Source organism: Streptomyces sp. NPDC052910, from assembly GCF_055585605.1.
Map to the genome: position 1 here is coordinate 114,006 of NZ_JBVJJR010000012.1, position 45,702 is coordinate 159,707.

A 45,702-nucleotide genomic window follows, 5' to 3' on the forward strand; every position below is an offset into this window, starting at 1 on the left:
CCTTCTCCAGCTTGGTGACGCCGTCGACGAGGAACCGCACCTCCGCGCCGAACAGCTCGCCCACCTGATCGAGGGTCACCTCGGTGTCCTCGACGGTGTCGTGCAGCAGGGAGGCCGTCAACGTCGTGGTCTCCGCGCCGAGTTCGGCGAGGATCAGGGTGACGGCGAGCGGGTGGGTGATGAACGGGCCGCCGCTCTTGCGCGTCTGCCCCCGGTGCGAGGACTCCGCGAACAGATAGGCGCGGCGCAGGATGTCGAGGTCGGCCCCGGGGTGGTGGGCCCGGTGGGCCTTGGCCACGTGCTCCAGGGCATCGGGGAGCCGGCCCCGGGCGCCCGAGCCGCCGAGCGCCGCGCGGCCCAGCCGTCTCAGGTCGATCCGGGGGCCGCGTTTGCGGCGGCTGGGGCGTTCGTTCGTGGCCTCTGCGCTCATGGGCACCTCCGGCAGCGTCGACCGGCGGTCGGCTCAGGCCGTCCGGGCCGGTGCTTGATGCTACCGACCCCATCACGCACCGCTCACCCCCTCTCGCGCAGAGTGAACCGGATCACCCATTCGAGGGAGGCGTTCATCCGGAAACCCGATGAGGCCACCAGGTCACCCGGCTCCGGGCCGTCAGGAGGCGGTCAGCCAGGCGGTGTCGAAGCGGCCCTCGGCGACGATCACGGCGGGCCCGGTCATCTCGACCGTGCCGTCCGGGAGCTCCGAGATCACCAGCCGGCCGCCGGGAACGTCCACCGTGTAGGTGACGGGCCGGCCGTCGACGGCCGGGTCGGCACCGTCGCGGCGCGCCGTCGCGACCATCACCGCGCAGGCGCCGGTGCCACAGGACCGGGTCTCACCGGAGCCGCGCTCGTGGACGCGCAGGGCGACATGGCGGGGGCCCCGGTCGACGACGAACTCGACGTTCACCCCGTCCGGGTAGGCGTCCGCCGGGCTCACGACCGGGGCGTCGAGCAGCTTCCCGGCGTGGGCGAGGTCCTCGACGAAGAGGACGGCGTGCGGGTTGCCCATGTTGACGTTGCGCGCGGGCCAGTCACGGTCGCCGACGGTGACGGTCACCTCGCCGGCGGGCAGCGCCGCCCGCCCCATGGAGACGGTGACGGCGCCGGGCTCTCCGTCGGGCCCGTCCTTGGCGAGGTGCGCGTGGCGCACGCCCGCGCGCGTGGCGATGGCCAGGTCGCCCGCGTCGGCGAGGCCGGCCCGCTGGAGATAGCGCGCGAAGACACGGACGCCGTTGCCGCACATCTCGGCGACGCTGCCGTCGCTGTTGCGGTAGTCCATGAACCACTCGGCCTCGTCGGCCATCGCCCGCGCCTCGGGGTGCGCGGCCGAGCGGACGACCCGCAGCACCCCGTCGGCGCCGATGCCGGCCCGGCGGTCGCACAGCCGCGCGACGGCGGCCGGGGAGAGGTCGATCAGCCCGTCGTGGTCGGGAATGATCACGAAATCGTTCTCGGTGCCGTGGCCCTTGAGGAAGGGGATTTGCGCGGTGCTCACGTGTCGATGGTACGGCGGGGGCGCCCCCGGCCTCTCCGCGGTCCCGGGCGGGTGGGCCCGGAGCCGCCCGCGGCCCCTTCCGGACGGCCCGCGCGGCGGCTGTGCGGGCCCGGCTCGTCCGTTCGGAAGCGCCGGGCCCGCCGGCCGCGGGTCCGCCCGGGTCCCGGCCCGGTCGGGACGTCAGCGCAGCCGCGCCACGCGCCAGACGGCCAGTACGGTCGCCAGGACGACGACGGTCGCGTACGCGGCCACGTACCGCCAGTCAGGACGGCGTCCGGAGCCGCGCGGGGGCAGGCCGGGCCAGGTGTAGCCGACGCGGCGGGCGGCCATCACGCCCCAGCCGGCGGCGCAGCCGCAGATGAGCAGGCCGAGCATGGCGACGACCGGGCCGCCGTCGCCGACCTCGAAGGCGAGCGGGAAGGCGAACATCAGCGAGCCGGTGACGGCGAGCACGACGATCGGCGCGAGCTGCCAGACACGCAGCCGGCGCGGGGGCCGCAGTTCGCGGAAGGACTCCGCCGTCCCGCCGTCCCCGGTCTCCGGCGCGGAGTCGTCCGTGGCGTCGGGGCCGTCCGGGGAGAGGCCGCCGGCGTCGTCTCCGGACACCGCCGGGAGCGGCTGCTGCGGTCTGTCACGAGGGCCGGCCTCCATCGCCACGCGCCCTCCCAACCGGACTTCACGGCTCGATCGAAGACTGATGATGGCACGGTCCGACTGACGTGGATGACACGTGGCGCGTCCCGATGCCATCACGTGATCAGGCTGTGACCGCCCGTTCGACCAACGCCAGCGCGAGTGCCGGGAGTTCCGCGCGCCGGTCGGCGGCGCCGCTGAGCCAGTGGACGCGGGAGTCGCGGCGGAACCAGGAGTCCTGACGGCGCGCGAAGCGCTTGGTGGCGCGCACGGTCTCGTCGCGCGCCTCCTGCTCGCTGCACTCGCCGGCGAGGAAGGCGAGCACCTGCTGGTACCCGAGCGCGCGCGACGCCGTGCGCCCCTCGCGCAGTCCGGCCCGCTCCAGCGCGCGGACCTCGTCGACCAGCCCGGCCTCCCACATGCGGTCCACACGCGTGGTGATCCGCTCGTCGAGCTCGGGCCGCTCGACGTCGACGCCGATCTGCACGGTGTCGTAGACGGCCGTCTCGCCGGGCAGGTTGGCGGTGAACGGTTTCCCCGTGATCTCGATGACCTCCAGGGCGCGGACGATGCGGCGGCCGTTGCCGGGCAGGATCGCGCGGGCCGCCTCCGGGTCGGCGGCGGCCAGCCGGACGTGCAGCGTCCCCGGGCCGTGCTCGGCCAGCTCGTCCTCCAGGCGGGCCCGGACCGCCGGGTCGGTGCCAGGGAACTCCAGGGCGTCGATGGCCCCCTTGATGTAGAGGCCGGAGCCGCCGACGAGCACAGGGGTGCGGCCCTCGGCCAGCAGCCGGTCGATCTCGGCGCGGGCCAGCCGCTGGTACTCGGCGACGCTCGCCGCCTCGGTGACGTCCCAGATGTCGAGCAGCCGGTGGGGGATCCCCTGCCGCTCCTCGGTCGTCAGCTTGGCGGTGCCGATGTCCATGCCGCGGTAGAGCTGCATGGAGTCGGCGTTGACGACCTCGCCGTCGAGGTGCCGGGCGAGCGCGACGCCGAGGTCGGACTTGCCGGCCGCGGTGGGTCCTACGACGGCGATGACCTGCGGTGCGGGGGCTGCTTTTCTCACCACACCAGTCTCGCAAACACCGGGCCGCCCCTCGAACGAGCGACGTGACGCGACGCTCCCGGTCTCGTTGCCTGTTGCGAGGTTCCGACCGCCGGTTCGCAGGCCGGAGCCCGCGAGCGGCGCAATGGGACGCTCCGGGCGACCCGGGATTTCGCTCACACCAGTAAGGTAATGGAGTAGATATGGGCGTGTTTTCATGGCTTCGCCGCAAGCCGTCGCAGTCGTCAACGGAGGGAACGGCGGCGGACACCCGGACGGCGGAACCGGGCGACGGTGCCGGGACGGAGGAGACGGCCCCCGGGGCCCCCGAGGTCACCGCCGCCGCGACCGGCCCCGCCGAGGACGCCGGGGCGGCCGAAGGGGGCGAGGGGGCCGAGGGAGTCGACATCCCGAAGCAGCAGTCCGCGGACGAGGCGGCGGACAGCGAGGCCGGTGAAGGCGCCCGCCAGTAGCGCGCGGACCGCGCGCGGGAGAGAGCGAGGGTAGGTGCCCATGGGCCTGTTCGACGATCTGAAGGCCAGGATCGGTCCGGTGAAGGACAAGGTCGGCGGCCTCGTGCAGCAGCACGGGGACAAGATCGAGCAGGGGCTGGACAAGGCCGCGCGGATGGTCGACTCCAAGACCGACGGCAAGTACAGCAACCAGATCCGGACCGGTACCGGCAAGGCCAAGGAGGCACTCGGCCGGCTCGCCGAGTCCGAGGGTCCCAAGGGTGGTGCCGGGTCCCGGGGTTCCGAGACCCCCTGACCACCGCGCCCGGGTGCGGACGGATCCCGTGTACGGCGACGGCCGCGGAGCGCGATGCTCCGCGGCCGTCGCCGTACACGGCCGTCGCCGTACACGGCCGTCGCCGTACACGGCCGTCGCCGTACACGGCCGTCGCCGTACACGGCCGTCGCCGTACACGGCCGTCGCCGGGTGCGGGCGGTACGGCACGGCGGGCACCGGCCGGGAGCGCGCCGCGCCGGTCAGAGGTGGCCGCGCCGGTGAGAGGGCGCCGCGCCGATCAGGGGTGCGCCGCGCGGGTCAGTGATGCGCCGCGCCGCTCAAGCCCCTCGCCCGCACCGCTCAGGACCACACCGCGACGTGGTACCCCACCCCGTAAGGCGCCTCCTCGTACAGCGTCCGCCCGCTCGGTCCGGCGCCCTCCGCCGCGCCCGCGAGCACCTGCCAGGCGGGCCGGCCGGCGGCCTGCAGCTCGCGGGCGGTGGCGGGGTCGAGGGCGGCGAGGGCGGCGGTGTCGGCGGCGCCCAGGGCCGTCGCGCAGGCGGCGTCGAAGCCCTCCGCCCGCTCGTCCAGGTAGCCGGGCGCCTTCACCGTGCGGCAGGCACTGCCGTCGCCCATGACCAGCAGCGCCACGCGGTCCTCCGGCGCGGCCAGCTCCCGTCCCGCGGCGAGGCACTCGGCGGTACCGAGGGACTCGGCCACGCCGAGAGCGGTCACCGGGGCGGCCGACCAGCCGGTGCGCTCCAGCAGCCAGGCGGCGACGGCCAGCGACAGCGGGAGCGGCCGTCCGTCCGCGTCGTCGCCCCGGCCCAGCCGGACGTCGAGCCCCACCCCGAAACCGCGGAACGAACCGCGGGCGCCCTCGGCGTACGGGCCCGCGCCGGCCTCGGGGGCGGGCCCGACCACGGCGAGGCGGTCGGGCCGCGCGGCGGCCAGGACGGCGACGGCGTCCAGGCAGGCGGCCCGCAGCGGGTCGAGCTCCGGGGCGGCACCGGCGGCGACCTCGGGTACGAGCAGCGGCGGGCAGGGGCACACGGCGGCGGCGACGAGCATGTCCGGAACCCTAACAAGGCGCCGTGCCCGTCACACGGCTAGTCGCAGCCGCAGCCCGCGGCGGCCGGGGCCGGGGACGGTGCGGGGGCGCCGATGGTCGGGATGCCGAGCAGCACGCCCTTCGGCTTCTCCGCGGCGGCGGCGTTGCGCTTCTCCCAGGCGTCGCCGGCGCGGGTGCGGCGCACGCCCTTGGCCGCGCCCTCGGCCAGCAGGTGGTGCGGGGCGGCGTAGGTGATCTCGACGGTGACCACGTCGCCGGGCCGGACCGGCTCGTCGGGCTTGGTGAAGTGCACCAGGCGGTTGTCGGGCGCCCGGCCGGAGAGCCGCCGGGTGGCGTCGTCCTTGCGGCCCTCGCCCTCGGCGACCAGGACCTCCAGTGTCCGGCCGACCTGCTTCTTGTTCTCCTCCCAGGAGATCCGCTCCTGGAGCTCCACCAGCCGCTCGTAACGCGCCTGCACGACCTCCTTGGGGATCTGGCCGTCCATGGTCGCGGCGGGGGTGCCGGGGCGCTTGGAGTACTGGAAGGTGAACGCCTGGGCGAAGCGGGCCTCGCGGACCACGTGCAGGGTCTGCTCGAAGTCCTCCTCGGTCTCGCCGGGGAAGCCGACGATGATGTCGGTGGAGATGGCGGCGTCCGGCATGGCGGCGCGCACCTTGTCGATGATGCCGAGGAAGCGCTCCTGGCGGTACGAGCGGCGCATCGCCTTCAGGACGGTGTCCGAGCCGGACTGGAGCGGCATGTGCAACTGCGGCATCACGTTGGGCGTCTCGGCCATCGCGGCGATCACGTCGTCGGTGAAGTCGCGCGGGTGCGGCGAGGTGAAGCGGACGCGCTCCAGGCCGTCGATCTTCCCGCAGGCGCGCAGCAGCTTGGAGAACGCCTCGCGGTCGCCGATGTCGGAGCCGTAGGCGTTGACGTTCTGCCCGAGCAGGGTGATCTCGCTGACGCCCTCGGCGACCAGCGCCTCCACCTCGGCGAGGATGTCGCCGGGCCGGCGGTCCTTCTCCTTGCCGCGCAGCGCGGGGACGATGCAGAAGGTGCAGGTGTTGTTGCAGCCGACGGAGATCGAGACCCACGCGGCGTAGGCGCTCTCGCGGCGGGTCGGGAGGGTGGACGGGAACGCCTCCAGCGACTCGGCGATCTCGACCTGCGCCTCCTCCTGGATCCTGGCGCGCTCCAGCAGCACGGGCAGCTTGCCGATGTTGTGCGTGCCGAAGACGACGTCGACCCACGGCGCCTTCTTGACGATGGTGTCGCGGTCCTTCTGCGCCAGGCAGCCGCCGACGGCGATCTGCATGCCGGGGCGCCGGGTCTTCATCGGGGCCAGCCGGCCGAGGTTGCCGTACAGCTTGTTGTCGGCGTTCTCGCGGACGGCGCAGGTGTTGAAGACGACGACGTCGGCGTCGCCCTCCGTGGTGTTCTCGGGGGCGCGGACGTAGCCCGCGTCCTCCAGCAGGCCGGAGAGCCGCTCGGAGTCATGGACGTTCATCTGGCACCCGTAGGTGCGGATGAGATAGGTCTTGGTCGAGGGCACGTCGTGGCTCCGGTCGCTGCTGGTCATGCACACAAGGGTAGGCGGTGTGCCGGAGGACCTCTTCCGTGCCGGAACGTCCCGCTCCGCTCCGCGCCCGCGGTGGGCCCGGGCGCCGCGCGTTCCCGCCCGCGAAGACCTCCCGCACGGGCCTGGCGCCGCCCGGCGCGCGCTGGCAGGATCCGCCCATGGCACCCCGTACCCCCTTGGTCAGGCGCCGCACCGTATGGGCGGGTGCCGTGTCCGCCGTCCTTCTCGCGCTGCTGACCTGGTCGCTGGCCGCTCCCCCGGAGGACCCGGTGCCCGGCGGCCGGATCACCGTCGCCACGGGGGTGCCGTCCGGCGTCTACACCAAGTACGGCGCGCTCCTGAAGGAGGACCTGGCCCGGGACCTGCCGGCCCTGGACGTCCGCCTGCGGCTCAGCACCGGGTCCGTCGACAACCTCAGGCAGCTCACGTCGGGCGAAGCGGACTTCGCGATCGCGACCGCCGACGCCGCCGCGGACTACGTCGACAACCGGCGCCCGGGAAGCGGCCGGCTGCGCGCCTGCGCCCGTCTCTACGACGACTACATGCAGCTCGTGGTGCGCAAGGACGCCGCGACCCAGACGGTGCGGGACCTCAGGGGTCTCCGGGTCGGCGTGGGGGCCGAGGGCTCCGGGGTGCAGTTGATCACCAAACGGCTGCTGCAGGCCGCCGGACTGGACTTCACCAGGGACATCACCCCCGTCCAGGTCGGCATCGACCGGATGCCGGACCTCCTGGAGAAGGGCGAGATCGACGCCTTCTTCTGGTCCGGCGGGCTGCCCACCAACGCCGTCCTGTCGCTCAGCCGCCGGATGCCCGTACGCCTCGTGCAGCTCGGCGACATGATCGGTCCGCTGCGCACGCTGGGCCGCGAGACGCGGTTCTACCGGGCCGCGGTGATGCCGGTGGACGCCTACCCGGCCATGGAGGCCCCCGAGGTGGTGAAGACCATCGCGGTCGCGAACCTGCTCATCACCACCGAGGACACCGACGCGCACCTCACCGAGGGCGTGACGCGCACGGTGATAGGGAGCCGGGACCGGATCGGCGAGGTGGTGCACGCCGCGCAACGGGTGGACCTGCGCACGGCGGTCTTCACCGATCCGCTGCCGCTGCACTCGGGGGCGCGGCGCTACTACGTGTCGTCGAAACCCTGACGGACCCGCCCCCCGCCCCTCACGGCCGTTCGCGCGGTACGTCGATGGCGACCCGCAGCCCGTGCGGCTCGTTCCGCGCGTAGGCGAGGCCCGCGCCGCCCGCGGTGAGCAGGGTGCGGGCGATGGAGAGGCCGAGGCCGGAGCCGGAGACGTTCTGGTGCCTGCCGCTGCGCCAGAAGCGGTCGCCGACGCGGGTGAGCTCCTCGTCCGTCAGCCCCGGCCCCTCGTCGGCGACGGTGACGACGACCCGGTCCCCCGTCACCTCCAGGGAGACCTCGACCCGGGCGCCCTCGGGGGTGAACTTGAGGGCGTTGTCCACGACGGCGTCGAGCGCGCTGGACAGCGCGACGGGGTCGGCCCAGCCGGTGGCCGCCGCCGGACCGGTGTAGGCCAGGACCACCCGCTCCCGTCCGGCCACCGGCGACCAGGCGCCCACCCGGTCGGCGACGAGCTCCGCGATGTCGGTCAGCCGGAGGTCGCTCGCGGCGTGTTCTGCGAGCGCGAGGTCGAGGAGGTCGTCCAGCACCCGGGCCAGCCGTTTGCCCTCGGTCCGCACGGAGGCGATCTCCTCGTGCCCGTCGGGCAGTTCCAGCGCCAGCAGCTCGATCCGCAGCAGCAGCGCCGCGAGCGGGTTGCGCAACTGGTGCGAGGCGTCGGCGACGAAGGCGCGCTGCTGTTCGAGGGATTCCTCGACGTTGTCGGCCATCTCGTTGAACGAGCGGGCCAGCCGCCGGAGTTCCGGCGGACCGCTGTCGGCCGCCACCCGGGAGTTCAGCCGGCCGCCGGCCATGCCGTGCGCGGCGGCGTCCAGGGTGCGGACGGGCCGCAGCACCCAGCCGGTGAGCCGGAACGCGGCGGCGACGGCGAGCAGCATCGCCGCCGACTCCCCCACCAGGATCAGCAGCCACTTGTGCAGGATCCAGGAGCGCAGCGCCCCGGTGGGTGACTCGGTGACGACGACCGCGACCACGTCGCCGTCCCGGATCACCGGGGACGCGACGGTGAGCCGGTGGCGGTCCCATGGCCAGACCTGCTCGGGGTCGTGGCTGCGCCGGCCGGCCAGCGCCTCCCGGAACGCCCTGCGCCCCTCGGCGTCGGGCGGCCCGGCCCAGCCGGCCGGGGCGGCGGCCATGATGCTGCCGTCCCGGAAGAAGACACCGGCGCGTATGCCGTAGAGGTCCTCGTAGCGCCGGAGTTCGGCCTGCAGGGTGATCAGCCGTTCGTCCACGTCGGCGGCCGTCTCGAACGGCCGGGTGGCGACGTACTGGGCGAGCGAGGCGAACCGGGCGGTGTCGTCGATCCGGTCGACGACCAGGCGTTGCTGCTGGACGTTGGCCAGGCCGGCGCCGAGCGGCAGGCCGAGGGCGACCAGCACGCCGGCCATGAGGACGATGAGCAGGGGGAGGAGTCGGGCACGCACGGGCGGGTACGACCGTCACGCCGAGGGGACGACGATTTTGTACCCGACGCCCCTGACCGTCTCGATCAGGGCGGGCATGCGGAGTTTGCCCCGGAGCGACGCGATGTGGACCTCCAGAGTCCGGCCCGTCCCCTCCCAACTGGTCCGCCACACCTCGCTGATGATCTGTTCCCGGCGGAAGACGACACCCGGCCGCTGCGCGAGCAGCGCCAGGAGGTCGAACTCCTTGCGGGTGAGCGGGACCGCCAGCCCGTCCACCGAGACGCGCCGCGTGGGCAGCTCGATGGTCAGACCGCCCAGTCGCAGGGTGGTGCCCGGCACCTCGTCCGGCCTCGGCCCCGGCCCGGGCCCGGTGCCCGGCCCCGGCGGGGTGCGCCGGGCGACGGCGTGGATGCGGGCCAGCAGTTCACCGGTGTCGTACGGCTTGACGACGTAGTCGTCGGCCCCAAGGTTCAGGCCGTGGATCTTGGAACGGGTGTCGGCCCGCGCGGTGACCATGATGACCGGGGTGCCGGTGCGCTTGCGGATCCTGCCGCAGACCTCGAACCCGTCCTGGTCGGGCAGTCCCAGGTCGAGCAGGACGACGCCGAACGGCGCGCCGTCGCCCGGCAGCAGGGCCTGCAAGGCCTCCTCGCCGTTGCGTGCGTGGGTGACGGCGAAGCCGTGCCGGGCCAGTACGGCCGACAGGGCCGCGGCGACGTGGTCGTCGTCCTCCACCAGCAACAGTCTCATCGTCCTCCGCCGTCCTCCGTCCGGGTTCATCTGCGTTCGTCTGCGTTCGTCTGCGTTCAACTGTGTTCGTCAGCGTTCGTTGGCGTTCGTCGGCGTTCGACTGTGCGCGGGTGCGTTCATCCGCGTTCGGCCCGCGGGGCCCGCGTCGTGCGGCAACACCGCATCCACGCCGATGGACACGGCGCGCGTCAAGGGGGTGCGGCCCGGCCGGGGGCTTCCGTTATGCAGCCGGTACGCCCCCGGTCGAGCTTCACGCCCCCTTACGCACGGTGTACGGCCGCAGCCGGATCGTTATGCTCAATTTCAGCTCAGATGTAATGACGCTGGTCGGGGCGGCTCACTACTGTCCTCTCATTCGAGGAGGACGGAGCGAGGAACGCCGATGAGCGAAGCACCGGTGGCCAAGGACGCCAAGGCCGTCGAGGACACCGCCCCCACGGGGGATCCACTGGTCGTCCTGGACAAGGTCAACAAGCACTTCGGACAGTTGCACGTCCTCCAGGACATCGACCTCACCATCGCCCGCGGCGAGGTGGTCGTCGTCATCGGCCCGTCCGGTTCCGGCAAGTCGACGCTGTGCCGGACCATCAACCGGCTGGAGACGACCGACTCCGGGTCGATCACCATCGACGGCCGGCCGCTGCCCCAGGAGGGCAGGGAGCTGGCCCGGCTCCGCGCCGACGTGGGCATGGTCTTCCAGTCCTTCAACCTGTTCGCGCACAAGACCGTCCTGGACAACGTGACGCTCGGTCAGGTCAAGGTCCGGAAGAAGGACCGGAAGACGGCCGAGGCCACCGCGCGCGCCCTCCTCGACCGGGTGGGCGTCGGCGCCCAGGCCGACAAGTACCCGGCCCAGCTCTCCGGCGGCCAGCAGCAGCGCGTGGCCATCGCCCGCGCCCTCGCCATGGACCCCAAGGTGATGCTGTTCGACGAGCCGACCTCCGCCCTGGACCCGGAGATGATCAACGAGGTGCTGGAGGTCATGCAGCAACTCGCCCGGGACGGGATGACGATGGTCGTCGTCACCCACGAGATGGGCTTCGCCCGCTCCGCCGCCAACCGCGTGGTCTTCATGGCCGACGGCCGCATCGTCGAGGAGGCGACGCCGGACCGGTTCTTCAGCAACCCGCGCAGCGACCGGGCCAAGGACTTCCTCTCCAAGATCCTCCACCACTGAACTCCCGCACGCCCCCTGCGCCACCCCACACCCCCACGCCGTCCGGCACCGTCCTCCCCCGCAGGGCGAACGCCCGCAGACACAAAGGATGTTCACGATGAAGCTCCGGAAGACCGCCGCCGTGGCCGCCGTGGTGGTGGCGCTGGCCGCGTCCGCGACCGCCTGCGGCAAGGACCGCGACACCGACGACAAGCAGGACGGCGCCACGTCCGGCCCCTCGGCACCGGCGGTCCCGACGTACAAGGTGAACACCGCGGCGGACGTGAAGGGCTCGCCCGTCTTCGAGAAGATCAAGGGCAAGACGATCACCATCGGCACCAAGGCCGACCAGCCCTTCCTCGGCTTCGAGAACCCCAACGACAAGAAGCGGTCCGGCTTCGACGTGGAGATCGCCCGGATGATCGCGGCCGACCTCGGCTTCGACGAGGGGCACATCAAGTTCAGGACGGTGACGTCCGAGGCCCGGGAGACGCAGATCGCCAACGGCGGCGTCGACCTGTACGTCGGCACGTACACGATCAACGACGAGCGCAAGAAGCAGATCGACTTCGGCGGCCCGTACTACATCGCCGGCCAGGACCTGCTCGTCAAGAAGGACAGCGACATCAAGGGCCCGGACGACATCAAGGGCAAGCGGGTCTGCTCGGCCACCGGCTCCACCCCGCTCAAGCGGATCAAGGAGGCCAAGTACGGCGCCAAGGAGGTCAAGGCCCAGCAGGGGTACCAGCTCTGTGTGCAGGAGCTGATCAACGACACCGTGGACGCGGTGACCACGGACGACGCGATCCTCAAGGGCTACGCCGCGCAGAACAAGGGCCGGCTCAAGGTCGTCGGGAGCCCGTTCTCCAAGGAGCCGTACGGCGTCGGTCTGAAGAAGGGCGACAAGGCGCTGCGCGACGCGGTCAACAACGCCCTGGAGGCCCACATGAAGAACGGCGACTGGAAGAAGGCGTACGACGCCACCCTGGGCCAGTCGGGCGCGCCCGCCCAGGAGCCGCCCGCCGTCGACCGGTACTGACGCCACCGACCGCCGCCGTCCGGGTCGCCCCCGGACCCCGGACGGGGTCCCGGGGGCCCGGGCACGACCGCCACGCGATTCCGGAGAAGTGACTTGAACGTTCTGACGGACCACTTCGCGGAGTTCCGCGAAGGCTTCCTCAACACCGTCGAACTGACGGTGCTGAGCGCACTGCTGGCCCTGGTACTGGGCACCCTGATCGCCGCGTTCCGGGTCTCTCCGGTGCCCGCGCTGCGCGTCTTCGGCACGGCCTGGGTGACACTGCTGCGCAACACCCCGCTCGTGCTCCTCTTCCTGGCCGTGACCCTCGGCCTGCCGGCGCTGGGCCTCAAGGGCTGGGACTCCTTCTGGCTCGCCGTGCTGGCGCTGGGCTGCTACACCTCGGCGTTCATCTGCGAGGCCGTCCGCTCCGGCATCAACACCGTGCCGATGGGGCAGGCCGAGGCCGCCCGGTCGATCGGGATGACCTTCAGCCAGACCCTGGGCCAGGTCGTGCTGCCGCAGGCCCTGCGGACCGCGATACCCCCGATCGGCAGCCTTATGATCGCCCTCGCCAAGAACACCGCCATCGCCTCGGGCTTCAACGTGGCGGAGCTCGGGGCCCTCCAGAAGCAGCTCAACGCGGACGAGGGGTACAACATCTACGTCATCTTCCTCTGGATCGCGATCTGCTACCTCATCATCACCTTCGTGATCAGCGGCATCTTCCGTGTCCTGGAGAGCCGGATGGCGGTGGCCCGATGAGCACCAACGTCCTCTTCGACGCCCCCGGCCCCAAAACCCGGGCCCGCAACCGGGTGTACGGCGCCGTCTCGGCCCTCGCGATCCTCGGTCTCCTCGCCTTCGTCGTCCACCGGCTGGACGTGACCGGGCAGTTCCAGCACAGCCTGTGGGACACCTACCAGTACAACGACACGCAGGAACGCATCCTCGAGGGCCTGCTGACCACGCTCGAGACCTTCGCCTACGCGGCGGTGCTCTCCCTCGCGCTCGGCACACTGCTGGCCACGGCCCGGCTCTCCGACCACCGGGCGGTGCGCTGGGTGGCCACCGTGGTCGTGGAGTTCTTCCGCGCCATGCCACTGCTCATCATGATCTTCCTGCTCTCCGCGGCCGTCTTCACCACCGAGCCCATGTGGGCCCTGGTCATCGGCCTGACCCTGTACAACGGGTCGGTACAGGCGGAGATCTTCCGGTCCGGCATCAAGGCCCTCCCGAAGGGACAGAGCGAGGCCGCCTACGCCATCGGGCTGCGCAAGACCCAGGTGATGACGGGCATCCTCGTCCCCCAGGCCGTGCGCTCGATGCTGCCCTCGATCATCAGCCAGTTGGTGGTGACGCTCAAGGACACCTCCCTCGGCTTCATCATCCTCTACGAGGAACTGCTCTTCGTGGGGAAGAAGTTCGCGTCGCAGCAGGACCCGGTGGGCGGCGTCTACCCGTTCATTCCGATGATCATCGTCTTCGGTTCGATCTACATCCTGCTCTGCCTCGCCCTCTCCGGCATCGCCAACTGGATCGAACGGCGCACGAAGCGCTCGCGGAAGGGCGCCCCTCCCGCTCCCCCCGTGGCCGTGGAGCTCGGAAACGCCCCCGGGGCAGGTCCGGCCGCCTGAGCGGGTGGTGCCCCGGTGGCGCGCGACGGCTCCCGGTCCCTGCGCGGACCGGGGGGCGTACGCCACCGGCGCGCCGCCGGGGGACCACTGATCACTTGACGCAAGCACCGGCAATGGGTTGCATACGTTCTGTGATCGCGCTCCGTCTCCTCACCACCCTCGCGCCGTGGACCCGGTGACCGTCGTCGGGGCCGGCCCCGTCGGCCTCGCGCTCGCCCTGGCCCTCTCCCGCCACGAGGTGCCCGTCGTCGTCCTGGACGAGAGACCGGCCGACGACGCGGATCTCGCCGAACGGCGGCTCGCACGCACCGCCGTGCTGCGGCCGGACACCGCCGCGATGCTGGAGCGGCTCGGCTGCACCACCGCGGAGGGCGCCCGCTGGTCCGGCTGGCGCACCCTGCGCCGGCGGTCGACGGTGGCCCGGGTGGCCTTCGGCGGTCCCGACGCGGGCAAGGGGGACGAACTTCCGGCGGACGACGCGGCGTTCCCGCCCGACGAGCACCCGGCCGCCGAGGACCCGCCGGCCGGGGAGCCGGACGGCGGCCCCGGCGAGCCGCCGCCCCTGCACCTGCCGCAACACGCGCTCGTCCGCGAGCTGCGGGCGGCGCTGGCCGCCCACGACGGCGCGCGGATCGTCCCCGACAGCCGGATCACCACGCTCCGGCAGGACGGCGGCGGAGTCACCGTGGAGACCCAGCGGGGAGTGGCGTGGCGGGCGAGCCACCTCGTGGGCTGCGACGGCGCGCGGTCCACCGTCCGCAAGCTGCTGGGCGTGCGCTTCCCCGGGCGGACGAACGTCGAACGGTACGCCGTCGCGGCACTGCGCACCGAGCTGCCGTGGCCGGGCGAGGCCGTGCTGCAGCGGTCGCCGCTGCGCGGCGCGGAGGTGGCGGCCCGTCCGCTGCCGGACGGGGTGTGGCGGCTCGACTGGCTGCTGCCGCCGGACGGCGGACTGGTCACCCCGGAGACCCTGTTGGGTCACATCCACGACTCATTGGGGGCGTGGTGCGGGGACGTGCCCCCCTATGAGCTGCTGGATACCGGCGTGCACGCCGTGCACCACCGCCTCGCGCGCCGCTGGCGCATCGGGCGCGCCTTCCTCGCCGGGGACGCCGCCCATCTGCTGGGCACCTTCGGCACCCAGGGACTCGACGAGGGGCTGCGGGACGTCGGGAACCTCGCCTGGAAGCTCGCCCTGGCCTGGCACCACGGCGCCTCCGAGGCGCTGCTCGACAGCTACGAGGAGGAGCGCCGGGAGGCGGTCGGCTGCCTGCTGCGGTCCGCCGACCGGGCGCTGCCCGCGGTCCGCGGCACGGGCGGCTGGCACGCGGTCCGGCGGACCGTCGTACCGGGCTCGGTGCGCGGTCACGACGCGATCCTGACGGAGGGTCACCTCGGGCGGGGGGAGCTGGCCGGGCCGGTGCTGTACGGCCGGACGCCCCTCGCGCCGTCGGCACCGCCCGCGAGCTCGGTCCCCGTCGGCACCCCGGTCGGGGCACCGGTGGAGGACGTGCCGGTGACCGCGCCGGACGGGTCGTGCGTCCGACTGCACGACCGGCTCGACGGCGACCTGCTCGTGGTGCTGATCGCCCCGGGGACGGGGGTCTGGGAGCGCCGGCACTGGCTGGGCGCGGGGCTGATGCCCCGGCTGGCCACCGCCGTGGGCGGGCTGCCGATGCGGGCCGAACTGCTGGTCGCGGAGGGCTACCCGGGCGCCGCGGCGCACACCGTCCTGGTGGTCCGGCCGGACGGGTACCTGGTGGCCGCGCTCTCGGGGGTGCGGGCCGCCGAGCTCTACGCGTGCGCGGACGCCACGCGCGGCGGCGCGCCCGGGCCGGCTCCGGCGACGGGCACGGACCTCGTCAAGGAGACACCGGAGGGCGCGTCCGAGAAGGAGCCGGCGCGCGTGGTGGAGGCGCGCGCGGGTGAAAACGGTTCCGACAGCGGGGAAGCCGAAGGCGCCGAGGCCGCCGCCCGTGAGGCTTCGGCCAAGCGTTGACCCGGATGGGCGGTCATGGTTCACTCCGGAACGTGACTGACGGAGGCGCGCGTTTCTGGCGGAGGGTCCATGTGGACCTGCTCCGCTACGCGGGCTGTGTCTGTCGTCCGTCCTGCTGATCCGCTGTCTCCCGCGCGCCGCTACGGCCGGCCCGGGGGGCCCGCGTCGTGCGGACGCGCGCCCCGGCCCCCCTCGGCGCGCCCCTCCCGCGATCTTCCAGGACGGTTCCCTTGCCTTCTCCTGTCCGCCCGCCTGCCCACCCTCCGGCCCGCCTTCCCGGCCGCGTTCCCGGCCGCGACGATGTGCCCGCGCCCCGGGCCGGCGCGCCCTCCGAGGCCGAACTCCTCGCCTACGTACGGGGTGTGGCCGCCGACTCCGCCCTCGTGTCGTCGCTCCCCCTCGACCCCGCCGGCCGTACCTGGATCCGGCTGGACGGGCCGGGCGGGTGCGAGGCCTGGCTCATCGGCTGGCCACCCGGGGCCGGCACCGGCTGGCACGACCACGGAGGTTCGTACGGCGCCTTCGTGACCGCCGGCGGCGTCCTGACCGAGCAGTCGCTCGCCGCCAGGCTGCCCACCGAGGGCTGGAAGACGCTGGAGCTGGCGGACGGCATCGACCGCGAACGCAGGCTCGCCGAGCGGGACGGCCGGGCGTTCGGCCCGCACCATGTGCACCAGGTCTTCAACCCGGGGGCGGAGCACGCGGTGTCCGCGCACGCCTACTACCCGCCGCTGCCGATGATGCGGCGTTACAGCAGGACCGGGCCGCTGCTGCGGCTGGAACAGGTCGAGCGGCCGGAGGAGTGGGAGTGAAGGACGGGGCGAGGGGCACCGGCGCGCGGGTCGAGGAGCTGCTCGCCGCCGCCCGGGCGGAGCTGGAGCGGGTGTCACCGGCCGAGGCCGCCGCCGTCCAGACGCGGGGCGGGCTGCTGGTGGACATCCGGTACGCCGCTCTGCGGGAGCGGGACGGGACGATTCCCGGAGCGCTGGTCGTGGAACGCAACGAGCTGGAGTGGCGGCTCGACCCCCTCTGCGAGCACCGGGCCCCGGAGGCCACCGGGCACGGCCTGCCGGTCGTGGTGGTCTGCGACGAGGGGTACGCCTCGTCGCTGGCCGCCGTCTCGCTGCGACGGCTGGGGCTGTACCGGGCCACCGACCTCGTGGGCGGCTTCCGGGCATGGCGGGCGGCGGGGCTGCCGGTGGCTCGCTGAGCACGCCGTCCGCGTCGGCCGGGCGCGCACGCCGCTCGCGGCCACGCCGTACGGACCGCCCCGCACGGACCGGGACGACCACCGACGGACCGGCCCTGACCGGCCGCGCGGAGGGCCTGGCGGCGGTGACGACGGACCACCCCGTCCGACGGACCACCCCGCCCATGCCGCGTGCAGTCGCCCCCTTCCTGGACGCCGGCCGGGCGTCCAGGGGCACGACCCACCGGCCCGCACGGGCAGGCTTCACCCACCGCGCAGGTTTCGCCCACCGGGCGGGCTACTCCCCCGCCGGAAGGTACGCGTCCAGCGCCTCCGGGTCGTCGCCCTCCTCCTCCAGCGCCCGCCGCACGACCCGGAGGGCGAGGCCCTCGGAGTAGCCCTTGCGGGCGAGCATGCCGACGAGCCGCCGCAGCCGTTTCTCCCGGTCCATGCCGCGGGTCGTGCGCAGTTTGCGCTCGACCAGGTCACGGGCGGTCCGCTCCTCCTGGTCCGCGTCGAGCCGGCCGACGGCCTCGTCGACCAGCGCCGCGTCCACGCCCTTGACGCGCAGCTCGCGGGCCAGCGCGCGGCGCGCCAGCCCCCGGCCGCGGTGCCGGGAGTCCACCCAGGCTTCGGCGAACGCGGCGTCGTCGATCAGCCCCACCTCCTCGAAGCGGGACAGCACCTCCTCCGCCACCTCGTCGGGGATCCCCCGTTTGGCCAGCGCCTCCGCGAGCTGCCCGCGGGTGCGCGCGCTGCCGGTGAGCAGGCGCAGACAGATCGCCCGCGCCTGCTCCTCGGGCGGAAGTGGTGCCGCGTCCCCGGCCCTCGACGGGGAGGCGGCACCACCGCCCGTACGGTCACCGCGTTCCCCCGGGCCGCGGCGGCCGGCACGCTGCTCAACGGCCCGGCCGGGCCGGTCGCTTCGCCGTGTCATGGGGGGCTAGCCCTTGGCCGCGGCCTTGGCCTTCCCCGTGGCCTTGGCGGCCGGGGCGGGCACGGCCTTGGCGGGCTCGGCACCGGCGGCCGCCGCGTCCGCGCCCGGCTCGCCGGCCGGGGCCTCGGGCTTCACGCCCACGCCCAGCTTCTCCTTGATCTTCCTCTCGATCTCGTTGGCGAGGTCGGGGTTGTCCTTGAGGAAGTTACGGGCGTTCTCCTTGCCCTGGCCGAGCTGGTCACCCTCGTACGTGTACCAGGCACCGGCCTTGCGCACGAAGCCGTGCTCCACGCCCATGTCGATCAGGCCGCCCTCGCGGCTGATGCCCTGGCCGTAGAGGATGTCGAACTCGGCCTGCTTGAAGGGCGGCGCGACCTTGTTCTTGACGACCTTGCAGCGGGTGCGGTTGCCGACCGCCTCCGTGCCGTCCTTCAGGGTCTCGATGCGGCGGATGTCGATGCGCACGGAGGCGTAGAACTTGAGCGCCCGGCCACCGGTCGTGGTCTCCGGGGAGCCGAACATCACGCCGATCTTCTCGCGGAGCTGGTTGATGAAGATCGCGGTGGTCTTGGACTGGTTGAGCGCACTGGTGATCTTCCGGAGCGCCTGGCTCATCAGCCGGGCCTGGAGGCCGACGTGCGAGTCGCCCATCTCGCCCTCGATCTCCGCGCGCGGCACCAGGGCGGCCACGGAGTCGATGACGATCAGGTCGAGCGCGCCGGAGCGCACCAGCATGTCGACGATCTCCAGCGCCTGCTCGCCGTTGTCCGGCTGGGACAGGATCAGGTTGTCGATGTCGACGCCGAGCTTCTTGGCGTACTCCGGGTCGAGCGCGTGCTCCGCGTCGACGAAGGCCACCGTGCCGCCGGCCCGCTGGGCGTTGGCGACCGCGTGCAGGGTGAGGGTCGTCTTGCCGGAGGACTCCGGACCGTAGACCTCCACCACGCGGCCGCGCGGCAGCCCGCCGACGCCGAGCGCGACGTCCAGAGCGGTCGACCCGGTGGAGATGACCTCGATGGGCTCGTTGGGACGCTCACCGAGGCGCATCACGGCGCCCTTGCCGAATTGCCGTTCGATTTGCGCGAGTGCGGCGTCGAGCGCCTTCTCGCGGTCCGTGCCTGCCATGGGTTCCACCCGGTTCGTTTGAGTCGATCGCTTCACGTCCACGACGCTAGCGCCTGCCACTGACAACGGGCCCGGGCACCGCGCTGACCTGGTAAAACACCGTTCGACCACCGGCCCGGACCATCCATGAGAATGGATGTTCGATTTTCGTGTCAAACGCGCCACGCGCTGGGGAAGGAACGGGATTCCGGCGCACGGAGGCGCGCGGACGGCGCAGGGGGGCGGGGGCTGAGGACCGAGGGGCGGGGGCAGGGTGGCCGGTGAGCGCGGGACGGGGTCCGTCCGGGCGGGCGGAGCGGGCGGGGTCAGCGCCGGTCGGCGGGGATCTCCATCGCCCGGCACACCGCGCGCCACACGTCCTTGGCCTCCCAGCCCGCGTCGAGCGCCTCGCGCACCGTCCTGCCGCCCAGCTCCGACATCACGTGGTCACGTGCGAAGGAGTCGGCGTACGCCGCCCCGAAATGGTCGGCCATTCGCTGCCAGAAGTCCGTCAACCGCATGTACGCAGGGTAAGGCGTCACCCGGCGCGACCGGGCACGCCGGCCGGGCCGAGGCCGCCCCCCGGCTCCCCGGCGCCGGGGCCCAGCGCCCGCCCCCGCCACATCAGCACCGCCTGCTGGACACCCAGCGTCACCCCGAAGCCGAGCAGGAAGGCGCCGCCCGCGAAAGGTTCGCCGGACAGCGCGTACTCGACACCCGTCAGCGCCAGCCGCGCGCCGATGGTCAGCAACCACAGCCGCAGCGTCAGGGCGTCACCGCGGCGCCACACCACCCCGTCCGCGTCCCGCCACAGCGGCATCGTCCGGCCTCGCAGCCACCCGAACAGCGCCGAGACGGCGAGCCCCACCACCAGGAACGCCAGGCCGGCCACGGTCGTCCGCGCCGGCCCCGGGGGCAGCAGGCCGCGGGCCGTCAGCAAGGCGACCCAGACGAACGCCACCGCCCTGACCCGCCGGGCCCGGAACTGCAGGAACAGCACCAGTGCGGTGATGCCCAGGATCACGACGGCGTTCCCGGCGCCGATCAGCGAGGCCGCGCGCCCGTCCGCCGCGGCGCTCGCCACCGCCGACACGACGGTTCGTCCCTCGTCCACGACAGGCCCCCCTCGAATCCCCCGAAGATCACCGATCCTAAGGGCCGCGCCGAGGACCGCTCATGCCGCGTCCGGGCGCCCCCGGGCCCCCGCCCGTCAACCGCGCGCCCCGCGTCCGACGCCCCTGCGAGTGCAGCCGGGCGCGAGCCGCTGACCGGCGGCGTTCCGGGCCCTACGGTCTGTTCCATGGCACCGTCCGGAGCATCCCCCGCAGCCCGCGCCGAAGACTTCATCTGGCTGACCGCCCGCGTCCTCGAACAGCGCCGATTCGCCTACCACTTCCGCGACGGCAGCCCCGACGCGGTCGAGGCCGCCCTCACGGCCTACCGGGGTGACGACGGCGGCTACGGGCACGCGCTGGACCCCGATCTGCGCGGCCCGGTGAGCCAGCCGCACCACACCGCGCACGCGCTGCGCGTCCTGGACGAGATCGGCCGCTGCGGGGACCGCCGGGCCGAGGCCGTCTGCCGCTTCCTCACCGCGATCTCCACCCCCGACGGCGCCCTGCCCGCCCTGCACCCCGCGTCCGCCGGGTGGCCGGCCGCGCCCTGGCATCCGGCCGCCGGCGCCCGGGCCACCAGCGGCTCCCTGCTGACCACCGGCCCGGTGGTGGGGCTGCTGCACCGCAACGCCGTGTGGCACGCGTGGCTGTTCCGCGCCACGGACTTCTGCTGGGCCGCCATCGAGGCGCTCACCCTCGGCGGCCGGCCGCACCCGTACGAGGTCGAGGCGGCGGTCGCGTTCCTGGACGGCGTCCCCGACCGGAAGCGGGCCGAGGCCGCCGCGGACCGGCTCGGCCGGGTGGTGCGGGACCAGCGGCTGGCCGTGCTGGACCCGGACCGGCCCGGCGCGGCGGAGGGCACGCGGCCGCCCGCCCATTTCCCGCACGACTTCGCGCGGAGCCCCGACTCCCAGGCGCGCCCCTGGTTCACCGACACCGAGCTCGAACGGTCGCTTGACCACCTCACCGCCGCCCAGCAGGAGGACGGCGGCTGGCCGCTGCGGCGGCGCGCCTGGGCGCCCGGCACCGCACTGGAAGGCCGCCCGATGGCCACCATCGACGCGCTCCTGATCCTGCGGGCCCACGGCCGCGGCGCCTGCCTGCCGTCCCCCCGGGCCTGCGCCGACCGGACCTGACCGGCCTGATCAGGGCTGACCGGCCCCGGCCGCCCTGATCCGCCGCCCTGACCGGTACCGCCCGGCCCCGGCCGGCACGCCCCGGGCCGGCCCGCGTGGGCCCCGACCGGCCCGGCCAGCGCCGCCCGGCCCCCGACCAACCGGCTCTGACCTGCGCCGACGGGGCATTGTCAGTGCCTCGGTGCACGATGGGGGGCATGACGGAAGACGCGGCCGACCCGGCCGGCTCGGCGACATCTCCTGCGGGGGACGCGGCTCTCGACGGCTTCTCCCCCGCGACCCGCTCCTGGTTCACGGGCGCCTTCCACGCGCCCACGGCCGCCCAGACCGGCGCCTGGCGGGCCCTGTCCGCGGGTTCGGACGTGCTGGTCGTGGCCCCCACCGGCTCCGGCAAGACACTCGCCGCCTTCCTCGCCTCGCTGGACAAACTGGCGAGCACCCCGCCGCCCGCCGAGCGCGCCAAGCGCTGCCGCGTCCTGTACGTCTCGCCACTCAAGGCCCTGGCGGTCGACGTCGAGCGCAACCTGCGCAGTCCCCTCACCGGCATCCGCCAGGAGGCCGTCCGGCTCGGGCTGCCGGAGCCGGAGATCCGGGTCGGCATCCGCTCCGGCGACACCCCGCCCGCCGAGCGCCGCGCGCTGGTCACCCGGCCCCCGGACATCCTGATCACCACCCCCGAGTCGCTGTTCCTGATGCTCACCTCCGCCGCGCGGGAGGCGCTCTCCGGGGTGGAGACGGTCATCCTCGACGAGGTGCACGCCGTCGCCGGGTCGAAGCGGGGCGCGCACCTCGCCCTGTCCCTGGAGCGGCTGGACACCCTGCTGCCCCGGCCCGCCCGGCGCATCGGCCTGTCGGCCACCGTCCGCCCGGTCGAGGAGGTGGCCCGCTACCTGTCGCCCCGGCGCAAGGTGGAGATCGTCCAGCCGCCGTCGGGCAAGGAGTTCGACCTCTCCGTGGTCGTCCCCGTGGAGGACCTGGGCGAGCTGGGCGCCTCGCCCGTCCAGGAGGGGGACGAACGGGAGAAGCCGTCGATCTGGCCGCACGTCGAGGAGCGCATCGCCGACCTCGTCCAGGCGCACCGCTCCACGATCGTCTTCGCCAACTCCCGCCGGCTGGCCGAGCGGCTGTGCAACCGGCTCAACGAGATCGCCCACGAACGCGCGACCGGCGAGCCGCTGCCCGAGCACCATGCCCCCGCCGAGCTGATGGCCCAGTCCGGCGCCGCCCATGGCGCGCCGCCGGTCCTGGCCCGGGCGCACCACGGTTCGGTCTCCAAGGAGCAGCGCGCCCTGGTCGAGGAGGATCTCAAGGCGGGCCGGCTGCCCGCCGTCGTCGCCACCTCCAGCCTGGAGCTGGGCATCGACATGGGCGCCGTCGACCTCGTCGTCCAAGTCGAGTCGCCGCCGTCGGTCGCCTCCGGCCTCCAGCGCGTCGGCCGCGCGGGCCACCAGGTCGGCGCGGTCTCCACGGGTGTGGTCTTCCCCAAGTACCGGGGGGACCTGGTGCAGGCGGCCGTGGTGACGGAGCGGATGCGCCAGGGTGCCATCGAGTCCCTGCGGGTGCCCGCCAACCCGCTGGACGTGCTGGCGCAGCAGATCGTCGCCATCACGTCCATGGACACCTGGGACGTCGACGAACTGCTCGCCCTGGTACGGCGCGCGGCCCCGTTCGCCGCGCTGCCGGAGTCCGCCTACACCGGGGTGCTCGACATGCTCGCCGGGCGCTACCCCTCCGACGCCTTCGCCGAGCTGCGCCCGCGGCTGGTCTGGGACCGCGTCGCCGGTACGGTCACCGGCCGCCCCGGGGCGCAGCGCCTGGCCGTCACCTCCGGCGGCACCATCCCGGACCGCGGCCTCTTCGGCGTCTTCCTCGCCGGCAGCGACCCCAAGAAGGGCGGCGGCCGGGTCGGCGAGCTGGACGAGGAGATGGTGTACGAGTCGCGGGTGGGCGATGTGTTCACCCTGGGCACGACCTCCTGGCGCATCGAGGACATCACCCGTGACCGCGTCCTCGTCACCCCCGCCCCGGGCGTCCCCGGGCGGCTGCCCTTCTGGAAGGGCGACCAACTGGGCCGGCCCCTGGAGCTGGGCCGGGAGCTGGGCGCGTTCCTCCGCGAGATCGGCGGCGCCGCCCCGGAGGAGGCCCGCGCCCGGCTCACGGCCGCCGGCCTCGACACCTGGGCCGCCGACAACGTCCTCGGCTACCTCGACGAGCAGCGCCGCGCCTGCGGCCACGTCCCCGACGACCGGACGATCGTCGTCGAGCGGTTTCGCGACGAGCTGGGCGACTGGCGGGTCGTCGTCCACTCCCCGTTCGGCGCCCAGGTGCACGCCCCCTGGGCACTGGCCCTCGGGGCCCGCCTCACCGAGCGGTACGGCATGGACGCCCAGGTGATGCACGCCGACGACGGCATCGTGCTGCGCCTGCCCGACGCCGACCTGCTGGGCCTCGACCTGCTCGACACCGACCCGGCCCGGCAGGGTACCGAGTACGACGACGGGCAGTCCCCGGTCGGGGCGGCCGACGTCGTCTTCGACCGCAACGAGATCGGCGGCATCGTCACCGAACAGGTGGGCGGCTCCGCGCTGTTCGCGGCGCGGTTCCGCGAGTGCGCCGCCCGCGCGCTCCTGCTCCCGCGCCGCAACCCCGGCAAGCGCACCCCGCTGTGGCAGCAGCGTCAGCGGGCGGCCCAGTTGATGGAGGTGGCGAGCGAGTTCGGGTCGTTCCCGATCGTCCTGGAGGCCGTCCGGGAGTGCCTCCAGGACGTCTTCGACGTCCCGGGTCTGACCGAGCTGATGGGCGACGTCGAGGCCCGCCGGGTGCGCCTCGTCGAGGTCACGACGCCCGAGCCGTCACCGTTCGCCCGCTCGCTGCTGTTCGGCTACGTCGCCCAGTTCCTGTACGAGGGCGACTCCCCGCTCGCCGAACGCCGCGCCGCCGCCCTCTCCCTCGACTCACGGCTGCTCGCCGAACTGCTGGGCCAGGCCGAGCTCCGCGAGCTGCTGGACGCCGACGTCCTCGCCGAGCTGGAGGCCGAGCTCCAGTGGCGCACCGAGGACCGCCGGATCAAGGACGCCGAAGGCGTGGCCGACCTGCTGCGGCTCCTCGGCCCCCTGACCGACGGGGAGCTGGCCGAGCGCGGCGCCGAACCGGCGTGGGCGGAGGAGCTGTCCGGCGCCCGCCGCGCCCTGCGGGTGCGGATCGCCGGCCGCGACCACTGGGCGGCCGTCGAGGACGCCGGCCGGCTCCGCGACGCCCTGGGCACCGCCCTGCCGGTGGGCGTCCCGGAGGCGTTCACCGAGCCGGTGAAGGACCCGCTGGGCGACCTCCTCGCCCGCTACGCCCGCACCCACGGCCCGTTCACCTCGGCCCAGGCCGCCGCACGCTTCGGCCTGGGCACCGCGGTCACGGACGGCGCCCTGCAGCGGCTGGCGGCCGGCGGGCGCGTCGTCCAGGGCGAGTTCCACCCCGCGGGCATCGGCCAGGAGTGGTGCGACGCCACCGTTCTGCGCCGGCTGCGCCGCCGCTCGCTCGCGGCACTCCGGCAGGAGCTGGAGCCCGTACCGCCCACGGCGCTCGCCGCCTTCCTCCCCCAGTGGCAGCACATCGGCGGCCACGAGCTGCGCGGCGTCGACGGACTCCTGCGCGCCGTCGAGCAGTTGCAGGGCGCGCCCGTCCCCGCGTCGGCCCTGGAGAAGCTCGTCCTGCCCGCGCGGGTGGCCGGCTACTCCCCGGCGCTGCTGGACGAACTCACCGCCGCGGGCGAGGTCGTCTGGGCCGGCGCGGGCGCCCTCCCCGGCAAGGACGGCTGGGTCTCCCTGCTGCCGGCCGACACGGCGCCGCTGCTGCTGCCCGAGCCGCACCCGCTGGAGCTCACCCCGCTGCACCGGGCGGTGCTCGACGCGCTCTCCGGGGGCTACGGCCTGTTCTTCCGTCAGATCGCCGACCGGGTCCGCGCGGCGCACCAGGAGCCCGACGGCTCGCCGCCGAGCGACGCCCGACTGGCCGACGCCGTCTGGGACCTGGCCTGGTCGGGCCGGCTCACCAACGACACGCTCGCGCCGCTGCGCGCGCTCCTCGGCTCGGGCCGGACGGCCGGCTCCACCGCGCACCGCGCCAAACGGGCGGTCCCACGCGGACGGTACGGCGCGCTCGCCGGGCGCGGCGCCCTCGCCGCGGCCGGCCGCCCCACCGCGTCCCGCGGCGGCCCCCCGACGGTCGCCGGCCGCTGGTCGCTGCTCCCGGAGCCCGAGGGCGACACCACCCACCGTGCCCACGCCCTGGCCCGCACGCTCCTCGACCGGCACGGTGTGGTCACTCGCGGCGCCGTCGCCGCCGAGGGTGTCGCGGGCGGTTTCTCCGCCGCCTACCGGGTGCTCTCCGCCTTCGAGGACAGCGGGCAGGCGCGCCGCGGTTACGTCGTCGAGGGTCTGGGCGCCGCCCAGTTCGCCATGGAGGGCGCGATCGACCGGCTGCGCGCCGCCGCCACCGCCCGCGAGCGCGCCGAGGGCGGCGCGGCGGGTCCCGCGCCGGCCGTGCCCGGCCGTCCGGCCCGCCGCCGCGCGGTGGTCCTGGCCGCCGCCGACCCGGCGAACGCGTACGGCGCCGCACTCCCGTGGCCCGACCCGCCGTCCGGCGCCTCGCACAAACCAGGCCGCAAGGCGGGCTCGCTCGTGGTCCTCCTCGACGGCGCGCTCGCCCTGTACATGGAGCGCGGCGGCAAGACCCTGCTGGCCTGGCCCGGCACGGCGGGCGGGGACGGCACGGAACCGGCGGACGCCGACGACCCGGGGCTGCGGGAGGCCGCCGAGGCCCTGGCCGGCGCGGCCCGCGCGGGCGCCCTCGGCACGGTCACCGTGGAACGCGTCAACGGCTCCCCGGCCCTCGGCTCACCGCTGGGCGCACTGCTGGAATCGGCGGGCTTCCACGCGACGCCCAAGGGAATGCGGCTGCGGGCACCCTGAGCGACGCCGCCCCGGCCCCGACGACCGGCCGGGCCCGACCGGATCCCCCTGGGGCGGTCCGCACGCCCACCCGCCCCAGGGCATACGGCACCCGCCCGAGGGCGCCCGGAACTTAAACGTCTCAAGCACCGCGCCCGGTCGGGCCGGACGACCTCGCTCGGTCCGGCGAGCGTCCTGGGGCGGTCCGCATGCCCGCCCGCTCAAGGGCATACGGCATCCACCCAAGAACACCCGGAACTCGAACACCCCAAGCACCACGCCCCATCGGGCCGGACAGCCTCGCTCGGAGTCGGCGAGCCCTCTGGGGCGGTCCGCACGCCCACCCGCCCCAGGGCACACGGCACCCGCCCAAGAACACCCGAATCTCAAACACTCCAAGCACCACGCCCCATCGGACCAGACGGCCCCGACCGGATCCGACGAGCCCACCAGAGCGGGCCGCACACCCGCACGCCCAAGGGAACGCGACCGCCCATGTAGCGACGCAACACCGCGCGCCCGCCCACGCCGGGTGCCCCGCCGGCCCCGGCCCGCCCCCGCCGGGCGACCGCACCGCCCCCGCCGCCCCAGGCCGGCCAGGCCGACCCCCGGCGAAGCCTGCAGGGCCGACCGCACGCTCATCGCCCCTCCCTCCCCCAACCAGAGCCCTTCACCCATACGGGTGACCCGGATCCCTGCCGACCGCCCCCGTTACCGGTATCGCCCTTCGTCCCCCGCCCCCACTTCCCAGTCCCCTTCCCCCTCGCCCGCCTCACCCCCGCGAGCCCGCTTCCCACCCCGCCGCCCCCGCGTCCACGGCACACAGTGCACCGGCAGCAGGCTCAACCCCCATCCCCCGGTCACCACCAACCCCTCCACGGAGCCCGCCCGCTCCGGTTCGTCGACCAGCCGGCAGACCGCCCACCACCACACCCCGCCCATCGCGACGGGCAGCAGCCGGAGGAGCGGACGCCGCCTTCGTATCTCGCGCCAGAGCATGCCGCCTCCTTCGGCGGGACGCCGGAGCCCGCGTCCCCGCGACGGGGCGCCCACCGGGCGCCGCCCGTCAGCCGGACGTCTCCCCGTCCGCGCCACGCAGCCGTGCCAGGTCCGCCTCGAGCTCCGCGATCCTGCGGTCGCGCCGGTGCAGTTCGACGATCACCCGCTGCTCGCCCTCGCGCGCACCCTCCTGGTAGACGCTGCGCACGAACGCGCCGGCGGCACGTTGGTCGAGCTCCGACACCACCATGAGCTCGTTCGTGAACCGAATCACCGGGTGCTCGTCCATGCCCCCAGGAGACCCCGTCCGGCGGCACCCCGCCACCCGGGCGGCCCCTACGGGAACCCGCACACTCGAACACGCGACCAGGCATCCGGGCCCGCGCCGGGCCGCTTCAGGGCGCCACGCAGCCCCTGCGCCGGCGCACGGCCTCCAGCCACCGGGCCCGCAACTGTTCGTACTGCCGCCGCTCGGCCGGGGTCAGCGGCCGGCCGTCGCGGTCGGTCAGGAACGCGCGGATGGCGCGATTGATCTCCTCGGCGGGACACGTCCCGTCCGCGGGGTCGGCAGACATGCGTCTCAGGTTAGGGCCTCGCATTCCCGTCACCACCGCCTCACCCGGATTCACCCCGGCCCGCCGGATCCCACCGGTCCACGCACCGGTCTCCGAGACCCCGGCGGACACCTTGACTTCCCCCACCGGACCGCACACCGCCGTTCCGGAACACCGCGGCACACCCGCCCGGGCGCGCCGCGCGGCACCCGCCCCTCGCCTCACCTCACAGGACCGCCTCCTGGCCGGCCGCCTCCTGCCCGCACACGCTGACGCAGGCGTCCGCGAAGCGCCGGAACGCGGCCCTGGTCTCCGTTCCGGCAACCCCGTCGATCGCCCCGGCGTACCCCCAGTCCGCGTCCCGCATCTGACGCTGCAACGCCATGACCGTGCCACTCCCGACGACACCGTCGATCGCCCCGGTGTAGCCCCAGTCGTGCTGGAGCGCTCTCTGGTACGCCTGCCAACTGGAGGTGCCCAACTGCCCGTCGAGAGCGCCGGTGTACGCCCAGTACTTGCGCAGCCAGCACTGCACGTTCCGCGCCTGCGTGGCGCTCAGCCCCAGGTTCTCCACCGCGAACCGGAGGTTCTCCACCGCGAACCGGACGACGGGAGCCGGTCCGACCACCTCCCGTACGGCGGACGACGCGGGGGCCGCCGGGGCCGCCCCGGCCGAGGAGGCCGTACCCGCCCCGGCCAGACCGGCGACGGCGAGACCGACGGCGGCGGCCAGACCGGCACATGCCCTGGTGAGAAGACACGCTCGCATGGGATCCCCATCCCCTTCCGGCGTCCGGCCCCCGGCGCGGTCGGCGGGCGGCTCGTCGGCCGCGTCGACGGCCCCTCCGCCTCGGTTGCGTGATCTGACGCGCGGCGGCGTCCGCCCGTGACGGACGCGGTGAGGGAGCACCCATGCTCCTCGCCGGAACCACGGGCGGCCAGATCCCTACAGTGAAACCCACCGAAGGAGTGCTCGCGCGGGGCCCGCCGACGCGAGACCTGCCCGGGTCACCTTGTCGGCGGCCCCGCACGGGAGTTGGAGCGCACCGTCACCGCCCCCGGACGGCCCGAGGGCCCCCCGACCTGTCGTCGGAGGACCCTCGTCGGGGGATGTCACCCGGCCGCCCGGGTCAGGCGTTCTCGGCCTGGAACATCCAGTGGTGCTTCTCGAGTTCGCCCGTGAGGCCGATGAGGATGTCCTGCGTCACCGGGTCCGGCTCGTCGGTGTCGCGGATGCGCTCGCGCATCCGCGTGATCACGGCGCCCAGGGCCTCGACCATGATGCGTACCGCGTCGACGTCCTTGTTCCAGCCACCGCCCACGGCCCCGATGGCGCTGGTCTTGGCCACGGTCTCGGCGCGCCCGTCCGGGGCGATGCCGAGGGCGGAGGCGCGCTCGGCGACGGTGTCGGCGTGCTGGCGGGCCGTGGTCACGACCTCGTCGAGCTGGAGGTGCACCGAGCGGAAGCGCGGGCCCACGATCGTCCAGTGGACCTGCTTGGCGACGAGCGAGAGGTCCACCAGATCGACCAGGGCTCCCTGGAGGGCGTCACCGACGGTCTTGCGGTCCTGCTCGGACAGAGGGCTCTTCACGACAGACATGCGCTGCTCCTTCACCGTCGACGTCGTTTCGCTTTCCTCCGTTGCACCTACCATCCCACAGCGACTCGAAACGGGCCGGTGGACCGGAAAAAGGTGCCGGGTCGGGAATGCCCGACATAGGCGGCCGAACGGACACCACACGAATCGGCGACAGGGACCGGCAATACACCGGTCCCCGCAGGCATGGACCTACGGGGACCGGGAAACCACGGAGACCGGGAAAGTGAAAGACGACGGGGAAGACAAACGAAAGGAAGCGTCCGCCCCGTCGGCCCGCTTCAGGCCGCGACCACGTCGACGGCCTCGGCGGGTGCCTTGATGGTCACGCGCTCGCCCGGGACACCGGTCACGGACGTCACGGACACCGGGTTGAACATCGGCCGCATCGGCGCGGGTACCGGCTCGCTCGCCGCCGCCGACTGCGCCAGCTCGGCGAGCGACAGCTCGTCGCTCACCTCACGCATGACCTCGGACATCCTGACGTCCAGAGCGTCGCAGATTGCGGAGAGAAGCTCGGAGGACGCCTCTTTCTGCCCCCGCTCGACCTCGGAGAGATAGCCGAGCGAAACCCGGGCGGATGAGGAGACCTCGCGCAGAGTGCGGCCCTGGCGTTGGCGCTGCCGACGCAGCACGTCACCGAGCAGGCGACGGAGCAGAATCATCGGTGGCTCCCTCCTTGGACCGCGTATCCGGATCCTTCACGCCCCACCGTACCGCCTCGGGGTGCGGCCGTGCGGGGAGCTATGTCGTGTTCACTCAGGGCTGCAAACATCCATTCCCCCCCTTGTGTTCCGTATCCTTTGCCCCCGCGTTCGCCGTCAATTCGTCCAGCAACAGGCCGAGGACGGCGCAGACGGTTTCCGTCCGGATCGCGTCCCTGCCGCCGTCCAGCGCGAGCTCGCGCACCGCGCACGTCCCGTCCGGGCCGGCCGCGGCGACGAACACCGTGCCCACGGGCCTGCCGTCCTGCGGGTCGGGGCCGGCGACGCCCGTCGTGGCGAGGCCCCAGTCCGCCGCCAGCAAGGCGCGGACCCCCCGGGCCATCCCCCGGGCGACGTCGGGATCCACCGCACCGCGCTCGGCCAGCAGCCGGCCGTCCACGCCGAGCACCTCGCGCTTGACGTCCGTGGCGTACGCGGTGACCGCGCCGCGCACCGCGCGGGAGGCGCCCGGGACGGCGGTCAGCGCGGCGGCCACCAGTCCGCCGGTCAGCGACTCGGCGACGGCCACCGTCCGGCCCCGGGAGACCAGCGCGTCCAGGGCCCGCTCCGCCTCCCGCGGGACCCCGGCGCTCACCGCCCGGACTCCGCGGCCCGGGCGTTCGCGCGCAGCACGAACGCCTGCCGTACGTAGTCCAGACCGGTGACGACCGTCAAGACGACGGCCACCGCCATCACCCAGAAGCGCAGGGTGGCCAGCGGCCCTTCCAGGGCGAGGATGTACATCCCCGTGGCCACGCCCTGGGCGAGCGTCTTCATCTTGCCGCCGCGGCTGGCCGGGATCACACCGAGCTTGATCACCCAGAACCGCATCAGCGTGATGCCGATCTCGCGGGCGAGGATCACGCCGGTGACCCACCAGGGCAGGTCGTCGAGGGCGGAGAGGCAGAGCAGCGCCGCGCCCATGATCGCCTTGTCGGCGATCGGGTCGGCGATCTTGCCGAAGTCGGTGACCAGGTTGTACGTCCGGGCCAGATGCCCGTCGAAGAGGTCGGTGATCATGGCGACGGCGAACGCGGCCCAGGCGAACGAGCGCCAGGCCGGGTCGTACCCGCCGTTGTGGAGCATCAGCAGCACGAAGCCGGGCACCAGGAAGAGGCGCCCCATGGTCAGGATGTTGGCGATGTTCCACAGCCTGACCCGCCGCACGCCCGGCGCCGGGGCGGGGCGGCCCGCGGCCGGTGCCGGGACTCCGCTCATCTGCCCGCCTCCTCGGTACGTCCGCCGTCTCGGACCGGCTCGGCGACGAGGTCGACCCCCTCGCTCGCCACGACCGTGGCCACGACCATACGTCCGGGCACCGGCGGGCTGTCCAGGCCCTCGGTGAGCAGCCTGACCTGGCCGTCGGTCTCGGGCGCCTGGTGCGCGGCCCGGCCGGTCACGCCGTCCTCGTCGTCCACGCGGTCGACCATTACCTCGATTGTCTCTCCGATCCGCTCCTCGGCGCGCTGCGCGGTGAGCTCCTCGGCCAGCCGCGAGACGCGCGCCAGCCGCTCGGCGACGACGTCGGGGTCGTTCTTGTCCGCGTACCCGGCGGCTTCGGTGCCGTCCTCGTCGGAGTAGCCGAAGACGCCGATGGCGTCGAGCCGGGCGGCGGTCAGGAAGCGCTCCAGCTCGGCCACGTCCTCCTCGGTCTCGCCGGGGAAGCCGACGATGAAGTTGGACCGGGCACCGGCCTGCGGCGCCTTGGAGCGGATGGTGCCGAGCAGCTCCAGGAAGCGCTCGGTGTCGCCGAAGCGCCGCATGGCCCGGAGCACGCCGGGGGCCGAGTGCTGGAAGGACAGGTCGAAGTAGGGGGCGACCTTCTCCGTGGAGGTCAGGACGTCGATCAGGCCCGGCCGCATCTCGGCGGGCTGGAGGTAGCTGACGCGGACCCGCTCCAGACCGTCCACGGCCGCGATCTCCGGCAGCAGCGTCTCCAGCAGCCGGATGTCGCCCAGGTCCTTGCCGTACGAGGTGTTGTTCTCGGAGACCAGCATGATCTCCTTGACGCCCTGCTGGGCCAGCCAGCGGGCCTCGCCCAGCACGTCCGAGGGGCGGCGGGAGACGAAGGAGCCGCGGAAGGACGGGATGGCGCAGAAGGAGCAGCGGCGGTCGCAGCCGGAGGCCAGCTTGACGGAGGCCACCGGGCTGGAGCCGAGCCGGCGGCGCAGCGGCGCGCGCGGGCCGGAGGCCGGGGCGACGCCTTCGGGCAGGTCCTCGGGGGCGGGGGCGGGCGCCTCCTGGGCGTGGCCGGGGAGTGCCACGGCGGCGTCCTGCCGGGCGGCGGGGCTGATCGGCAGCAGCTTCCGGCGGTCGCGGGGGGTGTGGGAGGCGTGGACGCCGCCCGAGAGGATGGTCTGGAGCCGGTCGGAGATGTCGGCGTAGTCGTCGAAGCCGAGCACGCCGTCCGCCTCGGGGAGGGCCTCGGCGAGCTCCTTGCCGTACCGCTCGGCCATGCAGCCGACGGCGACCACGGCCTGGGTGCGGCCGTGGTCCTTCAGGTCGTTCGCCTCCAGGAGGGCGTCGACGGAGTCCTTCTTGGCGGCTTCGACGAAGCCACAGGTGTTGACGACGGCCACGTCGGCGTCGGCGGCGTCCTCGACGAGGTCCCAGCCGTCCGCCGCCAGACGGCCTGCCAGCTCCTCCGAGTCCACCTCGTTACGGGCGCAGCCAAGTGTGACAAGAGCGACGGTACGGCGTTCGGGCATAGGGCTCAGCCTACTTTGTCCGGGCGCCGCTTCCGTTGCCGAGTGGCCGCCTGGTGCGGAGAGCCTGGTCACCCACCGGCTCTCCGCGCCGGGACCCGGGGAACGACCCGGTCAGCCGGCCGCCGGGTCGCCCTTGGTGTAGCTCAGCCGCTGCACCTGGCCGTCGTCCCCGACGTTCTTGATCTCCTTGCCGTTGACGAACAACTGGACGGCCCCGGCGTTGCCGAGCACCAGGTCGATGCGGTTGCTGTCGGTGAAGGTCTTGGAGGCCCCGCGCTGGAGGACGCCTTCCTCCAGCAGCTTGCCGTTGTGGTCCTTCGCCGACATCCAGGTCTGGTCGCGCTCGGCGGTGAGCTTGACGGTGACCTTGTTGGCCGGGGCGCCTGCGATGGCGCTGTCGGACGGCTCGGGCTTGGCGTCGGCCGGACGGTTCGGCGGCGCCTTCGCGGGGGCCCGGGACGGCTTGGCCGTCGCCTGGCCGGCCTCGACCGCGTCGTCCCGGCCGCCGCCCGCGCCGCCGCTGAAGAGGGTGAAGCCGACGAAGCCGACGACCGCGACGATCGCCGCGACCATGGCGGCGGTCCAGTTGGGCCGCCGCGGCTCGGGCCGGATCCGTTCCGCCTCGAAGACCGGGGCCGCCCGGCTCGGCCGGGGGCGCCCGCCATGCTCGGCGTCGTACTGCTCGACGAGGTGGGTGGGGTCGAGGCCGGCGGCGCGCGCCAGCGTGCGGATATGTCCTCGGGCGTAGACGTGCCCGCCGCAGCGGGAGAAGTCGTCCTGTTCGATCGCGTGCACGATCGGGATGCGCACGCGGGTCGTCGTGCTGATCTGGTCGACGGTCAGCCCGGCCTGGATCCGGGCCTGCTGGAGAGCGCGGCCGACGGACGGCCGGTCGTCTTCCGGGGGTGAGTTGCCGATGGACACGTGGGCGCCTTTCGAGCGTGCAGCCACCTGCTGGAAGTTCAGTCTAGGGGGGACGCAAAAGGGTCCGGCAAGCGGGAAGCCGGTCTTTGTAGGCCATCAGAAGACCCGGGCCTCAGACGGCTCTGCCGTACCGGCCGTGGCACATCGTCCCTCCTTCCCGCGGGCGCCGCGCGGGCCCCGGAAAACCGGGGAAACCGGGGAAGGGACGCCGGCCGGGAGCGGCGCGCCCGCCCCGGCCGACCGTCAGCCCGCGGTCTCCCCGCGGATCAGTGCGAGGACTCCGTCCAGCTCGTCCGGCTTGACGAGCACGTCCCGGGCCTTCGACCCCTCGCTCGGGCCCACGATGTTGCGCGACTCCATCAGGTCCATGAGCCTGCCCGCCTTGGCGAATCCCACACGCAGTTTGCGCTGGAGCATCGAGGTGGAGCCGAACTGGGTGGAGACCACCAGTTCGGCGGCCTGGCACAGCAGGTCGAGGTCGTCGCCGATGTCCTCGTCGATCTCCTTCTTTTTGGCGGAGCCGACGGTGACGTCGTCGCGGAAGACCGGCGCCATCTGGTCCTTGCAGTGCTTGACGACGGCGGCGACCTCGGCCTCGCTGACGAAGGCGCCCTGCAGCCGGATCGGCTTGTTGGCGCCCATCGGCAGGAAGAGGCCGTCTCCCTTGCCGATCAGCTTCTCGGCGCCGGGCTGGTCGAGGATGACGCGGCTGTCGGCGAGCGAGGAGGTGGCGAAGGCGAGGCGGGAGGGGACGTTGGCCTTGATGAGGCCGGTGACGACGTCCACGGAGGGCCGCTGGGTGGCGAGCACCAGGTGGATGCCGGCGGCCCGGGCGAGCTGGGTGATCCGGACGATGGAGTCCTCGACGTCGCGCGGCGCCACCATCATCAGGTCGGCGAGCTCGTCCACGATGACCAGCAGGTACGGGTACGGGGACAGCTCCCGCCCGCTGCCCTCCGGCGGGGTGAGCCGGCCCTCCCGCACCGCCGCGTTGAAGTCGTCGATGTGCCGGAAACCGTAGGCGGCGAGGTCGTCGTAGCGCAGGTCCATCTCGCGGACGACCCACTGCAGGGCCTCGGCCGCCCGCTTGGGGTTGGTGATGATGGGCGTGATGAGGTGCGGGATGCCCTCGTAGGCGGTCAGTTCGACGCGCTTGGGGTCGACCAGCACCATCCGGACCTCCTCCGGAGTCGCCCGCACCATCAGCGAGGTGATGAGGCAGTTGATGCAGGACGACTTTCCGGAGCCGGTGGCGCCGGCGACGAGGACATGCGGCATCTTCGTCAGGTTGGCCGTCACATAGCCGCCCTCGACGTCCTTGCCGAGCGCCACGAGCATCGGGTGGTCGTCGCCGGCCGCGTCCGCCAGCCGCAGCACGTCGCCCAGGTTGACCATCTCGCGGTCGGTGTTGGGGATCTCGATGCCGACGGCGGACTTGCCGGGGATCGGGCTGATGATCCGCACGTCCGGACTGGCCACGGCGTAGGCGATGTTCTTGGCGAGGGCCGTGATGCGCTCGACCTTGACCGCCGGACCGAGCTCGACCTCGTACCGGGTGACCGTCGGACCGCGGGTGAAGCCGGTGACGGCAGCGTCCACCTTGAACTCGCCGAACACGGTGGTCAGGGCGGCCACTATGGCGTCGTTGGCGGCGCTGCGCGCCTTGCCGGGCCCACCGCGCTCCAGCAGGTCGAGGGAGGGCAGCGCGTACGTGATGTCCCCGGCGAGCTGGAGCTGCTCGGCGCGCGGCGGGAGGCCGGACGGCGGCTCGGGGGCGGGCTTGGTGAGGTCGGGCACCGCCACGGTGGGCGCGGTGTCGGCCCGGTCCGAGGAAGGTCGGGCGCCGGCCCGGCCGGTGGGCACCGGAAGCGTCTGCTCGGCGTCCTGCCGGATGCCGCTGCTGAGCCCGGCGACCAGCGGAGAGGGCTGGACGCCGTGCAGCACCGCGCCGTCGAGGTCGACCGCGGCGGCGGCCGCGAGGTCCACGGCGTCCGGCCCGGTCCTGCGGGCGGGCGACTTCCGGGCGCGCTTCCGCCCTTCGAGCGCGGCTTCCTCGGCGGCCTCGACGTCCTCCGCCGCCGCGGCGGCCCGGCTCGCGGCGGGGCGCCGGGGGCGCTTGGCCGGCGGCTCGCGCCATTCGGTGTCGTAACCGTCCTCGGCCGCCGTGACCGGGTACTCGTCGGCGTACGGCTCGATCACCCCGAGCCGTATCCCGAGCTGCCGCAGCCGCCGCGGGATGGCGTTCACGGGCGTGGCCGTGACCACCAGCAGACCGAAGACGGTGAGCAGCACCAGGAGCGGTACGGCGAGGACGTCGCCGACGGTGAAGACCAGGGGCTTGGAGGCGGCCCAGCCGATGAGACCGCCGGCGTCCTGCAGGGCCTGGGAGCCCTCGCCGCGGCCGGGCGTCCCGCAGGCCACGTGGACCTGGCCGAGCACGCCGAGGACCAGGGCGGACAGGCCGATGACGATCCGTCCGTTGGCCTCGGGCCGCTCGGGGTGGCGGAACAGCCGGATCGCGACGATGCCCAGGAGTATCGGCACGACCAGGTCCAGCCGTCCGAACGCGCCCGTGACGAGCATCCGCACCAGCTCGCCCACCGGCCCTTCCAGCCCGGACCAGGTGCCCGCGGCGACGACCAGCGCGAGGGCGAGGAGGAGCAGCGCGGCCCCGTCCTTGCGGTGCGCGGGGTCGAGGCTCCGGGCGCCGCGCCCCACACCCCGGAAGAGGGCGCCGACGCCGTGCGCCAGCCCGCGTCCGGCGCGGCCGGCCACGGACGGGCGGGGCGGCGCCGCCTTCTTGGCGGGCGCCTTGCGCGCCGGCCGGGCGGCCGGCCGCTTCTGCACGGGCTTGGCCGGGCTCTTCTTGGCGGTCGGCTTGGCGGCGGCTCCCCCGGCGCGTCCGGTGCGCTGCCTGGTGCCCGCCGTGCTCTGGGAACCCTTGCCGGACGTACGTGAGGCCATGGTGCCGAGGTTACCGTTGCCGGGCGGGCGGGACACGTGGGCCCGGTCGTTCGTCCGTTCGTGTCATGGCCGGACGGCGACACGGCTGACACGCCGTCAGGTGCGCGACGGCGTTCGGCGACCGGCCGTCAGCTCTGCGAGGCCACCGGCGGAACGCTGCTGCCGGTGCCGGGCTCCAGGGCGTCCAGGGCCCGCCGCAGGCCGTTGAGCTTGCGCTCCAGATGGGCGGCGGTGGCGACCGCCGCCGCGTCGGCCGACTCGTCCAGTTGTTTGGACAGCGCCTCGGCCTGCTCCTCGACGGCGGCGAGCCGCGCCGAGAGCTCGGCGAGCAGCCCGGCGGCCTCCGGGGGCTCGCCGACGGCGGGGCGGGCGGCGCCCTGGCCGTTCTCCATCTGGAGGCGCAGCAGCGCGGCCTGCTCCCGGAGCTGGCAGTTCTTCATGTAGAGCTCGACGAAGACGGAGACCTTCGCGCGCAGCACCCAGGGGTCGAACGGCTTGGAGATGTAGTCCACCGCACCGGCCGCGTAGCCGCGGAAGGTGTGGTGCGGGCCGTGGTTGATGGCCGTGAGGAAGATGATCGGGATGTCCCGCGTCCGCTCCCGGCGCTTGATGTGCGCCGCGGTCTCGAACCCGTCCATGCCGGGCATCTGGACGTCCAGCAGGATCACCGCGAAGTCGTCCGTCAGCAGCGCCTTGAGCGCCTCCTCCCCTGACGATGCCCGCACCAGTGTCTGATCGAGCGCCGAGAGGATGGCCTCCAGCGCCAGCAGATTTTCCGGCCGGTCATCGACCAGGAGGATCTTGGCCTTCTGCACCATGGCCCGTCCTCCTCGCCCCGGAAGTGCACCGGGCGCCGCCCCAGGGGACGACTCCCTTGCGCCGCCCGTCCTTGTGCCGGTCATGGTAGCCGCACCCCGCCTGTCACCACACCCTGTCACCGCGATGTCACTGTGCACGTAGCGGAAACGCGGCACGGGACGTGAAAGTTCCCGGAATGCCGCGGTCCCACACGTCGTCGGCCACTCCCGGTCAAGAAAACGGGGAGGAACGATCCGGAGGCCGTCACTCTGCGCTCATGTACTGCTTCATCACCGTCAACAGTTGATCAGTATCGACCGGCTTGGTCACGTAGTCCGACGCCCCGGCCTCGATGCTCTTCTCCCGGTCGCCCTTCATCGCCTTCGCGGTGAGCGCGACGATCGGCAGCTCGGCGAACTGCGGCATCTTGCGGATCGCCGACGTGGTCGCGTACCCGTCCATCTCCGGCATCATGATGTCCATCAGGACGATCACCACGTCGTCGTGCTGCTCCAGCACCTCGATGCCCTCGCGCCCGTTCTCCGCGTAGAGCACCGTCAGCCCGTACTGCTCCAGCACGCTGGTGAGGGCGAAGACGTTGCGGATGTCGTCGTCGACGATCAGCACCTTCTCGCCGTGGAACGACCCGGTGAACCCGGGGGTCTCCGCCGACCGCTCCTCGTCGGCCCACTGCTCGTGCGGCGCGGACGGCACCGGCTGCCGCTGCGCGTCCCCGCCCGCGGCGTCCGTCCCGGACGGCGCCGGCGCCCCGGCGGGCCCGGCCTCGTGACCGGAAGCCCGACCCGCCGCCGCCTGCGCGGCCCGGCGGCGGCGCAGGAACAGCCCGGCCGCGCCGCGCGCCGGCGGCTCACCGCCGCGCGCCTCCGCGGCCGGCCCGCCGCCCGGCGGCAGCGCCCGCTGCTCGGCGCTCTCCCCGCCGGGCAGTTGCGGGAAGCCCTCGGCCGCCGGCTCGGCGGCGTCGAGCGGCAGGTAGAGGGTGAACGTGGATCCCCGGCCCGGCTCGCTCGCCGCGTGGATCTCGCCGCCCAGCAGCCGGGCGATCTCCCGGCTGATCGACAGGCCGAGCCCGGTGCCGCCGTACTTGCGGCTGGTCGTGCCGTCGGCCTGCTTGAACGCCTCGAAGATGACGCGCATCTTGCTGGCGGCGATGCCGATGCCGGTGTCCGTCACCGAGAAGGCGATCAGCTCGCCGTCCGGGTCGCGCAGCGCCCCGGCCTCCAGCAACTGCTCGCGGATCGAGTCCGGCACGTCCCCGCCCGCCGGCCTGATGACCAGTTCGACGGCACCGCTGTCGGTGAACTTGACCGCGTTCGACAGCAGGTTGCGCAACACCTGGAGCAGCCGCTGCTCGTCGGTGTGCAGGGTGGCCGGGAGCTCCGGGGAGACCCGGACCGAGAAGTCCAGCCCCTTCTCCGCCGTCAGCGGCCGGAAGGTGGCCTCCACGTAGTCGACGAGCTGCACCAGGGCGATCCGGGTCGGGCTGACGTCCATCTTGCCCGCCTCGACCTTCGACAGGTCGAGGATGTCGTTGATCAACTGGAGCAGGTCGGAACCCGCCCCGTGGATCGTCTCGGCGAACTCGACCTGCTTCGGCGAGAGGTTGCCGTCCGCGTTGTCCGCCAGCAGCTTGGCCAGGATGAGCAGCGAGTTGAGCGGGGTGCGCAGCTCGTGCGACATGTTGGCGAGGAACTCGGACTTGTAGCGCATGGAGACCGCGAGCTGTTCGGCCCGCTCCTCCAGCACCTGCCGGGCCTCCTCGATCTCCGTGTTCTTGACCTCGATGTCCCGGTTCTGCCGGGCCAGCCGCTCGGACTTCTCCTCCAGCTCGGCGTTGGAGATCTCCAGCGCCTTCTGCCGGTTCTCCAGCTCCGCCGACCGCTCGCGCAACTGCTCGGTGAGCTCCTGCGACTGCTTGAGCAGCATCTCCGTCTTGGTGTTGACGCTGATGGTGTTGACGCTGGTGCCGATCATCTCGGCGATCTGGCTCAGGAAGTCCTTCTGGATCTGCGCGAACCGCTGGAACGAGGCCAGCTCGATGACGCCGAGCACCTGCCCCTCGAACAGCACCGGCAGCACGATCACATGGGCCGGCGGCGCCTCCCCCAGCCCGGACGCGATCTTCAGATAGCCGGAGGGCACGTTCTCCACCAGGATCGTGCGCTTCTCCTTGGCCGCGGTGCCGATCAACGACTCGCCGGGCCGGAAGGAGGTGGGCATCGAGCCCATCGAGTAGCCGTACGAGCCGAGCATCCGCAGCTCGTACGCGTCCTCGCCGCTCTCCCCCTCGGCGGCCGGCATCGCGAGGAAGAAGGCGCCGTGCTGGGCGTCCACGACGGGCGTCAGCTCGCTCATGATGAGCTGGGCGACGTCCTCCAGGTCCCGGCGGCCCTGCATCAGGCCGGAGATGCGGGCCAGGTTGCCCTTGAGCCAGTCCTGTTCCTTGTTGGCCAGGGTGGTCTCGCGCAGGTTGGCGATCATCGTGTTGATGTTGTCCTGGAGCTCCAGGATCTCGCCGGCCGCGTCCACGTTGATCCGCATGTTGAGGTCGCCGCGGGTCACCGCCGTGGCCACCTTGGCGATCGCGCGGACCTGCCGGGTCAGGTTGCCGGCCATCTCGTTGACGGACTCGGTGAGGTCACGCCAGGTGCCGTCCACGTCGCGGACCCGCGCCTGCCCGCCGAGCTGCCCCTCCGTACCCACTTCCCGGGCCACCCGGGTGACCTGGTCGGCGAACGAGGAGAGCTGGTCGACCATCGTATTGATGGTCGTCTTGAGCTGGAGGATCTCACCCCGCGCGTCGATGTCGATCTTCTTGGTGAGATCGCCCTGGGCGATGGCGGTGGTGACCATCGCGATGTTGCGGACCTGGCCCGTCAGGTTGGAGGCCATCGAGTTCACCGACTCGGTGAGGTCCTTCCAGGTGCCGCTGACGCCCGGCACCCGCGCCTGGCCGCCGAGGCGGCCCTCCGTGCCGACCTCCCGCGCCACTCGCGTCACCTCGTCGGCGAACGACGACAGCGTGGTCACCATGGTGTTGACGGTGTCGGCGAGCTGCGCCACCTCGCCACGCGCCTCCACGGTGATCTTCTTGGTGAGGTCGCCGTTGGCGACCGCGCCGGCCACCTGCGAGATGTTGCGCACCTGACTGGTCAGGTTGTTGGCCATCAGGTTGACGTTGTCGGTGAGGTCCTTCCAGATGCCGGTCACGTCCCGGACCCGCGCCTGACCGCCGAGCTGGCCCTCGGTGCCCACCTCCCGGGCCACCCGGGTGACCTCCGAGGCGAAGGACGACAACTGGTCCACCATCGTGTTGACGGTGTTCTTCAGCTCCAGCATCTCCCCGGCCACGTGCACCGTGACCTTCCGGGAGAGATCACCCTTCGCGACCGCCGTCGTCACCAGCGCGATGTCACGCACCTGAGCGGTCAGTCGCGACGCCATGGTGTTGACGGAGTCCGTGAGGTCCTTCCACGAACCCGACATTCCGCGCACCCGCGCCTGCCCGCCGAGCTTGCCCTCGGTGCCGACCTCACTGGCCACCCGCGTCACCTCGTCGGTGAACGCGGAAAGCTGGTCCACCAGCCCGTTGACCGTCCGCCCGACCTTGAGGAACTCACCGCGCAGCGGGTGCGCCGAGCCGTCGGCACCGTGCGACCGCAGGTCCATGCGCTGGTCCAGGTCGCCCTCGGCCACCGCCGACAGCACTCGCCCGACCTCGGACACCGGCCGCACCAGGTCGTCGACCAGCGCGTTGGAGGCGTCGATCGCCGCGGCCCACGCCCCCTCGCAGGAGCCGACCTCCAGCCGCTCGGTGAGCTTGCCCTCCCGCCCGACAACCCGGCGCACCCGCGCCAGCTCGCCCGTGAGCTGCAGGTTCCGGTCCGCGACCTCGTTGAAGACGGCCGCGATCTCGGACATCACCCCGTCGCCGGAGATCGTCAGACGGCGGCGGAAGTTCCCGTCCCGCATCGCCTCCAACGCCCCCAGCAGGCGGTGCAGCGCCGCGCTGTCCACCTCCGTCGTCCCCTGGGGCCGGGACCGTCCGCCCTTCGCGCGCGTGCTCGTGCCCCGCGTCGCTCCGCCAGACTCCACCGTGTCCCTCCCGCAGGGTCGCTGATCCTCGTAGGGGTTTTCGCTTCCAGCTTTCCCAGTGTTTCACTGAGGCGCACCGGGGCGGCTGCCCGTCAGAGCGTAACCAGGTGACGGGACAGCTCGTTAAAAATGAACAGGAAAACCTGACCCTGGCCGCACCGGAGCTTCGACGGAACCCGCACATCCCGGCGGCACTTTCCCCTTCCTCCACGCCCCCTACCCAGAAGCCGTCACCGCAGACCACACCGCCCCCGACCGCTTCCCCGCCCCCTCGCTCCCCCGCATTCCGGGGGGAAAGCGCGTACGGTTCCGGCTCCCGCATTCCCTTCGGGATTCCGCCGTCGCGTTCCCCGCGGTTCCCCCATCGTTCCCCATCCCCGCTGCCGACGGTTTAGCCTGGCGGACGAATCGTCGTCATGGGAATCGGGCACAGGACTCGGGGGAGCGATGAGAGGCCAATGGGGAGTGCTGTGATCACCGCGCGGGCAGCCGCCACCTTCGAGCCGGTCGGACGTTCGGTAGCCGCTGCCCGGGCCTTCGTCCGGGACACGCTCCAGGGGTGGGGATTCCCCGACATCATCGACGACGCGGTGGTGCTCACCAGCGAGCTGGTCACCAACGCCGTCGTCCACGCCGGCACGTCCGCCGACGTCCTCTGTGTGCGCACGGACGCGGGCGTCCGCATCGAGGTCAGCGACCGTTACCCCGAACGTGAAGTTCCGCTCCAGACCCCCACCCGCCAGTTCGGCGGAGTGGACCGCGAGGGCGGCCGGGGGCTGATGCTCTGCACCGCGCTCGCCGCCTGCTGGGGCGTCGAGTACGGCGCCACCCACAAGAAGGTCTGGTTCCGCCTCGATCTCGACGACCGGCCGGCCGGCACCCGCTCGGCGGGCCCCGCCCTCCCCGTCGAGGCCCTGCCGGTCGCCGACCCGCGGGTCCGCGTTGCGGTCGTCCAGATCGACGGCACCGGCGGCATCAGCGCCTGGAACGACGACGCCGCCCACCTCTTCGGCTACACCGCCGACCAGGTGACCGGCAAACCCCTCGCCGACCTCGCCGCCTGGCCGCACACCCCCGGCACCTCCACCGGCATCGCGGAGGCCCTCCGCCTCTCCCGCTGGGAGGGCTCGTACGGGATAAGGGGCGCCGACGGCCGCGTCATCCCCGTCTACGCCTCCCACCTGCGCGTCCGCGACAACGAGGGCGCGCCGTCGACGGTCTGCCTGCTGGTCCGCGACGAGGAGCGGGCCGTGCTGGCCAGCCCGCCGCGCTCCTCCGGCGACGCCGGCTCGACGGACCGCGGCACCGCCGCCGACCCCTTCGAGGTCTTCATCGGCTCCCCCGCCCCCGACGACCTCGACGGCCTGCTCCAGCGCACGGTCGAACGCGCCCGCGACATGCTCGACGGCGACGCCGCCTACCTGCTCCTCGCCACCGACGACGAGACCGAACTGGAGGTCCGGGCCTCCACCGGCCTGCCCTCCGCCCGGCAGCGCTTCGCCCGCGTCCCGGTCGAGGCCGGCACCGGCCGCTACGGCTCCGCCCGGCTGCCCTCCGTCCACGACGACCTCAACGCGGTCCCCGGAGCCGTCCCCCTGCTCACCGACACCGGACTGCGCTCGGTCGTCACCGTCCCGCTCAAGGTCGAGGGCCGCCTCACCGGCTCCCTCGGCGTCGCCGCCGAGGCCCCCCACCGGTACGGCAACGAGGAGGCGCTGCGCCTCCAATTCGCCGCCGACCGCATCGCCCTCGCCGTCGAGTCCGCCCGCCTGGGCGAGCTGGAACGCCTGCGCCGCGGCTCGCTGTCCTTCCTCGTCGAGGCGTCCGACCTGCTGGCCGGCACCCTGGACCGGGACCAGACGCTGGCCCTGATGGCCCAGATGACCGTGCCGACCCTCGCCACCTGGTGCGCCGTCTACACCATCGCCGACCAGTCCTCCGAACCGGAGCTCTCCTACGTCCTGCACGAGGACGAGGACCTGATCGACGGCCTCAAGGCGCTGCTGGCCAAGGTCGCTCCGCCGGACCCCGTCCCCACGCCGGGCGCCCGCATCTGGACGGCCCCGGCCCGGGCCGCGCACTCGGAGGCCCTGCGCAGCTCCCTGCGGAGCGTGAGCCTCACCGACGTCCCCGAGTCCTCACCCGCCCCCGGCGTCTCGCTCACCACGGCCGCGGCCGTCGGCGGCGAGACGGTCGTCCTGCCCCTCGTGGCCCGCAACCGCGTGATCGGCATGCTCACCCTCGGCAAGCCGACCGACGACCACTTCCGCCAGGAGATCGTGGAACTCGCCGAGGACCTGTCCCGCCGGGCCGCCCTGGCCCTCGACAACGCCCGCCTCTACAGCGAGCGCACGGCCATCAGCCAGAGCCTCCAGCGCAGCCTGCTCCCGCCCGGCCTGCCGGACGTGCCCGGCGTCGAGGTCGACGTAATCTACCGCGCGGCGGGCGAGGGCAACGAGGTCGGCGGCGACTTCTACGACCTCTTCCCGATCCGCGACGGCGCGTACGGCTTCGCCATCGGCGACGTCTGCGGCACCGGCCCGGAGGCCGCGGCCGTCACCGGCCTGGCCCGCCACGCCCTGCGCCTGCTGGCCCGGGAGGGCTTCGGGGGCCCGGCGGTCCTGGAGCGGCTCAACGCGGCCATCCTGGACGAGGGCGCCCGCAGCCGGTTCCTCACCCTGCTCTACGGCGAGCTGTGGCCACAGGAAGACGGCAGCGCCCTCCTCAAGGTCGTCTGCGCCGGCCATCCGCTGCCGCTGCGGCTGCGCCCGGACGGCACGGTGGAGGCGGCGGCCGACCCGCAGCCGCTGCTGGGCGTCATGGAGGACCTGGAGCTGTACGAGCAGTCGGTCACCCTGGACCCGGGCGACGTCCTGCTGTGTGTCACGGACGGTGTCACCGAGCGCCGTGAGGGCTCCCGCATGCTGGGCGACGACGGCCTCGCCGACGTCCTCGCGACCTGCACGGGCCTCAACGCCGGCGCGGTCTCGGCGCGCATTCTCCGCGCGGTGGAGCGCTTCGCGGCCGAGCCGCCGTCGGACGACATGGCGATCCTGGCCATGCGGGTGCCGGAGCGTTCGGCGGGCTGAGCCCTCGGGCGTACGGAAACGGGGTACGAAAAAGGCCCCCGCCGTGAGGCGGGGGCCTTTTTCATGGAGCCCCAAAACGGAATCGAACCGTTGACCTTCTCCTTACCATGGAGACGCTCTGCCGACTGAGCTATTGGGGCCGGCAACGAGATAAAGCATACCGGATGTTCGGACGTGCTTTTGCCCATCCACCTGTCGGCCCCCGGGTCCACGCCGATCTCCGGCCCGCGGCCGCGGTCAGGCGGCGGCACCGTACGGCAGCAGCCCGCCCAACGCGTTGCAGGCGGACACCACTTGACGGAGTTCGCGGCGCGTCATGCCGGCGTCGACGGGCAGGGCCAGGCACTGCTCCGCGGCCCGCTCGGTTTCGGGGAGGCGCACGTCCCGCGCGTAAGCGTCCGGCGCGTACGCCGGCGTCCGGTGCACGGGTGTGGTGACGGGCACGGAACACCGCACACCGCGCGCCCGCAGGGCCCGCGCGAAGGCATCGCGGTCGGGGCGCCCGTTGCCCGGGACGCGGACGACGTAGGAGTGGTAACGGTGCTCGACGCCGGGCGCGGTACGGGGCGTCAGGACGCCGGTCAGCCTGCCGTTCAGGTAGGCGGCGTTCGTCCGGCGCCGCTGGAGGGCCTCCGCGGATTCCGCCGGCCGCCGTTCGAGGTGCGGGATGACGGGCAACGGGCGCGTCCCGGCAAGAGCCTGAAGGGCCGTCAGGTCGGCGGGGTGGCCGAAGAGGTCTGTGGGGACGATGGCAGCGGTGCGTCCCGTGATCGCCTCGGCGACGGAGGGCGGCGCGAGGCAGTAGGTGGCGGCATCGATGTCCGCGAACACCGGTGTCGCGCCGACGGCCCGCACGGCTTCGACGGCTTCGATGGCCTCGGTGCCGCCATACGAGGCCACGATGACCTCGTCGCCCGAGCCCACGCCGGCCGCTGCCAGAAGGTCTGCTGTCCTTGTCCCTGTGCCCATACCCCCACAGGGTGGTCGCGCGACGTTAACCGGACATGACGTTCCGTACTGTTCCGGGAAAACAAAAAAGCTCTGGCGCTTGAACCAGAGTTCAAACACCAGAGCTTTTCTGAATTTTAGTTCGGCGGCGTCCTACTCTCCCACACGGTCCCCCATGCAGTACCATCGGCGCTGAAAGGCTTAGCTTCCGGGTTCGGAATGTAACCGGGC

At 73.3% G+C, this 45,702-nt stretch carries 39 protein-coding genes, 1 tRNA gene, 1 rRNA gene and 1 pseudogene (1 of these 42 cut by a window edge); 14 read left to right on the forward strand and 28 right to left on the reverse strand.

Annotated elements, in window-relative coordinates; all coding sequences use genetic code 11:
* The 4 genes from ACZ6X9_RS30695 to miaA all read right to left on the reverse strand — a co-directional run.
* Positions 1–430, reverse strand: partial view of a RelA/SpoT family protein gene (locus tag ACZ6X9_RS30695; protein ID WP_469781288.1) — the start only. 1,706 nt of this gene lie to the left of the window's left edge; only the first 430 of its 2,136 coding nucleotides appear in the window; the start codon lies at positions 428–430; the stop codon falls past the left edge of the window.
* 180 nt (positions 431–610) lie between these two features.
* The gene (dapF, locus tag ACZ6X9_RS30700; protein WP_469781289.1) at positions 611–1,495 is read right to left on the reverse strand and encodes a diaminopimelate epimerase; all 885 of its coding nucleotides are present in this window, start codon (positions 1,493–1,495) and stop codon (positions 611–613) included.
* Positions 1,496–1,675: 180 nt separating this feature from the next.
* The gene (locus tag ACZ6X9_RS30705; protein ID WP_469781328.1) at positions 1,676–2,146 is read right to left on the reverse strand and encodes a hypothetical protein; all 471 of its coding nucleotides are present in this window, start codon (positions 2,144–2,146) and stop codon (positions 1,676–1,678) included.
* Positions 2,147–2,252: 106 nt separating this feature from the next.
* Positions 2,253–3,191, reverse strand: coding sequence for a tRNA (adenosine(37)-N6)-dimethylallyltransferase MiaA (gene miaA / locus ACZ6X9_RS30710; RefSeq protein WP_469781290.1), 939 nt, complete (start codon positions 3,189–3,191; stop codon positions 2,253–2,255).
* Between the two features lie 182 nt (positions 3,192–3,373).
* Here miaA and ACZ6X9_RS30715 point away from each other — a divergent pair, with 182 nt between their 5' ends.
* Together ACZ6X9_RS30715 and ACZ6X9_RS30720 are read left to right on the forward strand one after the other, a co-directional pair.
* Complete coding sequence (locus ACZ6X9_RS30715; RefSeq protein ID WP_469781291.1) at positions 3,374–3,643, forward strand: hypothetical protein; 270 nt, start codon at positions 3,374–3,376, stop codon at positions 3,641–3,643.
* Positions 3,644–3,683: 40 nt separating this feature from the next.
* Complete coding sequence (locus ACZ6X9_RS30720) at positions 3,684–3,938, forward strand: antitoxin (RefSeq protein WP_469781292.1); 255 nt, start codon at positions 3,684–3,686, stop codon at positions 3,936–3,938.
* Positions 3,939–4,259: 321 nt separating this feature from the next.
* Here the strand turns inward: ACZ6X9_RS30720 and ACZ6X9_RS30725 are convergent, their stop codons facing one another.
* Entirely contained in the window at positions 4,260–4,970 is a 711-nt protein-coding gene (locus ACZ6X9_RS30725; protein ID WP_469781293.1) for a class III extradiol dioxygenase subunit B-like domain-containing protein, read from the reverse strand.
* A gap of 38 nt (positions 4,971–5,008) precedes the next feature.
* Positions 5,009–6,532 carry a tRNA (N6-isopentenyl adenosine(37)-C2)-methylthiotransferase MiaB gene (gene miaB / locus ACZ6X9_RS30730; RefSeq protein WP_469781294.1) on the reverse strand — a complete coding sequence of 508 codons (1,524 nt, stop codon included), beginning with the start codon at positions 6,530–6,532 and terminating at the stop codon, positions 5,009–5,011.
* 158 nt (positions 6,533–6,690) lie between these two features.
* Between miaB and ACZ6X9_RS30735 the strand changes: the two genes are divergently transcribed.
* Positions 6,691–7,686, forward strand: a complete 996-nt coding sequence (locus tag ACZ6X9_RS30735; RefSeq protein ID WP_469781295.1) for a TAXI family TRAP transporter solute-binding subunit — start codon at positions 6,691–6,693, stop codon at positions 7,684–7,686.
* Positions 7,687–7,705: 19 nt separating this feature from the next.
* Here the strand turns inward: ACZ6X9_RS30735 and ACZ6X9_RS30740 are convergent, their stop codons facing one another.
* Together ACZ6X9_RS30740 and ACZ6X9_RS30745 are read right to left on the reverse strand one after the other, a co-directional pair.
* The gene (locus tag ACZ6X9_RS30740) at positions 7,706–9,106 is read right to left on the reverse strand and encodes a sensor histidine kinase (RefSeq protein WP_469781296.1); all 1,401 of its coding nucleotides are present in this window, start codon (positions 9,104–9,106) and stop codon (positions 7,706–7,708) included.
* Positions 9,107–9,121: 15 nt separating this feature from the next.
* The gene (locus ACZ6X9_RS30745; protein ID WP_469781297.1) at positions 9,122–9,838 is read right to left on the reverse strand and encodes a response regulator transcription factor; all 717 of its coding nucleotides are present in this window, start codon (positions 9,836–9,838) and stop codon (positions 9,122–9,124) included.
* Between the two features lie 382 nt (positions 9,839–10,220).
* Here ACZ6X9_RS30745 and ACZ6X9_RS30750 point away from each other — a divergent pair, with 382 nt between their 5' ends.
* The 8 genes from ACZ6X9_RS30750 (at position 10,221) to ACZ6X9_RS30785 (ending at position 16,858) form a co-directional block, all read left to right on the forward strand.
* Positions 10,221–11,015, forward strand: coding sequence for an amino acid ABC transporter ATP-binding protein (locus tag ACZ6X9_RS30750; RefSeq protein WP_469781298.1), 795 nt, complete (start codon positions 10,221–10,223; stop codon positions 11,013–11,015).
* Positions 11,016–11,112: 97 nt separating this feature from the next.
* A complete protein-coding gene (locus ACZ6X9_RS30755) occupies positions 11,113–12,033 on the forward strand; it encodes a glutamate ABC transporter substrate-binding protein (protein WP_469781299.1) in 921 nt (306 codons plus the stop codon).
* 93 nt (positions 12,034–12,126) lie between these two features.
* Entirely contained in the window at positions 12,127–12,777 is a 651-nt protein-coding gene (locus ACZ6X9_RS30760) for an amino acid ABC transporter permease (protein ID WP_469781300.1), read from the forward strand.
* Positions 12,774–13,649, forward strand: coding sequence for an amino acid ABC transporter permease (locus ACZ6X9_RS30765; RefSeq protein ID WP_469781301.1), 876 nt, complete (start codon positions 12,774–12,776; stop codon positions 13,647–13,649). Before ACZ6X9_RS30760 ends, ACZ6X9_RS30765 begins: the two co-directional genes overlap by 4 nt.
* 166 nt (positions 13,650–13,815) lie before the next feature.
* The gene (locus ACZ6X9_RS30770) at positions 13,816–15,648 is read left to right on the forward strand and encodes an FAD-dependent oxidoreductase (protein ID WP_469781302.1); all 1,833 of its coding nucleotides are present in this window, start codon (positions 13,816–13,818) and stop codon (positions 15,646–15,648) included.
* Positions 15,649–15,653: 5 nt separating this feature from the next.
* A complete protein-coding gene (locus ACZ6X9_RS30775; RefSeq protein ID WP_469781303.1) occupies positions 15,654–15,767 on the forward strand; it encodes a putative leader peptide in 114 nt (37 codons plus the stop codon).
* Between the two features lie 111 nt (positions 15,768–15,878).
* Complete coding sequence (locus ACZ6X9_RS30780; protein ID WP_469781304.1) at positions 15,879–16,460, forward strand: cupin domain-containing protein; 582 nt, start codon at positions 15,879–15,881, stop codon at positions 16,458–16,460.
* The gene (locus ACZ6X9_RS30785; protein WP_469781305.1) at positions 16,457–16,858 is read left to right on the forward strand and encodes a rhodanese-like domain-containing protein; all 402 of its coding nucleotides are present in this window, start codon (positions 16,457–16,459) and stop codon (positions 16,856–16,858) included. The genes ACZ6X9_RS30780 and ACZ6X9_RS30785 overlap by 4 nt, the downstream gene beginning before the upstream one ends.
* Before the next feature lie 277 nt (positions 16,859–17,135).
* Here ACZ6X9_RS30785 and recX read toward each other — a convergent pair whose 3' ends face one another.
* The 4 genes from recX to ACZ6X9_RS30805 all read right to left on the reverse strand — a co-directional run bounded on the left by recX (position 17,136) and on the right by ACZ6X9_RS30805 (position 19,992).
* Positions 17,136–17,774 (reverse strand): recombination regulator RecX, encoded by a 639-nt coding sequence (recX, locus tag ACZ6X9_RS30790; RefSeq protein ID WP_469781306.1) that lies wholly within the window; start codon positions 17,772–17,774, stop codon positions 17,136–17,138.
* Positions 17,775–17,780: 6 nt separating this feature from the next.
* Positions 17,781–18,899, reverse strand: coding sequence for a recombinase RecA (gene recA, locus ACZ6X9_RS30795; protein WP_469781307.1), 1,119 nt, complete (start codon positions 18,897–18,899; stop codon positions 17,781–17,783).
* Between the two features lie 305 nt (positions 18,900–19,204).
* Positions 19,205–19,399, reverse strand: a complete 195-nt coding sequence (locus tag ACZ6X9_RS30800) for a DUF3046 domain-containing protein (protein WP_436779010.1) — start codon at positions 19,397–19,399, stop codon at positions 19,205–19,207.
* Between the two features lie 17 nt (positions 19,400–19,416).
* The gene (locus ACZ6X9_RS30805) at positions 19,417–19,992 is read right to left on the reverse strand and encodes a hypothetical protein (protein WP_469781308.1); all 576 of its coding nucleotides are present in this window, start codon (positions 19,990–19,992) and stop codon (positions 19,417–19,419) included.
* A 186-nt stretch (positions 19,993–20,178) separates the two neighbouring features.
* Here ACZ6X9_RS30805 and ACZ6X9_RS30810 point away from each other — a divergent pair, with 186 nt between their 5' ends.
* Positions 20,179–21,129: a hypothetical protein gene (locus tag ACZ6X9_RS30810; RefSeq protein WP_469781309.1), complete on the forward strand. Its 951-nt coding sequence runs from the start codon at positions 20,179–20,181 to the stop codon at positions 21,127–21,129.
* A gap of 197 nt (positions 21,130–21,326) precedes the next feature.
* Positions 21,327–26,093 (forward strand): ATP-dependent helicase, encoded by a 4,767-nt coding sequence (locus ACZ6X9_RS30815; RefSeq protein WP_469781310.1) that lies wholly within the window; start codon positions 21,327–21,329, stop codon positions 26,091–26,093.
* A gap of 690 nt (positions 26,094–26,783) precedes the next feature.
* Here the strand turns inward: ACZ6X9_RS30815 and ACZ6X9_RS30820 are convergent.
* The 13 genes and pseudogenes from ACZ6X9_RS30820 to ACZ6X9_RS30880 all read right to left on the reverse strand — a co-directional run.
* Complete coding sequence (locus tag ACZ6X9_RS30820) at positions 26,784–27,071, reverse strand: hypothetical protein (protein ID WP_469781311.1); 288 nt, start codon at positions 27,069–27,071, stop codon at positions 26,784–26,786.
* Between the two features lie 67 nt (positions 27,072–27,138).
* A complete protein-coding gene (locus tag ACZ6X9_RS30825) occupies positions 27,139–27,360 on the reverse strand; it encodes a hypothetical protein (protein WP_469781312.1) in 222 nt (73 codons plus the stop codon).
* 106 nt (positions 27,361–27,466) lie between these two features.
* Complete coding sequence (locus ACZ6X9_RS30830; protein WP_469781313.1) at positions 27,467–27,646, reverse strand: hypothetical protein; 180 nt, start codon at positions 27,644–27,646, stop codon at positions 27,467–27,469.
* A 205-nt stretch (positions 27,647–27,851) separates the two neighbouring features.
* Positions 27,852–28,394 (reverse strand): peptidoglycan-binding domain-containing protein, encoded by a 543-nt coding sequence (locus ACZ6X9_RS30835; RefSeq protein ID WP_469781314.1) that lies wholly within the window; start codon positions 28,392–28,394, stop codon positions 27,852–27,854.
* 361 nt (positions 28,395–28,755) lie between these two features.
* Positions 28,756–29,226 carry a Dps family protein gene (locus tag ACZ6X9_RS30840; RefSeq protein ID WP_469781315.1) on the reverse strand — a complete coding sequence of 157 codons (471 nt, stop codon included), beginning with the start codon at positions 29,224–29,226 and terminating at the stop codon, positions 28,756–28,758.
* Positions 29,227–29,504: 278 nt separating this feature from the next.
* Positions 29,505–29,888 (reverse strand): helix-turn-helix domain-containing protein, encoded by a 384-nt coding sequence (locus ACZ6X9_RS30845; RefSeq protein ID WP_004955592.1) that lies wholly within the window; start codon positions 29,886–29,888, stop codon positions 29,505–29,507.
* Positions 29,889–29,982: 94 nt separating this feature from the next.
* On the reverse strand, positions 29,983–30,522 hold the full coding sequence (locus tag ACZ6X9_RS30850; protein ID WP_469781316.1) for a CinA family protein: 540 nt from the start codon (positions 30,520–30,522) through the stop codon (positions 29,983–29,985).
* Entirely contained in the window at positions 30,519–31,145 is a 627-nt protein-coding gene (gene pgsA, locus ACZ6X9_RS30855) for a CDP-diacylglycerol--glycerol-3-phosphate 3-phosphatidyltransferase (RefSeq protein WP_469781317.1), read from the reverse strand. Before pgsA ends, ACZ6X9_RS30850 begins: the two co-directional genes overlap by 4 nt.
* The gene (rimO, locus tag ACZ6X9_RS30860) at positions 31,142–32,635 is read right to left on the reverse strand and encodes a 30S ribosomal protein S12 methylthiotransferase RimO (protein WP_469781318.1); all 1,494 of its coding nucleotides are present in this window, start codon (positions 32,633–32,635) and stop codon (positions 31,142–31,144) included. Before rimO ends, pgsA begins: the two co-directional genes overlap by 4 nt.
* Positions 32,636–32,746: 111 nt before the next feature.
* The gene (locus ACZ6X9_RS30865) at positions 32,747–33,559 is read right to left on the reverse strand and encodes a helix-turn-helix domain-containing protein (RefSeq protein WP_469781319.1); all 813 of its coding nucleotides are present in this window, start codon (positions 33,557–33,559) and stop codon (positions 32,747–32,749) included.
* A gap of 243 nt (positions 33,560–33,802) precedes the next feature.
* A complete protein-coding gene (locus tag ACZ6X9_RS30870; RefSeq protein WP_469781320.1) occupies positions 33,803–36,523 on the reverse strand; it encodes a DNA translocase FtsK in 2,721 nt (906 codons plus the stop codon).
* 128 nt (positions 36,524–36,651) lie between these two features.
* Positions 36,652–37,341: a response regulator gene (locus ACZ6X9_RS30875; protein ID WP_469781321.1), complete on the reverse strand. Its 690-nt coding sequence runs from the start codon at positions 37,339–37,341 to the stop codon at positions 36,652–36,654.
* Between the two features lie 244 nt (positions 37,342–37,585).
* Positions 37,586–41,047: pseudogene (locus tag ACZ6X9_RS30880) on the reverse strand (HAMP domain-containing protein); the annotation flags it as partial.
* 845 nt (positions 41,048–41,892) lie between these two features.
* Here ACZ6X9_RS30880 and ACZ6X9_RS30885 point away from each other — a divergent pair.
* Entirely contained in the window at positions 41,893–44,523 is a 2,631-nt protein-coding gene (locus ACZ6X9_RS30885) for a SpoIIE family protein phosphatase (protein WP_469781322.1), read from the forward strand.
* A 64-nt stretch (positions 44,524–44,587) separates the two neighbouring features.
* Here ACZ6X9_RS30885 and ACZ6X9_RS30890 read toward each other — a convergent pair.
* The 3 genes from ACZ6X9_RS30890 to rrf all read right to left on the reverse strand — a co-directional run.
* Positions 44,588–44,663 (reverse strand) — tRNA-Thr (locus ACZ6X9_RS30890).
* Positions 44,664–44,760: 97 nt separating this feature from the next.
* Entirely contained in the window at positions 44,761–45,492 is a 732-nt protein-coding gene (locus ACZ6X9_RS30895; protein ID WP_469781323.1) for a DegT/DnrJ/EryC1/StrS family aminotransferase, read from the reverse strand.
* Between the two features lie 119 nt (positions 45,493–45,611).
* Positions 45,612–45,702 (reverse strand): 5S ribosomal RNA (gene rrf / locus ACZ6X9_RS30900); the annotation flags it as partial.

What these genes read in the sequence shown, in the direction of transcription:
- ACZ6X9_RS30705 (WP_469781328.1), bottom strand. Translation starts at nt 2,146, where the DNA reads ATGGAGGCCGGCCCTCGTGACAGACCGCAGCAGCCGCTCCCGGCGGTG.
- ACZ6X9_RS30715 (WP_469781291.1), top strand. Translation starts at nt 3,374, where the DNA reads ATGGGCGTGTTTTCATGGCTTCGCCGCAAGCCGTCGCAGTCGTCAACG.
- ACZ6X9_RS30720 (WP_469781292.1), top strand. Translation starts at nt 3,684, where the DNA reads ATGGGCCTGTTCGACGATCTGAAGGCCAGGATCGGTCCGGTGAAGGAC.
- ACZ6X9_RS30725 (WP_469781293.1), bottom strand. Translation starts at nt 4,970, where the DNA reads ATGCTCGTCGCCGCCGCCGTGTGCCCCTGCCCGCCGCTGCTCGTACCC.
- miaB (WP_469781294.1), bottom strand. Translation starts at nt 6,532, where the DNA reads ATGACCAGCAGCGACCGGAGCCACGACGTGCCCTCGACCAAGACCTAT.
- ACZ6X9_RS30735 (WP_469781295.1), top strand. Translation starts at nt 6,691, where the DNA reads ATGGCACCCCGTACCCCCTTGGTCAGGCGCCGCACCGTATGGGCGGGT.
- ACZ6X9_RS30745 (WP_469781297.1), bottom strand. Translation starts at nt 9,838, where the DNA reads ATGAGACTGTTGCTGGTGGAGGACGACGACCACGTCGCCGCGGCCCTG.
- ACZ6X9_RS30750 (WP_469781298.1), top strand. Translation starts at nt 10,221, where the DNA reads ATGAGCGAAGCACCGGTGGCCAAGGACGCCAAGGCCGTCGAGGACACC.
- ACZ6X9_RS30755 (WP_469781299.1), top strand. Translation starts at nt 11,113, where the DNA reads ATGAAGCTCCGGAAGACCGCCGCCGTGGCCGCCGTGGTGGTGGCGCTG.
- ACZ6X9_RS30765 (WP_469781301.1), top strand. Translation starts at nt 12,774, where the DNA reads ATGAGCACCAACGTCCTCTTCGACGCCCCCGGCCCCAAAACCCGGGCC.
- ACZ6X9_RS30775 (WP_469781303.1), top strand. Translation starts at nt 15,654, where the DNA reads ATGGGCGGTCATGGTTCACTCCGGAACGTGACTGACGGAGGCGCGCGT.
- recX (WP_469781306.1), bottom strand. Translation starts at nt 17,774, where the DNA reads ATGACACGGCGAAGCGACCGGCCCGGCCGGGCCGTTGAGCAGCGTGCC.
- recA (WP_469781307.1), bottom strand. Translation starts at nt 18,899, where the DNA reads ATGGCAGGCACGGACCGCGAGAAGGCGCTCGACGCCGCACTCGCGCAA.
- ACZ6X9_RS30800 (WP_436779010.1), bottom strand. Translation starts at nt 19,399, where the DNA reads ATGCGGTTGACGGACTTCTGGCAGCGAATGGCCGACCATTTCGGGGCG.
- ACZ6X9_RS30810 (WP_469781309.1), top strand. Translation starts at nt 20,179, where the DNA reads ATGGCACCGTCCGGAGCATCCCCCGCAGCCCGCGCCGAAGACTTCATC.
- ACZ6X9_RS30815 (WP_469781310.1), top strand. Translation starts at nt 21,327, where the DNA reads ATGACGGAAGACGCGGCCGACCCGGCCGGCTCGGCGACATCTCCTGCG.
- ACZ6X9_RS30820 (WP_469781311.1), bottom strand. Translation starts at nt 27,071, where the DNA reads ATGCTCTGGCGCGAGATACGAAGGCGGCGTCCGCTCCTCCGGCTGCTG.
- ACZ6X9_RS30825 (WP_469781312.1), bottom strand. Translation starts at nt 27,360, where the DNA reads ATGGACGAGCACCCGGTGATTCGGTTCACGAACGAGCTCATGGTGGTG.
- ACZ6X9_RS30830 (WP_469781313.1), bottom strand. Translation starts at nt 27,646, where the DNA reads ATGTCTGCCGACCCCGCGGACGGGACGTGTCCCGCCGAGGAGATCAAT.
- ACZ6X9_RS30835 (WP_469781314.1), bottom strand. Translation starts at nt 28,394, where the DNA reads ATGCGAGCGTGTCTTCTCACCAGGGCATGTGCCGGTCTGGCCGCCGCC.
- ACZ6X9_RS30840 (WP_469781315.1), bottom strand. Translation starts at nt 29,226, where the DNA reads ATGTCTGTCGTGAAGAGCCCTCTGTCCGAGCAGGACCGCAAGACCGTC.
- ACZ6X9_RS30845 (WP_004955592.1), bottom strand. Translation starts at nt 29,888, where the DNA reads ATGATTCTGCTCCGTCGCCTGCTCGGTGACGTGCTGCGTCGGCAGCGC.
- pgsA (WP_469781317.1), bottom strand. Translation starts at nt 31,145, where the DNA reads ATGAGCGGAGTCCCGGCACCGGCCGCGGGCCGCCCCGCCCCGGCGCCG.
- rimO (WP_469781318.1), bottom strand. Translation starts at nt 32,635, where the DNA reads ATGCCCGAACGCCGTACCGTCGCTCTTGTCACACTTGGCTGCGCCCGT.
- ACZ6X9_RS30870 (WP_469781320.1), bottom strand. Translation starts at nt 36,523, where the DNA reads ATGGCCTCACGTACGTCCGGCAAGGGTTCCCAGAGCACGGCGGGCACC.
- ACZ6X9_RS30875 (WP_469781321.1), bottom strand. Translation starts at nt 37,341, where the DNA reads ATGGTGCAGAAGGCCAAGATCCTCCTGGTCGATGACCGGCCGGAAAAT.
- ACZ6X9_RS30885 (WP_469781322.1), top strand. Translation starts at nt 41,893, where the DNA reads ATGGGGAGTGCTGTGATCACCGCGCGGGCAGCCGCCACCTTCGAGCCG.
- ACZ6X9_RS30895 (WP_469781323.1), bottom strand. Translation starts at nt 45,492, where the DNA reads ATGGGCACAGGGACAAGGACAGCAGACCTTCTGGCAGCGGCCGGCGTG.